Origin of the sequence: Clostridium lacusfryxellense (assembly GCF_018861735.1) — a bacterium.
Taxonomy (GTDB): domain Bacteria; phylum Bacillota; class Clostridia; order Clostridiales; family Clostridiaceae; genus Clostridium_AD; species Clostridium_AD lacusfryxellense.
Genome location: NZ_JAHLEB010000032.1, coordinates 1 through 56,597, shown reverse-complemented (window position 1 = coordinate 56,597; position 56,597 = coordinate 1). Strand labels below are relative to the sequence as shown.

The window sequence follows — 56,597 nt, the reverse complement described above, 5'->3', positions numbered from 1 at the left end:
TATGGCATGAAGGTAACACCCGTTCCCATACCGAACACGAAGGTTAAGCTTCAATGCGCCGATGGTACTGCAGGGGTGACCTTGTGGAAGAGTAGGTTGTCGCCAGGTAATGTGGCTGGATAGCTCAGTCGGTAGAGCAGAGGACTGAAAATCCTCGTGTCCCTGGTTCGATTCCTGGTCTAGCCACCATGGTATGGCGCTATAGCCAAGCGGTAAGGTCAAGGTCTGCAAAACCTTTATTCCCCGGTTCAAATCCGGGTGGCGCCTCCAAAGCAAGAAAAAGTAGTCTAAGTGCTGATATTTCAGTAGATGGGCTGCTTTTTTATTTTATATACTTTTCTTAACAGATATAAACCTTGGTGTTAAGTTTTGCGTGTAAACCTATGTGTAGTTCTTTATAATGATTGCGGTTAAATTAGGAGGGTTACAATGGGTTGCACGCAAGATAAACAGAGGGTTGCACAGAAGTCAAGGAAACGTATTACAATGGATGGCGTAGGGGCAGTAATAGAACCTATACATCAAGAAAAGGAACAGGAATGTAGTTTTAATATGGGTGAGTTCTTGGGATTACACGAGCAGTTTATGACTGTTAAAAGACTGGAAGGACTTGCAACTAAAACACTTTCAGACCATACAACTTTTATGAGGTATTTAAAAAACTGGTTACAAACTGAGGTAGAGGACTACGAGAACCATGCCGTTGAGAAGGGTGTATTTCTACAGTATATTGCTTATTTATTTCAGAAAGAATATAAACCGTGTACAATAAATTTGAGGTTAAGAACGGTTAAATGTTATTTGCGTTGGTTATTTACTGAAAAGATTATTCCTGAGGATATTTCCAGTAAGATAAAGTTGGTTAAGGTGCCAAAGGATACTAAAGAGCCATTAACGGTTGCAGAAGTTAAGAAGATTTTTAAAGTATTAGACTTAACAGAGTATTCACAGTTTAGGGACTTTGTAATTATGTTAGTTATATTGGACTGTGGGGTAAGAATAAATGAGTTATTGAACGTTTCAATAGAAGATTATAACAGTAAGGATAAAATTATTAAGATAGGTGGGGAAACTGCTAAAACAAGAGAATCAAGAATACTACCTATAAGCAGTAAGACAGCTAAGTATATGCAAAAGCTAATAAATATTGCTGAGATGAATAAAGAAGAATATATTTTTAATTCTACTTATGGAAATAGGATAAATTCTGTTAATATTATAAAAAACTTTGCTCATTACGGTAAGAAGGCAGGAATTATAAATAAGCAGACCACACCTCACCAATATAGAAGGTCATTTGCTCTGGAATGTGTCAAAGCTGGTATGGATATATTCACTCTTCAGAAGATGTTAGGTCATGCGAACATTACAACTACGAGGATATATGTCAATTTAGATAATAGTCATTTAATAAACGTACATGAGAGGTTAAATATTATAAATAGATTTCTATAGGGGGCGTAACTGCCCTCTTTTTTTATGCTTAGATTAGGTGAAAGTAAAATTCAATTCTTACTTATTCAATAGGACGGATAGGAGAAATGCCCAATGCCTTCCACCGTTGGTCGGGTTTAATGTAATCAATTTACATTAATGGTATTCTACTTTATGTATATAATCTTTTATGAATAACAGGAGAAACTAGAAATAAAGTAAATGATTCAATAGAATATATATTAGTGAACTTAAGTGGATTTTTATTATACTTTCTTTACCATCTTTTATAGTTGACTTGGAAATCTAATACCAACTCCTAAAGTAATTTAAAATTATTTCTTAATCCATGCCCCGAATGACCCTTTAATGTCGTATAGTAACTGTTAAGGTAAGAGTTACCCCTTCTATTAAAGTTATCCGCCAACCTTATACAGTTAATATAGTAAGTAGTAGTAATAAACTGTATCTTAAATTGTGGTAATGATATCAGCTAACAGAATTTTTGTAGTTTGCATATACCTACTTAATTTCTTTCTATCATTCTTAGCCCAGTTAAATTGCAGAGGAATCTCTGACTTTTCGATTACATCAGTGGCAAGTCCTATGATAATCTTTCTATCAATATCTGTGGATTCCGTCCAGTTTAATTCCTGCAAGTCCATTAACAACTCACTATTTGCGTACAAATCTGTTTTGTCAGGAATTTGTTCATACATATCTGTTGGAATACTGTTCCAATCGTATTTTCGTTTAGCTCTGTTAAGATATTTGCGTTTGTCTTTTGTAAGGCACTCTAACTGCTTGTACAGGTTATTCATAAAGCTTATATCTCTGTTATATACTTTATCTGCTATCCCATCTAGCATGTTATATAGATGTAGCTGAAAGTCAGAAAATAAATCACACCAATCAATATTATATTTTTCTTCCCACTTTTTAGACCATTTCTCAACTGAACCCTTTTCCTGTAATAACAGTTCGTATATAGGGTCATAAACTCCATCTCTAAATAATTGTTCAACTTTAATTTCTATTTCTGTATCCCACATACTGTGATATTGCCTACTCCTAACCTGTTCCTCAAAGCACTCAAAGGAATTAGCTGACGTTTCTGCTAAGTGCCTATTTACTATTCCATTACTTCTATTATTTCCTTTTATACATAGTCCCATATTTTATCACCATAACCGCTCTATTTAGCAGTTTTATCCTTTCTTATCGCTGTATATTCTTGTATAGTATTATTATTGAATTTGTATAAAAAAGGGACTACTGATAATAACATCAGCAATCCAGTAATTCTATATAATAAACTTGTACGTTGTTGCTCAAGTAACTCGTCCTTTTTGCTGTTTAATTTCACTTTATACATTATATTTTCCTCCTACGTTTGCTCGCCAGCTTTATTTTGTCATCAATATTTATGTTGGTAAAGAGGACGTTTCGTGACTGATTATTTAAAATATATCTGTAAAGTAAAAAAAGGCTACCAGCTATTACGCCAGTAACCATATACTGTATACTTGTATAGTGCTAATTATTGTCATGCAACATAGGGAACTATAATGACCCAGTGCTTATGTTGTCAAACTACTGGGGTTACTGGGATACAAGCAGTTTTAACGAGCCGTAGAAACTTAATTACGTTACATAATGTTGACTGCTAGGCACATCTATAGGCTGTTTTCATGTGAATGAGTGGTTAGTCATTTGTTGATTTTGACCTAATTGCTTTCATACTGTTTTACTAATTTGTAGAATGTATTCTTCTTTAATCCTAGTTGCTCCATTGTCTTTACAGCGGTTAGTTCTTTAGCTTTCCATTTTGCATACACTTCTTGCCATTCCTTCGGGTAGTCTGCTTTGGGTCTGCCAATTCCATTACCATTATTCTTTGCTTTTAAAACTGCAATTCCTTCTGCTTGCCGTGTTCTTATATTGGTTCTTTCCTGTTGTGCCATTGTGCTTAATACTTCTAGCAATAGATTGTTTATCATTTCTATTAGCCACTCTTGACCTTCTGCTATCTCCATCATTGTTGTCGGTATGTCTAGTATTTTTACTCTTACACCTTCAGACCTGTAGTATTCTAATTCATCTTTTATTTGTTGTTTGTTTCTGCCTAACCTATCCAATGATTTTATGTAAATTGTGTCACCCTTCTGTACAAACTTCTTTAACAGTTGATATTGTGGTCTTTCCATATCTTTTCCGCTTAACTTATCAGTAAATATATATTTTTCATCATCAACATACTTTTTCAATTCAACCATCTGCCTGTCTAAATTCTGCTCTTTGGTGCTTACTCTTGCATATGCGTATATTCTCATTTGTCCAACCTCCAACATATATTTATCCTATATAAAGATTATAACATAAGCGTTTGTAAAGGTCAATGTAAAAACACAAACGTTTATAAATTAATTATGCACCTTATAAAACGTTATGGATGGCTTAGAATGGTTAATTTAATTCTGTCCTTATAGGTATACCTTTATAAACACATATTATTCAGAATTTACTATGAGCAAAGATTTTAAGGAATGTTAAATCTGTGTTCTCGTCAGTGCGTTAAGCAAATTAATTGCCAGTATGCTAATAGGAGTATTTTCCCTTTATGTAGAAAAAAATTAAAACTTATGGAGGATATAGAATATTTCGTTCACTAGTATAAATTAATGTGGGATTAATATTTGAACTTTGATATAATTGATTATTGGTGAATACGCAATCGTAAAATAAAATATCCCCGATACAATTGTCATTAATATTATAGTTAACCAAAGTATTAAGTTTTGAGAGTTTAGTTAACATTTATGGATTTTTAACATATATATCATCAGAATTATTAATATTTGGAGAGTTAGTGATGTCAATTTTAAAATAATTCAGTTGATCTCAACAAATTGGTTAGAAAAAGAAAAGGTAGTAATTATTCTTGATGAGACTAACTAAAAAATCTAATTAGATACGATATATGAAAGGAGTAATAGACATTGAAAACAGAATTAGAAAACTTAAAAGATAAGTTATTTGCTACTGAAGACGGAAGTATATTTTGGAAGCTGACAGTAAAATTAATTAAGAAAAAGAAGAAGGATAGGAAAGATATTATAGAGATTTTGGGCGAGTATGTAAAGTCAGGAAATATATTTCATATGAGGTCATTTATTCTACCGGATTTAATTGAACTAGTTAACGAAGGAGAAGGGAATTATTCATGGGTATTTGATTATTGCCTCACAGATAAAGATTTAGCATATTGGGGTATTGAGGGATTATTAAAAACCGAAGGTTTAAAAGCTTATGGTACAATCCTTAGTTTGGTTGATAATATTAATTTCAAAGTAGAAGTTAGAGCAAAAGCAATTAAGCAACTAGCAATTTATAGTGGTCAAAAGTTTGATAGAAATCTTTCATCAGACCCCGGACATTGGAAACTGACGGATCTAAGGGTTGCAGAGGTAATTGAATGGGCTAACCAGGGATTTCCACAAGGTGAAGGGTATAAGGAACCTCAAAGACATCCCTCATTGGACAATCCTTCAGATGAACTTGAGATAATTGTGAGCGCTTTGGATAAAAAGTTAGCTAAACAACGGAAAGATAATCAAGATTTAGCTAGCCCAACAAATTGGCTTACAGAATGTAATACAGAAGAACTAAATATTATACTGGATAGATGGGTCTTACCTTCGCTTTATTCAAGGTTCCTAAGATATTATTCCCCACTAAATGTTTTTATAGAGGGCAGAAAGTTTTTGGATGGTTTAGAATTGTTCGGTGTATCTGAGCTTATACATGGTCAAATAGGATACTCATACGATGAAAAGGAGGAGGCGATACCAGGATGGCCTACGAATTTTTTGGTCTTAGGAAACGATAATGCAGATCCATTTTGTTTAGACTTATCTAAATCTAATGGGGAAGATGCTCCAATCGTAAAAGCAATTCATGGTGAGGGAGAATGGAAATTTAAAAAATATGCCCCTGGATTAAAGGAGTTTTTGCAAAAGATAATATAAAAAGGTCAACATCATCTAACAAAATGTTTTCTTCCGCCTTGGTTGGTAGGCTATTTTTATAATATAATGTGTGAAATTATGATTTATAGCTTATATATAGGAACGGTTGATCAATGCTAAGGCACATTCTCCAGCACAAGTGCAGTTGCTATAGGTCAGGTGCAGACCTTATTGAGGAAGGTTAAAAATGTACAAAGGAGAGAAATTAATATGTCAAAATCGATATCTGAATTACAACAGGTTCTTATACAAGGTCAAAAGTTATCAATGCAAGGTTCGTTGGATAGAAGAATGCCTGATAAAAAATCAATACCATATCTAATAGACGCTAGAAAAGGGCTAAAAGAATATCTAAACGAGAACTCTAAAGACGCTTTGGCATTGAGACTATTATCACAGGCCGAAGCATGTCTCTTAAACTACAATTTTGCGCTAAGTTATCTAGAAAAGGCAATAGAAATATCGGGGAAAAATAAAAGTGATTTAAAAAGATTAGCCGCTTTGAAGGAATGTCAATCTCAATGGGAAGAGTTGGAGTTAACACCTGACCATTTAGATTCGCTAGGAAATTTTCTTGATAAAAAGCTTAGAGTATGTGCATGTAATTATACTTTAGACCTCACTAAGGAATGGCTAGATAGTAATGTTGCTAAAAGTAAAAAGCCGAGGATAGTAAGGGCTATTCAAAATCAAGGTGGTTTTTGTGATTGTGAAGTTCTTGCAAATGTAATAGATTAGTAAAAACGCTAAGATTATGTTGGTTTACCGTGTAGCTCGTCTATGTTATACTTAGGATATAAACCTATACATTAATAAAGACTACAAGCGGTTAAATACGCATAGATACAGGGGTTGCCAGTTTAGTAACTGAGAAAGGTCTGCAAAACCTTTATTCCCCGGTTCAAATCCGGGTGGCGCCTCCAAAACAGTAAGAAGTAGTCTAGATGCTGATATTTAAGCATCTAGACTACTTTTTTATTTTTATTGTATAATATGGTAAGTTATAGAAGTTAATATATAACATGTATTTTCATATATTGTATTTGATATATATAAACAAATAAATTATTCATTACACTTGTCGAAAGTTAGTAATATAGAGATAAACGTAGAAATACATATATTGATGCAGATATACTAAATTAAATGGAGTAGAAGGCTATATATTGAGGTATGTAAACTATAGTGAACTTAGTACAAGTAGATTTATATATCAAATGCTAGTATAATCACTTATGTTGGGTACAAAACTATTTATGCCTAACGTTTTACGGTAATTTAGGGGGTCTGGATTTTATGTATAAAGAAATGGTTCAAAGAAAAAAGTTTCCAGCTATAGTATTATTGTTTATTATATTAATTATGTTTATATGCCTATCAGACTTATTACCTAGATCAAGTATGGGTAGCATAAATATTAAAACTTTTGTAACTATGTTCTTTAATACACTAATGATAGCTCTATGTTATATGGAATTTTCAAAATGTAAGGTTAAGTATAAGTACCTAATTGTAGCAGATCAATTCATCATTCATAAAATAAAAGGTGAAGAGGTTACAATATTAGAAGATATTAAGCTAAAGAATATAGAATTTATTGGTAAAAATAGTAATTTTACTTCAAAGAAACATATTTGTAGTTCAAAGAACTATATCTGTTCTACATTTAATGGAAGCAAATTTTGTTGTGTATATAGTGTAGGAGATAAATTAAAAAAGTTTTATTTTCAACCTAGTGATAGTCTTATGAACAAGATTGCGGTGATAAAAGGGAAATCGTTATTAACACTATAAATGAAAAAGAAGTATAATTTTATTAAAATTATACTTCTTTTTTTATGTTTAAATATATAATTTAAGTTATTTATGTTCAATGATAATTTCTTTTAATAAATCTTGTTTTTCTATAACGTCAAGACCTGTTATAGCGAGGGCTTCTGCAGCTTTAATTATATTTTCTTTGCAGAAGTCTGTTTGAGTTTGTAGAGCAAATAGAGGGGATGGGCAACTAATTAAGGGATTTGTTGTAATACATATAGATGGATATATACATGGTGTAGTGTGACTTACAGCACCTATTCCGAGTCCGTATAATGAATCCTTACAACATGTAATGTCTATAATACCGCATTCTTTCAAGTTGTGAGTAAATATTCTTGATAAAGATTTATTGCTCAAAAGTTCTTGCGAAGGTAATTCAAATAAACTTATCTCTTGTGATAGGGGTACTACTTGGGACATTGAATGGATAAGGTCTACGATAGTTTTCTCTATTACTCTAGCATATGTTAGGGTAGAAGCCCTTAAATAGAATTTAACCTCTGATTCAGAAAATATATTAGTATGTGTAGAAGCATTTGTTATACAAATGTTATCAATAGAACAATCATTATTTAATCCCTTTAACAATTGGCTTATTGAACTAAGTATCAACAGGTAGGAATCTAAAGATGAAAAATTATTTGAGCTACCAGTACCAGATTGTTTACATCTAATCTTAATTGGTATTGTTGCCATAGATGTGCCACTTTCTGCATTATTTATATCGCAATGAGGTGCAATTATAACGTCCATATCCTCAAAACACATATCTTTTGTTAAAGTTAATTCGGATCCATTAGTATACTCTCCTGGGCATCCTACTACAATTACACTTCCACCACTTTTAGATATTACCTTTGATAACCCTAATGCTGCACCAATAGACATACTAGCATTCACATTATTACCAAATATATGACCTCCGTTTTCAGTAGATGTGTATTTACATAGATAACATATTTTTGGATGGCCAGTTCCGTATTGAGCATAAAAAGATGTTGGAATGTCACAATAGTTTTCCTCAATTTTGAAATCATTAGCTTTTAACATATTTAGTATGTAAGAACATGCTTTGTATTCTTTATAATTTATTTCGGGATTAGTATAAAGAAAAGTCGATAAATTATATATATCCTCTTTTATGCTGTTTATATAACTTATAATCTCTTGTTTCATAGACTATTCTCCTCTCAAAATGCAAATGATTATTAATATATTTAGTATACCCAAAGTTACAAAAATATAATGATAATATCAAATAAAATTTAATAAGGTCATATAATAATCTTTAATAGCTAGTTATGGAATAATATGTATATAAATAAAATGAAAATTATTATGTGGACAAAATAAGAAAGCGTACCTAGTTGAATATTATATATTATAAGAGGCGATACTTTAGTTAGTTTATGGCACCAGAGAATGTTTAAGTTATGAAATTTAAGGGGGGAAATATGAAAAAAGAAAATTGTATTATATGTAGAAAGCCTCTAAATGATGGTATAATAATAAATGGTAGAGGAATTTGCAATAATTGTGAAGGAAGAATCATAGATTCAAAGGCTAATACTGATTTCTATGAATATTACAAAAACTGTATAAGAAAAACTTTGGTACAGTTTATGCCAAGAGGAGTGACTAAGGATTGTCAAGATTACCACTTGTAGATGGAGTGTTAACATATATAAAAGAAAAGAATTTATCCTTTTGTATGCCAGGACATAAAGGTGGACTTGGTTTTTTGAAAACAACAAAGGGCAGGCAGTTTTATGAAAATTGTATAAAAGGAGATATAACTGAGGTTGACGGTCTAGATAATCTCCATCATGCGGAGGGGATTATACAAGAATCTCAAAAGCTTTTGAGTGAATATTACGGAAGTGTTAAATCTTATTTTCTAGTGAATGGTAGCACTAGTGGAAATTTAACAATGATTTTTTCATCATTTAATGAGGGCGATAAAATTATTGTAGAGAGAAATTGTCATCGTTCTATATTTAATGCCATTATTATGAGAAAACTAAGGCCAGTCTATATTAAAAATAAAATTCATTCAAAATATGATGCTCCTTTACCTTTTGATAAGGAGCATTTTCTTACTTTATTGAGTCAAAATAAAGATGCTAAAGGTATTGTTGTTACGTACCCTAATTATTATGGGATATGTTTCGATTTATCCTATGTTATAGAAGTGGCTAAAAAGTATAATATAAAGGTATTAGTAGATGCTGCACATGGAGCTCATTTTGGCGCTAATAAGTTATTACCCAAAAATCCTTTAAAAATGGGAGCTAACATGGTAGTTATGAGTGCTCATAAAACATTACCTAGCTTAACACAAACAGCATTTTTGCATGTTGGTGAAGATGTGGACATTAGTAAGGTAGACTTCTATGTTAGTGCATTTCTAAGTACGAGTCCATCGTACATGCTTTTATGTTCTATGGATTATGCAAGAGCTTATATTGAGGAATATGGTGAAGAGGATTATGGTAGATTAATTGAAATGTGTCAGATTAGTAGGGACAAAATTAATAGATTAGACAAGTTCTATATTTTAGGGCAAGGAGATTTATTAAACGGATTTGGAAATAACAACATTATTTCGAATAATAATTATACTATTGATTTAACCAGGTACATATTAAATGTCCCTAAAGGTTATAGTGGACATAAGTTATTAGAATATCTAAGATCAAAAAAAATTCAAGCTGAGATGAGCGATAATAGAAATGTAGTCTTAATATTTTCCACATTTAATAAGTCAGCGGATTTTGAAACATTATATATAGCACTTAAAAACTGCGATATGGACACTTTAAAGGCTCCTTATGTAGACTTAATTGATTATGATATGCCTTTGACCGTAATGCTCCCATATGAAGTGATGGATAGGCAGAAAATAATAGTAGATTTAAAAAACTCAGAGAATAAAATAAGTGCAGTGTCGATAGTTCCATATCCACCAGGGATACCAATTGTAATGCCTGGTGAGATAATATCTAAGCAAACTATAGATGTTATAGAATATTACCTGTTATGCAACGTCACGGTACTTGGAATTGATGATGGTAAAGTAGCAACAGTGGAAAAATAGGTATTATTAATGTTATATGTTAATATACACATATATTTGAGGAGGGGATTCCATGGAGAGAGGACGATTAATAGCACTAGAGGGACCAGATGGTTCGGGAAAAACTACTCAAATACAATTATTAGAAGAATATCTAAAAGAATTGGGATATGAAGTGGTAAGAACTAGAGAACCTGGAGGCACAGAAATAAGTGAGAAAATTAGAGAAATAATACTAGACAATGACAATAGTAATATGAGTTATATGTGTGAGGCGTTACTTTACGCTGCGTCTAGGGCTCAACTAGTTAGTGAGGTTATAAAACCAGCGCTAAGTCAGGGAAAGATAGTCATTTGTGATCGTTTTGTTTATTCATCTATGGTATATCAAGGTGCAGGGCGTGGTCTTGGGATGGATAGAATAAAAAGCATTAATGAAGCAGCACTTGATGGACTTGAAGCAGATTTAGTATTTATGATTACAATTCCATATGAAGAAGGATTAAAAAGAAAGAAAATGCAAAAGACTTTGGACCGCCTAGAAAACAGTGGGAATGAGTTTCATAAAAAAGTTTTTCAAGGTTACTTAGATATTTGTAGAAAATATGATAAAATAGAAGTAGTAGATGGGAATAGAACTGTAGACGAAATCCATAAAGATATAATAAACATAATTAAAAAAATAAAATTATAAAGGATGGGATAAAATGAAACTAGTTATTGCAATAGTTCAAGACGATGATGCAAATGATTTAATTGAAGTTATTACAGACAAGGGTTTTAGGGTTACAAAGCTTGCCACTACAGGTGGATTCTTGAAATCAGGTAATACAACATTACTAATTGGAGTAGATAAAGAAAAAGTAGATGATGTTTTAGCTATTATTGAAGAGGTTTGCAAAGAAAGAAAACAGATAATATCATCACCATCACCTGTAGCTGGTTCTACTGGAGTCTACATGCCATTCCCTATTGAAGTTGATGTAGGTGGAGCAAACGTATTTGTAGTTGATGTAGACAAGTATATAAAGGTATAACTAATTAAAGGCAAGTATATATAAATTTATACTTGCTTTTATTCATGGAGGATTAAAATGAGTTTTGAGAGCATAATAGGACATGATAGTATAAAAAATCAAATAAGTAATTCAATAAAGTTAGATAAACTATCTCATGCTCACCTTTTAGTTGGCGAGGATGGAATAGGTAAAAGTATACTTGCTAAGAATATAGGGCTTATGATACTTGGAAAAGATCTAGATAAGCAATATGTTGATTTAATTGAATGGAAAGTAGAGAAGAATAAAAGCACGATAGGTGTTAATTCTATAAGAAGTCTAGTTGAAGAAATTAATAAAAAACCCTTTGAAGGAGATAAAAAAGTTATAATTGTATACAATGCTGATAAAATGACAGTTCAGGCTCAAAATGCTTTTTTAAAAACAATTGAGGAACCACCTAAAAATGTGACTATATTTTTATTGTGTGAAAATCTAGAAGTTATATTGGATACAATCAAATCAAGATGTCAAATACACAAATTGAAATCCTTAAATCTTAATGAGATGGAACAATTTTTAAAAGTAAGATATCCTGATCTACATTTAGACCAAATAAAAGTTAGTATTGCTTTCAGTGATGGAATACCAGGAAAAGCTGAAAAATATATTGAAGATAATAATTTTAAGGAAATTAGAGATATTACCTTGGAAATATTACTTAAGCTTAATAGCGCTAGAACTGAAGAATTAATTAAATACGAAAAAAAATTATCTAATCAAAAGGAATGTTTTGAAGAAATATTAACTGCATTTCTTTCGTATATTAGGGATACCATAATATATAAAGAAATTGAAGAAGAAAATTTAATTATTAACATTGATAAGATATTAAATATAAAAGAATTAGCTAGTATATTTTCATTTAACAAATTAAATGGTATTATAAATATAATAAATGAAACTAGGGATAATTTAGTTAGGAACGTTAACCCAGGGTTAGCGTTTGAAGTAATGTTACTTAAAATGCAGGAGGTTTAAGATGGTTACAGTAATAGGCGTAAGATTTAAGAAAGCTGGAAAAATATATTATTTTAGTCCTAACGATATAGATATTCAAAAGGGAAATAAGGTTATTGTTGAAACAGTCAGAGGAATAGAATTTGGGGAATGTGTTATTGGTAAAAAGGAAATAAACGAAGATGATATAGTATCTCAGCTTAAATCTGTTATTAGAAAAGCTACAGATTCAGATGCGGAAAAAGATTTCGAAAACAAAAACAAAGAAAAAGAAGCATATGAAGTATGCTTGGATAAAATACATAAACATGAACTTGATATGAAGTTAATTGATGTAGAGTATACCTTCGATAATAATAAAGTTATATTTTACTTCACAGCAGATGGAAGAGTAGATTTTAGGGAACTCGTAAAGGATTTAGCAGCAGTATTTAGAACCAGAATAGAACTTAGGCAAATAGGAGTTAGAGATGAAGCTAAAATGATAGGTGGGCTTGGACCATGCGGCAGACCTATGTGTTGTTCAACATTCCTCGGAGAATTTGCACCAGTTTCTATAAAGATGGCAAAAGAGCAAAATCTATCATTAAATCCTACAAAAATTTCAGGAATATGCGGTAGACTTATGTGTTGTTTAAATTATGAACAGGATACTTATGAAAAAATAAGAAAAACTTTACCTATTGTAGGGTCTGTAGTAGATACACCTTATGGAAGGGCAGAAGTTATTGGGAACAGTGTTGTAAAAGAAGTTGTAAAAATCAAAATGAAAATTAACGGTACCGATGAAGAAATAGTAGAAGTTAAAATTGAAGACTTAACATTAGTGTCTGGAAGATATGAAGATGCTGTAAATGAGGAAGATATTAAAGCAGAATTAGCTAAGAGTGGTGAAGATGCATATATTATAAAAGAATTATTTAAGGATAACTAGGGGGTAGAGATGAAGTCAGTTATAAAAGTGCTTAATATGAATAATTCAGATGATATTAGTAACATTAATTTAGCTATATCAAATAATCAAGGCGTAATTGCTTGCCAAATAAATGGTGACACTAAAGAAATAGAAATAATATATGATGATTATTTCATTACAGTAGATAATCTGATTGAGTCAATTGAAGAAGCCGGTTATGCAGTTATATAAAAAAACAGAGAAAATTTTCTCTGTTTTTTTTGCATAGTTTTTCTATACCACCAAAATATATATGAGTAGATTAGAATACACTTTTTAAAATTGGAGATAATAATTTTAAAAGGGAGGCCAAAAGTATGAAAAAAATAGCAGTTCAAATAGGATTGAGTCCTATTAAAGATTATTTAAGTGAAGAAGGATATACAGTTAAAGAATTTGATAATAGTAAAAAGAATGCAGGGCATTTTTTAGATAGGTATGATGCCATAATTGTTACAGGTGAAAATCAAAATATTATGGGTACAACTCAAACGATAACAAATACTCCAATAATTGATGTTACTGGAATGACTGGTGAGGAAGTTAAGAATCAGATAGAAAAAAAACGTTAGGTTATAAATTATTATTTTATATAAAGGCTAGTAACTTATATTTTTAGTTACTGGCCTTCTTTGTGCGTACTAATATTTGATGGAAATGGTAATTTCGAAAACGTATAACAAAATTATTTAAAAATCATAAATATTTATATTATATGTATGAGATCCTCAAATTAAGTCAATAATTTAAATGTAAATCATTGTATATTAAATATGAAAGGGGTTTTAAATATGAGTCTAAAAAAGGGAATAATTAGTATATCTACTATTGCTGTAGTGATTTTAGGAGTGTTCTTTGCAGTAAGGTTTGTTGGAGGGCGGGAAGATGCTTCAAATGTAAAAATACCAAATGATAGTGTAGTGGAAAACAACACATCGACATCAACATCAAAGGAAAATAATGCAGTTGTTACAAGCACAGATACTAAAGAGAAAAGTACTAATGAAATGGATGCTACTTATATAAATGATAAAACAAATGTTGGTATATATACTGTTAAAGAGAATGATACGGTCTTTAGTATAGTAAAAGCACACATGCCTAGTTTTGATAAAAACGAAATAGTTGAATTCATTAAAAATAGAAATAATATGAATGAGACATATAAAATCTCGTTGGGTGAGAAGATAGTAATTCCATATGAGAAAGCTGTTAAAACTTCAGCTGAAAATGCAGATAAAACATCTTCAGAAGTATCAGCGAATATAGATACTCAAAATGATATTAGTAAATATACTGTAAAAAAACAAGATACATTAACATCAATTGCCAAAGACAATATGCCTTCATATAATGTAAAAGAAGCTATAACAATGTTAAAAGAAGCAAATAAAATTACAGATGAGGATGCTATCAAAGATGGTATGGTCATTACTATTCCTAAAAAGTAGAGATAAAAGAAAAGTGTAATTTTGAGACATTCAAAATTACACTTTTTTTATATTAATTAATAACAGGTATATTAGGTAATTAAAATTATAAAGGATTATTATATTTTAAGTATTTTTATTTCACTACTCTCAGCAAAAACAAAGTCACCATCTAAAGTAAGAAGAAAATCTATATTATTATGCTGGGCAGTAGCTATGTGGAAAGCATCATTAACAGATAATAAATTTTCGCACATAAAGCTTTTAACTAATGAGATACATTCCTCAGAAATGTTGAGGTATTTAATATTAATAATTTTTTCTAGTTCTGATATTATCTCAACAGATTTACTGTAATAGATATTGAGTAAATTTCTTTTCATAGAATTCTTAGAAATATTATCGAAATACCTTTTGTATGGAATATGAATAAGTCTGTCTTTTCTCTTTTCTCTTAATATTTTTGTATCATGGCGACTAAAACTATTAGTTATTGATCTAATGTTGTCATTTGAGTTATAGGGACTATTGTTGGTTATCTTGCATTGGATGTCACTAATAAATAATTTATAAAGTATTTTATTTAAAACCTCTGCAGATATGATACTAGTAGTGTAAAAAACACAACTTCCTTCAGAAAGTTGTTTTAAACATGATAGACAATCACTGTGCTTAATATCATCATCATATATTAAGCTAAGTAGGAAAGATGCATCTAATAATACTGAATTTTTATTAAAAGCTATATTTTTAAAAGGATATAATATTAACTGCATTTTTAACCTCATTAAAATCGATTATTATATAATATAATATATATTCAACATTGGTTACTAATAGTAGCTTTATAATAATTTATATATCAAAGTTATGATTTTATCGAAAATTGAGGTATACTTCTTTTATTGTATCTATATAGCAAGCATAATTTTCAAAGAAAGGAGATACGAAATGAAGTGTTTAAGAGATGATGAAACTTTAGATGATCTTAACTTAAAAGGGATTCATGTTATCCAGAAAAAGAATGCTTTTAGGTTTGGTGTGGATGCGGTACTTCTTGCTAATTTCATAAAGGTAAAAAAAGATGCTAGGATTGTTGATTTATGCACTGGAACAGGAATAATCCCATTTATATTGGCAGGTAAAACACATGCAAGCAGTATAATCGGTGTTGAAATTCAAGAGGAATTTGTTGATATGGCCAATCGCTCAGCAGAATATAATGATTTACAAGATAGATTAAAATTTATAAATGGAGACTTAAAGGATTTAGGCCTTATTAAAGGGATTCCAAAAGTAGATATTGTTACAGTTAATCCACCATACAAACTTCAAAATTCAGGATTAGTTAGTTCAAACGATAAAGATGCAATAGCAAGGCACGAGATATGTTGCACATTAGAAGATGTTATTATTGCATGCAGAATTCTACTTGGCAATAATGGACGGGTGTATATGGTACATAGACCTGATAGATTAGCTGATATTTTATGTACTATGAGAAAGCATAGAATAGAACCAAAACGCATAAGGATGGTACACCCTAGTGTAAATAAGGCACCTAATATAGTACTCATTGAGGGACAAAGAGATGGGGGAAGCTTTTTAAAATGGGATCCACCTCTTTATGTTCATGCAGAGGATGGTAGTTATACACAAGAAATTAATGATATGTATAATTCAGATACACTTGGATAGTAAGTAAATAAGACAAAAAACAAATGTAAATATTAAGGCAAAGGGTGATAAAAATGGCAGGCATATTATATTTAGTTCCAACACCAATAGGCAATTTAAAGGATATTACGCTTAGAGCTCTAGAGGTGCTCGAAAGTGTTGACCTTATAGCGGCAGAAGATACAAGACAAAGTTTAAAACTTTTAAGTCATTTTAATATTAGGAAAACGCTTATAAGTTATCATCAACATAATGAGCAAGGAAGAAGTCAAAATATAATTGATCAAATAAAAGAAGGTAAAAATATAGCTATTATAAGCGATGCAGGCTCTCCGGGAATATCTGATCCTGGAAGTGTCATAGTTGCAAAGTGTATACAGCAGGGTGTAGAGTTCGTTGTGCTGCCGGGGGCCACTGCAATTACAACTGCTCTAGTGTATTCAGGCATGGATACAACAAAATTTATATTCAGAGGATTTCTGCCTAGGGAAAATAAGGATAGAAAGCCCATAATTGATGACTTAATAGATAGGAGTGAGACTTTAATTTTCTACGAGGCGCCTCATAGGCTTTTAAACACTTTAGAATTTTTAAAAGAAAATCTTGGTAATAGAAAAATATCCATGTGTAGAGAACTTACAAAATTGTACGAAGAAATAATTAGGCTGACATTAGAAGAGGCTGTAGAATATTATAAACAAAACTCTCCAAGAGGAGAATATGTATTAGTAATTGAAGGTAAAAGTAAGGAAGATATAGATAAAGATGAAAGAGCAAAATGGGATTCGCTGACTATAGAAGAACATATAATAAGATATATGGATGACGGAATAAGTAAAAAGGATGCAATGAAAAAGGTCGCAAAGGATAGAGATTTGCCTAAATCGGAAATATATAAGCACTCATTGGATATATAACGACATACTATAAGTAAAGGTCCTATAATGATGTAAAAATATACCATTTATCGTATAAAAAATAATAAATTGAATATTTCAACGTTATCATTGGGTTTTCTTATAAAACAGTGGTATAATAAAAATGTTGATTTTAATGAAGAATATATAAATACATATAAATACATAGAAATACACATAAATATTTTAATATAGGGGGAATTGGGTTGCGTAAAAGAATAATATCATTAATAGTAACAATAGGATTAGTTGCTACGGTAAGTATGCAAGTAATGGCAGATCCGTTATCGGACAAGCTTAGTAATCAAAAAAATCAGCTTGAACAACAAAAGGGTGAATATAAGAAATCACAAAGCACTGTTGAGAGCATAGAAAGTTCAATTGAGAAATTTGATAATGACATAGAGAATATGAATACACAGGTTGATAAAACAAAAGTTAAAATAGGTCAAACAGGTAAACAAATAGAAAAAACAACAAAAGATATAGAAGTTGCACAAGATAACATTAAAGAAGAAGAAGACTTATATAATAAGAGAATGAGACTTATGTATATGAATGGTGTGGATAGTTACTTAGAAGTTATATTGGAAGCTGAGGGAGTATCAGATCTTCTATCAAGAGTTGAGAACATTAAAAAAATTGTAGATTATGATAACAAAATTATAGCTGAATTAACAGGTAAAAAAGCTAAAATTGAAAAGCAGAAAGTTGTACTTGAGACTGAAAAAGCTAAATTAGTAACATTAAAAACTGAGAATGAAAGTAAATTAGCTAAACTTAAAGTGAAAAAACAAGAACAAAACGTGTTAATAGCGGAAGCTAAAAAACTAGAACAATCATATTCTAGTAAGATAAGTAATGGACAAGCTACTATAGACGCAACTATGAAGCAAATACAAGCAATAAGAGATGCTGCACCTAAGTATACTCCGTCTAGAGGTTCATCATCATTAAGCTCTAACGCGATAGTAGCTTATGCAAGTAATTTTTTAGGCACACCATATGTTTGGGGTGCAGCGGGTCCTACAAATTTTGATTGTTCTGGGTTTATGCAATATGTATATAGACATTTCGGAGTTTCACTTTCTAGAACAACATTTACACAAATTAATGAAGGATCATATGTTCCTAGAGAAAACTTGCAAGCAGGAGATTTAATTTTCTTTGGTTCATCATCAAATCCTCACCATGTTGGAATGTATGTAGGTAATAATTCATATATTCATGCACCACGTACAGGAGATGTAATTAAGGTTTCAGCATTAACAAGAGGTGACTACCTTACTGCAAGAAGAATTAAGTAATTTTAATATGGACAGGCTATTTTATATAGCCTGTTATTTTTTAATAATATGAAATTATAGGAGAAATCAATAAATATTTTTTAATTATAGTGTTTTCAATCAAAGAACATGTTATAGTTAAGAAAGAATATTTTTATAAGAAATGTAAACGAAAACATAATGTGTTATTTAATTAAAATATTGAATGAATTATATTAACTAATTCAAATATTGCAAAAACAAATGGCAGAAATAAATGAAAATTGAATGTGAAAAAGTAATTTGATTTTGATTATTTCACACAAGGATTTATAAATTATAGAGTGAAGTGTGGATAAAAAACTTGTCAAAATTACTTTTAATATGTAAAAGCCTTATTTAAAGCCTTCTACATATTAATTAAGTTGTCCACAGCTTCTGTTGATTAAATGTTAAAAACTGTGGATAACTTAATTATAATGTTTGAAATTTTGACATTTGCAATATCATCTGTTAATTAAATCAAATTTAATATAAAAAAATTGTAAAAGAATAAGATAAATTGTTTTCTGTACTAATATTGTAAGAAGATATTTTCATTTTGATATATTATAATTTAAACAAACATTTTTATATATAATTATAAAAGTGTTTGTTTTTTTATTTCAAAAATAAACAAAATCAAAAAAATGCTTGTAATAGGGCATATATACATTATAATATAAATATATATACTTGATTATAGATGGATAATAACAGTTAATTTAAGATATTAATATTTGGAAGGTGATAAATGTTGGATAACTCAAAATTTAATTTACAAGATATAAATTTATTATCAAAAGAAATTTCAGAAAATAGTATAATTCCTTATGAGGAATTACCTCAGTATGACTTGTTTTTATCGCAAGTTATTGATTACTTAAATGATAAATTCGATGCCGATAATTATACTAATAATATAATACAAAATTATATAAAAAGTGAAGTAATATCAAAACCGGAAGATAGTAAAAAAAGAGGGTATACAAAATTACATCTTGCACAACTGGTTCTAATAAGTTATATGAGACCTATACTTACTTCTGAGGAAATAAAAAAGGTGTTTAGGCTTGCTTTTAATGAGATAAATGACAGGAATGATGATATTATCTCTTGGGAAAGCGCATATAAAATTTTTGCTGATATGCAAAAGGATAGCTTAAATAATTTCGGGGATAAAAGATTTTGCGATAAAGAGCAATTACAAAAAATAATTGATAGCTTAGATTTAAAACAAAGTGACGAAAAAAGGATATCAGTATTTTTAGTAGTAATGACTTTGGTCTCACAAGCTAGTGCTATAAAAAAGTTAGTCCAAAAAATCGTGGATGATTATCAAGATTATGAAGGATATAAGGATTAGAAACTAATAAAGATTATAATGAACTAAAAGATCCTTTAAATAAGGTCTTTTATTTTTTTTTTTCAAAAGAAATTTTAATAAATTAGTGGTATATGGGAAGAGTAATTATGCAAATAATATAGTGGAGGGTTTATTGATGAAAATAGTATTAGCATTAGGCGGAAATGCACTCCAATTGGATCCTAAAGACAAAACTTGCAAGGCTCAACTAGATACTTGCAAGTTAACAGCTAAATCTATAGTTGATCTAATAGAGGAAGGACATATAATATCTGTAGTTCATGGGAATGGACCGCAGGTAGGCCAAATTATTGCGGCAGTAGAAGCTGCTCAAAAACTTGATGATGGAAATGTATTGTTCCCTCTCGATGTATGCGGTGCATTTTCACAAGGTTACATAGGATATCATCTTCAAAATGCAATAGGGGAAGAATTAAGCAAAAGAGGAATAGACAAGGTGGTAGCGACTATAGTTACACAAGTAGTGGTTGATAAAAATGATGAAGGTTTTTTAAATCCAACAAAACCTATTGGATCCTTTTATACTAGAGAGGAAGCAGAAAAATTAGAGGAAGAACATGGGTATATAATGAAGGAAGATGCTGGGCGTGGATATAGGAGAGTAGTTGCATCACCAAAACCAATTGATATTATTGAAAAAGATATTATAAAACAACTAGTTGATAATGGAAATATAATTATATCATGTGGCGGAGGAGGTATACCTGTTATTAGAGAAGGAACTATGGTTAAAGGCGTTGCGGCGGTTATAGATAAAGATTTCGCTGCTGAAAAACTTGCTGAGTTATTAGATGCTGATCTTCTTTTAATATTAACAGGAGTAGATAGAGTTTGTGTTAATTATAATAAGCCAGATCAAAAGGAACTAAAGCAAATTACCCTTGTGCAGCTTGATAGATACATTGCTGAAGGTCAATTTGCGCCAGGAAGTATGTTGCCCAAGGTTGAAGCTTGTAAAATGTTTATAAAAAGTAAAAAAGATAAAGCTGCAATTATAGTATCATTGTCCAAAGCTAAAGAAGCATTAGAAGGTTTATCTGGCACAAAGATTGTATATTAATTACATTGAATGGAGGAAAATAGAGTATGTACGAGAGAAAGATTAATGTTTATTCAGAAATTGGAGATTTAAAAACCGTGCTTATACATAGACCCGGGGAAGAAATTGAAAATCTTATACCAGAATATTTAGAGAGATTTTTATTTGACGATATCCCGTTCCTTAAGGTAGCTAGGATTGAGCATGATAATTTTGCTAAAATATTAAAAGAAAACGGTGTGGAAACTTTGTATCTTGAAAATCTAGCTGCAGAGGCTGTAAAAGATGCACAAATTAAAGAGCTGTTTTTGGATGAAGTTATTGAAGAGTGTGGTATAAACAAAACCCAAATAATAAAATCCTTAAAAGATTATTTATGCTCTATGCCTGAAAAAGAAATGATAGACAAGGTGATGGCAGGCATAAGAAAAAAAGAAATAAAGATTAAGGAACATTATGATGAATATCCATTTATAATGGATCCTATGCCTAATTTATATTTTACACGTGATCCTTTTGCATGTATTGGTAATGGTATAAGTTTAAATTCTATGAAAACTAAAACTAGAAGAAGAGAAACGATATTTGGGAAATACATTTTTAAATATCACCCGGAATTTAAAAACTCAAATATTAAGTTATGGTACAACAGAGATGATGTATATAATATTGAGGGTGGAGATGAATTAATTTTGTCCAAAGAAGTCATTGCAATTGGAAACAGTGAGAGAACTGATAAAGAGGCAATTATAAACATGGCCAAAAATATATTTGAAAACGAAAAGAATTTTAAGACAATTTTAATATTTAATATCCCTAAAACTAGAGCATTTATGCATTTAGATACAGTCTTTACTATGATTGACTATGATAAATTTACTGTTCATCCAGGAATAGAAGGAACACTTAAGGTTACCGCAATAACTTATGACTATAAAAATAAAGAATTAATAATTATAGAAGAGGAAGGAAGTTTAGAAAAAATACTTTCTAAACATCTAAATAAAGATATTACTTTAATCCGTTGTGGTGGTGGAGATAAAGTTATATCAGGAAGAGAACAATGGAATGATGGATCAAATACATTGGCTATATCCCCAGGCACAGTAATAACGTACGAGAGAAACTATGTTACTAATGAAATATTAGATAAAAACAATATAAAGGTTATTGAAATGACTTCAGGGGAATTATCAAGAGGTAGAGGTGGCCCAAGATGTATGTCTATGCCATTTTATAGGGAAGATTTGGAATAATGATAAAAAAATATTGAAATTTAGTCAATAATGGTACATTATTATAAGTAAAAGATGAGAGAGGGGAATTTATTATGTTTAACTTAAGGAACAGAAATTTTTTGACGCTTATGGATTTTTCACCAAAAGAGATTAATTATTTTCTTGATCTAGCTAGGGATTTAAAAAGAGCTAAATATGCAGGAACAGAAAGGCAGTCATTAAAAGGTAAAAATATAGTATTATTATTTGAAAAAGATTCGACTAGAACAAGGTGTGCATTTGAAGTTGGAGCGCTTGACCAAGGTGCACATGTTACATATCTTGGACCAACAGGAAGCCAAATGGGCAAAAAAGAATCCATTGCAGATACCGCGAGAGTTCTTGGAAGAATGTATGATGGTATTGAATATAGGGGATATGGTCAAGAAGTTGTTGAAGAATTAGCAGAGTTTGCGGGAGTACCAGTATGGAACGGGTTAACAACAGAAGATCATCCTACTCAGATTCTTGCTGATTTCTTAACAATTAAAGAACATTTTTCAAAACCTCTAAGCGAAATTAAATTTGTTTATGCAGGAGATGGAAGAAATAATATGGCAAATGCTCTTATGATAGGAGCTGCGAAGATGGGAATGGACTTTAGAATAGTTGCACCAAGTTCATTATTTCCAGAAGACGGTTTAGTTAATAAATGCAGAGAGGTAGCTAAAGAGACTGGAGCAAGCATTACTATTACAGATGACGTAGCAAAAGGAGTAAGTGGTGCAGACATTATATATACTGATGTGTGGGTGTCTATGGGAGAAGCAGACGAAGTTTGGGATCAAAGAATTAATTTGCTAAAACCATACCAAGTTAATAAGGAAATGATGAATTTAACGGGTAATGCTGATACTAAATTTATGCATTGCTTGCCAGCCTTCCATAACTTAAAAACCAAAGTAGGCAGAGATGTTTATGAAAAATTTGGAATGAATGGTGTTGAAGTTACAGATGAAGTATTTGAAAGTTCTGCATCTATAGTGTTTGATGAAGCTGAAAATAGGATGCATACAATAAAAGCGGTTATGGTGGCAACGCTAGGGAATTAGTGTAGAGAAAAATATTAAATGTTAAAGAATAATTTAAATATTAATTATATTTAAGCATAAATATAAAGGCTTCATAATATCTATTAATTTATAGTTAATAAATATTAAAGGGGTAGATGTATATGCTAAACAATATACCAAAATTAATCTATGATCTCTGCGGGGATAAAGTAGAAGTTATGAATTATTCAAAGGTTTTTTTTGAAAATAAGAAGGTCGAGGGTTATGTACTTCACGTAGAACAACACGATAAAATTACATCTATAAGTGAGTTTGATTTAGAATTAAAAGATGATAAGTATTATTGTACTAGGAAGCTATTTAGTTAATCTTGATTTAAAGTAATAAGAATATCTAATCACACAAACTTTATAGCTAATAAAGTTTGTGTGATTTTTTATGTTCATAGTAAAATAACAAATTTGTAGTATAATCAATTAATGATAACTATATTATAAGTTATAAGTTATAAAATATTCTCTATATATAAAGAGGTATTAAAATCATAATAATTGCTACAGGAGGTAAAATATGCTAAGCCAGCAAGAGAAAACAATGGTTTTAGAAAATTTTGCAAAAGAGAATCAACCTATAGAAATAATAAATGAATTAAATGATGGAGAATCTGGCGCAGCAGTATATACTGTAGAATTTGGCGAATCACGTAAATTAGGAGTTTTAAAAATACAAGAAATGAATGAAAGTGGATTACATAATAAAGCGTTTTTACAATCAAGAGAAAATTCTATTGAAGGGTATATTCCAAAAATTATTGATGAGGTAGAAATACAATGCGAGAATAATTTAAGGAGATTTGGAGTGCTATATGAATTAGGCGGAGATAATGTAATGGGAATTAAAACATTAAAATATTCTCTGGAAAATGAATTAGCATTAGTTAAGCAAACTTCTGAGCAAGTAGCTAAATTTTTATATACTTGGAATAAACCACATACTTCTAAAATCAAATCGCCTATTGATATAATGAAAAGTTCTTTAGGTTATAGATTTATGGATAAAAAACTTTTAAAGGCTTTTGAGGTTCTTATGATTGATGAAGATAAAAAATGGCTAGTTATCGATGGGGTAGATAAGTTTTTTCCGAATCCTTATAATTTTTTTACGGATGAAGAGGTTTGGCATGGTAGTGAAATAAAATATTTAGATTCATGTATACATGGTGACTTTCATGGTGGCAATATAATTGTTTCAGTTAAGAAACCATCTATTATTGATTTTGGAAGTTATCAAGTGCATAGTAATATCTTTTATGATACAAGGTATCTAGAATTACATTCTTTAATGGATTATTTAAAATTCGATAATAATAAGCAAAGGAAGTTTTGGGTTAGCTTATGTGATGAGCTAACAAAAAATGTTAAGTATGTTGATATACCAGATGGAGATGGGGCAAGCATACTTAGAGATATAATCCCAGAGTTAAGGCATGGCATAGATTATTTGTTATCAGATGCTAGGAATAAACTGTATGAGCCATCCTTTTATTTAGCTGGAGTTTCTGCAGGCCTAAATTTTATTCGTAAAACTAAGGATGAAAATAAAAGAATGGCAGCTATGATATATGCAATGTATAATTTAAGAGCTGTATTAAAGCATGAACTTATAGGGTTATATAACCCAAGCCTATCCTCGAGCACTAGTGTTCAATGGTTCTTGGATGAAACTTCAGTAAATGAATATTTAGATAATGATTCAATATATAAGATTGATGAAAAGGCTCACCATATCTCGGGTATAATAAAAAATAAATCTATTGAACTTACAGTAGAGCCTATTATAAACTTGAGTAGCGGCATAGTTAAATCATTAGAGATACTAGTTCGCGATTCAAGATTAGAATTTTTCCCTTATGAAATGTTTGAGAAGGCCAGACTTACGGGAGACTTAGAGGACCTTACTATGCTCGCTTGTGATAAATTAAGCAATTATTTAAATATACTCGGACCATTTATTGAAGAAGGATTATTTTTTAAACTTCAATCAGATACAACAAGACATACTATTAAAAAAGTTATAAATAAATTACAGGGTACGAACTTAGTTTTAGAGATTACTCAACGTATTCCGAGGAGTGCATTCTGGAGAAATTTCGCTGATGAATTAAAATTCAAATTAGCTATGGATAACTTTGGAGAAGGTAACTCTAATATGGTTGAATTAATAAAGATGAAACCTCATTATATAAAAATTTCTCAGGAAATAGTAAGAGATGTTAATAAAGATGAGATAAAAGCGTTAATGATAGAGAATATGGTAAAGATGGCCATAAAAACTAATATGAAAATAATAGCTGAAGGAATACGGACTTTGGAAGAGAAGGAAAAGCTAATAGAGCTTGGAATTGTGTATGGGCAAGGCTCATATTTTTCATCAGCTATGCTTATCGATCATGCTGATTTTAAAATTTGGAAGCAAGGATTTTAGTAAGCAGAAATTAATATTGTAAGCGAGTAATGTTAAAGCCACTTCTTTAATTAGAAGTGGCTTTAGTTTATATAAGATAAGAAGTCTATTTTAAAAGGCATATTGCATTAGAAGAAATTCCTTCTTCTTGGCCAGTAAAACCAAGGCCTTCTTCAGTAGTAGCTTTAACATTAACTTTATCTATAGTCAATTGTAGTGCGCGTGCAATGTTTTCTATCATATAGGGTATATGCGGTGACATTTTGGGCCTTTGCGCAATTATTGTTGCATCAATATTTTCTATTATATAATTCTTATCTTTTAATAACCTGCCGACATACTCAAGTAAGACTATACTTGAGATACCTTTATATTTAGCATCGGTATCAGGAAAGTGTTTACCAATGTCTCCTAGAGCCGAAGCACCTAGAAGAGCATCCATAATAGCGTGAACTAGAACATCAGCGTCCGAATGACCTAGTAGACCTAGCTCGTGAGGTATATTTACACCACCTAGTATTAAATTTCTATCAGTAACTAATCTATGAACGTCGTATCCCATTCCAATTCTCAAGTCAATAACCTCTTTTCAATTTAATTTATAACAAATTCGAATATGTGGAGATAAACTTATAGGGTAATCTATTTGCTTTTTTTAAATATAGCATTTCCTATGAAAGTAATCAAGAAATTTATATATAGTAGAATACATGGTAGATAATTTTCAGGCAAAATATATGAATAGAAAAATGGCAACGTGTGTTCCGATAGAAATAGATTCGCGTTAACTTATACTAAAAAGTAGAATGCTGGGAAAACAAACAACAAAAGTTATTAACATGTTATCAACAAAACTGTGGATAATGTGCATAACTTAATAATATTATTTTGAAATATTTAACCTTAAATACAAGTATTTACAATTAAATACCATGAATTAGATATAGATGTATCTAGTGGCTGATCAGCAACATCGACTCCACAAGTTATGCACAGAAAGTCTGTGGATTGTGTGCATAAGTTTAGAATGACACAAAATATTTTACATTATAATACATTAATTATAGGTTGTTGTGGATTAGTCAATTTTAATGTGTACAATCTGTGATTCAAATAAGATTATCTAGACAATTAAAACAATTTAATTATATAGAAATAATAAAAACCTGAAGACCATGATATATCAACGTATTAGAAGATTTTAATTTTATGAAAAATAAAATATATAAATTTTTAAAATTGAAAATATGTGGTGCAAAAGAATAAATAATCCTTATAATTAAAAACAAATGTAGATTATATAATAAATAGTAGGTATGATAGTTATTATTAACTAAGAATAACAAATTATCCACAAAAACTGTGTGAATAATGTTGATAACTTTAAAATAAAGCAAAAAGCACACAAAAATGTGTGCTTTATTAACTAATTTTTAGTTTGCAAGTGAGAATTAGTGTTTATATAATATATTAAGTTTTTATTTTGAAGCAATTTCGGTTTTAATAGAATCAGAGATTAGATTATTTATACCTAACAATTCATTTTGAGATAGGTATCTCCATTTTCCTATATGTAAATTATCCATAGAAACATTCATAATTCTAAGTCTTTCTAGCTTGATAACCGAATAACCTAAATACTCACACATTCTTCGTATTTGACGATTAAGCCCCTGTGTTAAAATTATTCTAAAAACACACTTCCCTTCTTTTTTTACAAAACACGTTTTTGTTATGGTTTTAAGTACAGGAATGCCATTTGACATATTTTTTATAAAATCAGGAGATATAGGTTTATTTACAGTTACAAGATATTCTTTTTCGTGGTTATTCCCTGAACGTAAAATTTTATTTACAATATCCCCATCATTTGTTAAGAATATAAGGCCTTGAGAGGCTTTATCAAGGCGTCCAATTGGGAATATCCGTTTAGGGTAGTTTATAAAATCTATAATATTACCATTAACTTTATGCTCAGTGGTACATGTTATTCCAATTGGTTTATTAAATACTAAATAAACTAAGTCTTCTTTTATTTTTAATGCTTTGCCTCTTATTTCTATGTAGTCTGTTTCGGATACTTGGGTGCCCATTTCGGGGATTTTTCCATTTACGGTGACAAGTCCTCCATCAATCATTTTATCTGCTTCACGCCTAGAACAAAAACCAGTTTCGCTTATAAATTTGTTTAATCTGGTTTTGGATGACTCAGTTTCAGAATGCTTAATAATGTTTCCACCTTTTTTATCATATATGTGTTTCATTTTACACCGTCCTTTGGGATTATAGTGCAGGGGGCATTAGTTGAGTGCTGCTTGTCCGTCATTATTTAGTATTACCTTAAAATCATGTGTACCAGCATATCTATTAAATTCTGTTAAATTAATCGGAATTTTATTTTTATTATCAGTAACGAATACATAAATTATAAAACCGTCATCTGCATGTGCTTTCGTCAAGTAATTTTGGTTAATTGCTTCATCTAAAATTAATTTTAAGGCAACTTCTAAAGATTTATGTTCTAGTGATACTAGTTTAATTATTTTATTACCGCCTTCTGTTAGACCCTTAACACTTTGAATCTTATTTGAACCATTTACCTCCATCTTTATAGAGCAATTCATTTTTACTATTACTGAATAATTATATTTATTATCTAAATACAGTTTTCTTAATGAAAATGTAAGTAGAATTATGCAAGCGATTATAAGAATATATTTCCAAATAGCAACACTTTGAAATACATCACCTTCATATGTTTGTCCGATTATAGGTTCCTCTGCATGTTTTTCAAGAGTTACAAATTCTTTGCTTTCGGTTATAATATATACTTTGTCCTTTTCAATATTAATTATTTTGCCAGACTTTCGCATAAGAGCCCCCTTTATATAAGAATAAGTGGATATAGTAAATGTTCGATAATGCTTGACATAAGATGAATTAATTGGTACTTTCATTGGAGTGAGGTATATTATGATGGAAATATTTTTCAACAAATTTTACATATACATAGGGATATTAATTATAGTAAATATTATAGTTATATTTGTACTAATAAAACTATTAATGAATAAAAAATCCAAAGAATTTAATAATAGAATAAATGATACTAATGATATATTTAAATCTACAATGGATATTAATGATACCTTTAATAAGGTGCTTGAAAATATACATAAAACTATAGCATATGATACTGCTATAAGTGTATCTAGAGATAATAATGATTTTAAACTTATACAGTGCAGGGGAGAGGCAGAGGGGCTAGACTTAAGTAATTACTTTAAAGAAATCAAATGTTCTGAAATAATTAAAAGAGTTATAGATTCTGCCACGCCTTATTATATTAAAGATTTAAGGAAAGCGGAGTATACAAAATATAATACGCAGTTTCATTTGTTATTATATCATATGAGAAGTCTACTTATAATCCCAATAATACATAAAGAAAATATATATGGAGTAGTGATAATACTAGGTCATAAAAAGTCAGCATATAATCAAGCAATGAGAGCTAATGCCATATCGTTTGTTAGTGGAGTTGCCGTAGCTATTGAGAATGCAATGCTTTTTCAAAAGTTGCGAGATGCAGATAAGATGAAAACAGATTTTTTGTCAACAGTTTCTCATGAACTTCGAACGCCACTGACATCAATTATTGGTTTTGCTGAAATGGTAAAGCGAAAATTCGAAAAATCTATAGTAAATATGTTAGATGTTGAAGGTGAAAAAAATAAAAATAACGTAGATAAAATAAGAAGGAACCTGGACATAATTTTATCAGAAGGGGAAAGGTTATCGAGCCTTATAAACGATTTATTAGATATATCTAGATTGGAAGAAGGAAAAAACAGATTAAATATGGGAGTTATCGATATTGGAGAAATTATAAATAATGTAATAACGTTAACCAACCCTATTATAAGAGATAAATTGATTCAGGTGGTGCTTAGCATAACAGAATCACTTCCAAATATAATGGCAGATGGGGATAAAATAATGCAGGTCATAATTAACCTTATTTCCAATGCTATAAAATTCACGCATGAAGGATGTATAGTATGTAGTGCCAGGGTTTCTGGGGAGAATATAATAGTGAGCATTAGTGACACAGGGGTAGGTATTAGAGAAGAGGACAAAAAATATATATTTAAGAAATTTAGCCAAGTTGGTGATAATCTTACCAATAAACCTAAAGGTACAGGACTAGGATTAGCTATATGTAAACATATTATCGAGGTGCATGGTGGACAGATATGGGTTGAGAGTGAGATAGGAAAAGGAAGCGATTTTTCATTTAGTATACCTATTTTGAGACCCGAAATATAAAAAAGTATTTTAAAACCGATTTTATAAATCGAGTTCAAAATACTTTTTAATTTAAAGTATAGGAGATAGTAATCGTGAAATAGATTCCTTGAATTTAACAATAATACTTCTACTAGTATAATTTTCAACAGTTAGTTCATCGCAATACTTTAAATCGTCCATAAAGGAATAATCTAAGTCTGAAGTTAAGTCTTTATCATATATAAAAGCATTGATTTCAAAGTTTAAAGTGAAACTTCTAATGTCTAGATTGGCTGTTCCTACAGAGCTTATAGATCCATCAATAGAAAGAAATTTACTATGAAGAAAGCCCTTATTGTAGGTATAACATTTGACACCAGATTCAAGAAGCTCTCCCATATAAGAAGTAGAAGCCCAATATACAAAGGGATGGTCTGGTTTACTTGGTATAATTATACGGACATCTACGCCGGATAAGGATGCTATTTTTAATGCCTCCAGGATGCTGTCATCTGGAATAAAGTAAGGCGTTTCTATATAGATGTTCTTTTCAGCTTTGCCAATCATTTTTAAATACCCATTTTTAATAGAATTAAAAGTAGAATCAGGCCCGCTTGAAACTATTTGAAGACCTGTTTTTCCTAGGTGAGGTCTGTGAGGGAAATACTTGTCATCAAAAGTTGAATCTTCCTTAGCTGCATATCTCCAATCCATTAGGAAATGAAGTTCCATTGCATCAATCGCATCACCTTGTATAAATAGATGGGTGTCTCTCCAAAAACCAAATTTTTTAGAAAGTCCTAAATACTCATCCCCAATGTTAAAGCCGCCTATAAAGGCATACTTACCATCAATAGTGCATATTTTACGATGATTTCTAAAATTTAATCTAAGATTTATATAAGGGAGAAAAGGAGGAAAAAAACAAGAAGATTTACCTCCGGCCTTAATTAAAGGCGCGAAAAAAGATTTAGGTACTTTAAGGCATCCCATACCATCAAAAAGTAGTTTAACTTCTACTCCTTCTTTAGCTTTCTTACATAAAATATCAAGTATACTTTTTCCCAAATTGTCATTTTGAAATATATAATACTCCATATGAATATATGACTCCGCGTTGTTAAGATTTTCTTTAAGTTGATCAAATTTTGCTTTTCCATCAACAAATATAGTCACCTTATTATTATTTGTGTAAAAGGAATTATCACTACAAAGATTGAGTTTCATTATATCTGAATATTTACTTAAGTAAGGATTTGTTTTAGTTAGATTTTCATTATTTAAAAATTCCTTCTGTTTACTAATAATCGAGGTAAGATTTTCTTTTTCTTCCTTTTTTAATTTAAACATCCTAGTTCTTTTTAAATTCTGGCCAAGAAATAAATAAAATATAAAACCTATGCTTGGTAAAAATAACAATACCATAAGCCATGTCCAAGTACTTGCTGGGTTTTTTCGTTCAATAAACACAACTGCAAAGGCAAAAAGAATATTAATAAAAAATAGTAAATTAAAAAAACGTAAAAATAGTTCGCTAGCAAACATAGAAGCCTCCAAAAAATTCGTTTTATCTTATAATGATAGTATACATATAAATCAACATAAAAAAACATTGAAAGTATCTAAAAAATAAATTATTTTATTTTTTATGAGCATTATATAAGTAAAATTGAAATATTTTAATTATATAATTTATATTATTAAAGGAATAGTGAGTTCTATGGTATAATAATAGTGAATCGCTGACTACAATTTAGGGAGAGCAGAAGTTTAAAAATGAAAATAGAATCGGGGATAAGGATATGGGTTTAGTTCATAGAATAGTTAATGAGGAAATAGACAAATCCTTGGAGCTTATAAAAGAATTAGAACATGTGATGAATGAGATCCAAACAAACGAAAACTTATTTAGTTCTAATATTCAAAATAAGTCATTGATTGACAAGCAGAGTATATTAGGTAAATGGGTTAGTTATGTGGGATGTTATAATGAATTAAATCAAATTAGAGAAAAATATAAAAGTAAACTTATATTGAGACATACGGGAGATACACATACTAGATATAGAAACGCATTATTAATTTATGCTTCAACTATAGCGATACGTAAAAATACTGTATTGCTAGCTAACATTATAGATAAAAACAGGTATTTGGAGTCGATGTTAAACGAACCAAGGCCTGAATTTAATATCAATAAAAAACAATATTATTATATCTCACAAGAAATTACAGAAATTTCTTATATGATATCATTATTTAGGAATAAACACTACTTTAATTCTATGGTACATTATTTTGAAGTTTATGGTGACCAAAGAGATGAAGGAGAAAAAGAATTACTAAATTATGCAAGTTTTAACTATTTAAATGTTATTAAACTTGTTAAAAACCATAGAAATATTGTTAAAAAAAATATGATCGATTTTTTGGGTAAAAATGCTTTTAATTTATGGTTTCCATTTCAAAAATGGATCGCTATAAGTATTACAGGAGTTGATTATTCAAGTAGAAAAGAAAAATATGTTAGCAATGAAGATATAGATATTATCAAGGAAGAATTACTACCAGGTGATATACTCTTAAAAAGAAATAATTATCAGTTAACTAATATTGGATTGCCGGGGTTTTGGACTCACACTGGGATTTATATAGGAAGTTTAGAAAAGCTGGACAAGTATTTTATTGATATTCCATTGGGTGAGTGCTTGACTGTATCAGAGTATGTAAAAGTAAACTATCCTAAAGTATATAAAAGTTTATTTGTATGCGGTAATGGAAGTAATGAGTATATTATTGAAGTTATTGCCCCAGGTGTGGTAATAAACTCATTAGATGCTATTGCAAAGGTTGATTATTTTTCTGCATTACGACCTAAACTTTCTAAAGAAGATAAATTCAAGGCCTTGTTTACAGCGTTTGAATTCTTGGGAAAGGCATATGATTATAATTTCGATATTATGACAGACAATTCTTTGTTTTGTAGCGAATTAATTTATAAATCATATTTGTATTCAAACAATAAGAAAGGAATTACATTTGATTTAGAGCCAAAGGCAGGAAGGTTATTACTCTCACCTAATAGCATAATTAAAAAATTTGATTCAGAATTCGAAAGTGAAAATGCAGAATTTGATTTTGTAGTTTTTTATGATGGTAGCGTGTCAGATAGAAAAGCTATAAGGAAAACTGCAAATGATTTAAAAGCAACTTGGAAAGTATCTAAATGGACAACTGTAAAACATAGGATTATATTAAAATCGCCAGTAAGGCATCCTATAGTAAAATTAAATTCGGTATTAACAAAACTAAAAATTATTTTATATGGTATGTTTTAATAATTGTGATATATGTATATAATATAATATAAAGGTTAAAAGTATAAAAAAATAAAAATAAACTATAGATAAGAAAGTAGGATAAATAATATATGAGAAATATTAAAATTGTAATAGAATATGATGGTACAAGGTATAAAGGATGGCAAAGACTTGGGGATAGTGACAATACAATTCAGCATAAAGTAGAAGTTGTTTTAAGTAAGATGGCTGGAGAAAATATTGAGATTACTGCTTCAGGAAGAACGGATGCAGGAGTACATGCTTCTAATCAAGTGGCAAATTTCAGAACAGATTCTTCAATGCCTACACATAAAATGCGTAGTTATTGTTATGAATATTTACCAGAAGACATTGTAATTAAATCAGTAGAAGAAGTAGATCTTAATTTCCATGCAAGATATAATGCTAAGGTTAAAAAATATATATATAATATATGCAATAACAAAGTACATGATGTGTTTACTAGAAAATATGATTATCATGTAGCTTTACCATTAAATTTAGACAAAATGAGAAAAGCATCAGAATTCTTAATAGGTGAACATGATTTTCAAAGTTTTACAACACTTAAAACTAAAAAGAAATCTACTATAAGAACAATTTATACAATAAACATCGAAGAAAGTGATGGAAACATAGAAATTAGTATTCAAGGAAATGGATTTATGAAAAACATGGTAAGATTACTAGTTGGAACACTTGTTGAAGTGGGACTTAGCGAAAGAGATCCGAATGAAATGAGCGATATTCTAGATAGAAAAGAAAGAAAATATTCCGGACATATTGCACCAGCTAAAGGTTTATTTTTGGAAGAAGTTAGTTACTAAAACTATTTAAATGTTTAATTGAAAGAGGTACATGAGTTTATAATACTCATGTACCTCTTTTAATTATTTTTATCTAAAACTATTTATAATCTTCCTATAGATTATAATATACCTTCGGTTTTTAATATATCTTCAATCTCTTCAACTTTCTTAGAAAGGATATCAAAATTTTCTTTTAATGTTTCTTTTGAAAGAGGGTTTTGTTTCATCGTTTTCTCTAAGGCATCTACAGTGTTTAGCGCATCATCAATACCCTTTTGTGCTAGTTTTAGATTATCTTCTTTCATTATTTAATCTCCTTTAACTTTTGTTTTTTAGAAATATATTTAAGGTTCTTAAAAAAACAATATGTTAAAATGCTATTTTTTTAAGATATATAAATCCTAACATTAGTAATTGCAAGTTACAAGTAAAAAATTAATTCATATTTTAGAACATATAATTAATTTTTCTTATTGATGTGAATTCTATTCCTAACGTCTTTTAATATAATATCCAAACCCTTAAATTTTAAATCAGGAAAAGCCTTTATAATCCTTGAATAATCTGGATGTTTTTTAGTGAATAAATATTCATATCTTGTTTTAAGTTCTTTTATTATATTTTCAATGTCAACTTTTTTCTTACTCATTTTAATTTCAGCGCTTTCAATCAACTGATCTAATTTAATTTTTAGTTCGGGTATATTTCTAGTATTTTCTAGATTTAATTTTAGACCTGAAACCTTATCTGTTAATTCTAAATAGACTTTATTTAATTGATGTAAAAGGGATTTTAATTTTAATATGGTAAGTACAGTAATTATAAAATCGATTAAAATACATAAAAGCATAACATAAAACAATATTAAACCTGGGTTAGAAGGTATTAAACTAACTAAATGGATAATATAGGGGTGAATTACCTTTAAAATAAATAATGATACAAATCCCCATATTATAGAGAAGGATAAGCATATTCTCCCATGAAGATTGTAGGGCTCATCACTATAATCCCACCAAGTGCTGTTAAATGCGGTTTCTAAAACATATCCAGTTAAATACTCGATAATAGATGTTAAAAAGATTGAACCTAAAAAAAGAAAAATATAATTATACTCAATTGGTTTGAGTAAAATAATTATTGATAAAATACCAGCGCCATAAATAGGGCAAAAGGGACCATTTAGGAATCCTCGATTAACGAATTCTCTTTTTTTTATTGTAGCGTAAACAGTTTCAAGGCACCATCCCATAAATGAATAGATAATAAAATAATAAGAAAATGTGTAAACGCTTGAATTTAGTAAAGTAATATTAAACATATAATAACTCCCTTTTTTATGCCTATAGTATATTGAACAAGAAAATAATACCACATAAAGAGTTTAGTTTATAGTGGATATAATTAACTAAAACATTAATATATGCAAGTTTATAGAAATTGATACATATATATTAGAGAAAGAATGATAAATTAGCTTAATGGCTAGGGGGATATGTATGATAAATATCATTTGGTTTTTAATTTTATTGATAGGAATAGTTGTTGGAATTGTTACAGGAAAAGGAGAAATTGTGTCAAAGGCAGTTGTTTCATCAACAACTGGATCTGTGGAATTGATTATAGGGCTTCTTGGAATGATGTGTCTGTGGTGTGGGATCATGAAGATTGCTGAAAAAAGTGGATTAACTGATAAATTAGCAAATTTACTCCGTCCATTTTTGAAAATAGTATTTAAAGAAGCTGCGGACAGCCCCAAAGCAATGTCTAGTATTACTATGAATATAACAGCTAATATGGTGGGATTGTCAAATGCCGCCACCCCGTTTGGGATAAAGGCTATGGAAGAAATGCATAAAATTAGCAAAAATAAGGATACAGCTAGTAATGATATGGCTTTGTTTTTGGTTTTAAATGCTGCATGTATTCAGTTTTTACCTACAACAGTAATATCTATAAGAGCTGCTTATAATTCTCAAAATCCAGCGATTATTATATTGCCAGCAATAATTGCAACGGGTACAGCGGCAGTATTAGGCGTGTTTTATTGCAAAATCCTACAAAGATTTTTTTAGAATTGAACAGCGGTGATATACTCGAATTAAGGTGAGCGGAGGTGTAATAGTGTGATTGTAGGTAATTTGATATCGTATCTTTTAAAGGGAGTAATTCCGATTATTATTGCCCTTGTGGTGACGTATGGAGTTATAAAAAAAGTAAAGGTATATGAGTGTTTTGTCGAAGGAGCAAAGGATGGAATAAATATTTGTCTAAAGATTTTTCCATATCTTTTGGCTATGATTGTAGCTGTTAATGTGTTTAGAGCTTCAGGAGCATTAGATTTTTTTATCTATCTAGTTAGACCTGTTGTTAAGCTAATTGGTTTACCGCCTGAGGTTGTTCCACTAGTTTTAATAAAACCTCTTTCAGGAAGTGGAGCTTTAGGCGTATTTACTGACATAATAAAACAGTATGGAGCAGATAGCTACATAGGGCGAGTGGCATCTATAATAATGGGCTCAACAGAAACAATTTTTTATACATTGACGGTATACTTTGGGGCTGTAGGTATAAAGAATATTAGGCATACATTAATAGCGGCAATACTTGCAGACATTACTGCAGTTATAATGGCTGTAAATTTGGCTAAATTTTTCTTTTAATAAGAGGAAAACTAAAGAAAATATAAATATAATATTACCATAACAAATATTGTAAAAAGAAGATCCTTATGTTAATATAATTCATAAGGTGGGGATAAAATATGATTGAAATTACTTCTGTAAATAAGAGCTACAATAGCAAAAATAAGGCGGTAGACAATATAAGTTTAACTGTACGAGATGGAGAAATTTTCGGCTTTTTAGGACCAAATGGAGCTGGAAAAACTACTACTATTAAAATGATAACTGGAATATTAAGTCCTGATAGCGGTAAAATTACTATCAATGGAATAGACATAGAAAGGAACGATTTGGATGCTAAAAAGCAATTTGGTTTTGTACCTGATAACCCTGATATGTTTTTAAGGCTTAAGGGAATTGAGTATCTAAACTTTATGGCAGATATTTATGATGTTTCTAGTGAACTTAGAAAAGAAAGGATAAAAACACTATCAAATAGATTTGAGATGAGTAACGCATTAACGGATCAGATTCAAAGTTATTCACATGGTATGAGGCAAAAGATTATTATTATGGGCGCACTTATCCATGAGCCAGAGGTTTGGATTTTAGACGAACCAATGACTGGTCTTGATCCAAAATCCTCATATGTACTGAAAGAAATGATGAGAGAACATGCAAATAACGGTAAAAGTGTATTTTTCTCAACTCATGTTCTAGAAGTTGCAGAAAAAATATGCGACAGGGTAGCTGTAATAAATAAGGGGAAAATGTTGTTTTGTGGAACACTTGAAGAATTAAGAAATCATTTTAAGGACAGTGGTTCTTTAGAAAAGATCTTCTTGGAGATGACTGAAAATGAGTAATTTTATAGCTTTGACTAGGGTATTATTAAAAACAGGATCGCAGTCTTCAAGTAATAAAAAAAACAAAAAGAAAATAAAGGGATTTTTTCTTGCACTGGTTTTAATTTTAGCGTTTACACCAATGGCAGTAGGGTTTGGAAAGTTTTTATCAGCGGCTTATGATGGATTACATTCAGTGGGGCAAGAAGCAGCTATATTGGGATTTGGGTTATCTGTTGTTAGTATTGTAATTTTCTTTTTTGGAATCTTTTATGCAATGAGTATTTTTTACTTTTCTATGGATGTGGAAAATTTACTACCATTACCTTTGAAACCGTGGCATATTATGGGTGCTAAATTTACTGTAGTATTAATTTATGAATACTTTACTGAAATTATATTTTTTGTGCCTACACTCATCGCGTTTGGTGTAAAGAGTGGTGGGGGAATTGTGTATTATATTTATGGAGTTGTTATATTTCTATTACTGCCTATAATACCATTAGTAATGGCATCTATAATTAACATGATTATAATGAGGTTCACTAATATTGCTAAAAATAAGGATAGGTTTAGATTGTTTGGTGGAATTCTAGCTATGGGTTTCGGTGTAGGGATAAATTTATATATTCAGAAATTCACTCAAAATTTAACTCAATCAGCAATTACTGAAATGTTTGCAAGAGGAAATAATTCGTTACTGTCTTTAGCTAGTAGTATATTTCCAAGCACCAAGGTTGCTGTAAATAGTCTAATTAATACAGATAGTATTCAAGGTTTTATTAATTTAACTATATTCATTTTAATAACAATAGCCTCATTAATAATATTTATAATATTAGGTCAGTCATTGTATTTTAAAGGTGTCATGGGAGTGTCTGAAACGACATCAAAGAGAAAAACTCTTAGTAACATCGAGCTTATAAAAAATACGTCACAAAGTTCTTCTCTAAGGATATACTTATTTAAAGAACTAAAGCTTCTATTTAGGACACCTATTTATTTTATGAATTGTGTACTTATGAATTTTTTATTTCCCATATTTTTACTAATACCGTTTTTTTCCAAAGATGGAGGCGGGTCACAACTTAAGACTATAACTACTTTTTTACAAGGTGATAAAGGAGTAGGCATTGTGTTAGCTGTTTTCTTTGCATTTATAGTTTTTGCATCCTGTAGTAATGCTATTTCCACTACAGCAATATCTAGAGAAGGGAAAAATCTATATATATTAAAATATATACCTATGAAATATAAAGACCAGCTTATAGCAAAGGTATTATCAGCGGTAGTTTTAGGTGCGGTGGCTATGATCATGATAATAGTGCTTGGTATAGTATTACTTAAAATTACATTAGAGGTTGTATTATTAATGATAATAGTTGGAAGTGTTGGCATATTATTTACATCACTTATAGGCATTTTTATTGATTTGAATTTCCCGAAACTTCAATGGGATACTGAACAAGAGGCAGTAAAGCGAAACTTTAATGTAATGATTAGTATGATTATTTGTGGAGCATTAGGTGGGCTTACAGTATTCGTGATTATAAAATATGTTATAACTAAATGGATAGCATTTGCTTTAATATTAGGGTTATTTGGGATATTAGATATAGTGTTATATTTCATGCTAGGGACAAAAGGAGTAGAATTATTAAGAAAGATTGAGTCTTAGAATATTTAAAATACTAATATAAGTATAATTTTAGTGTTTTTGGCTAAAAATATTGACATAGTGATTTATTTGCAATACAATTATTATGAAATAAATGTATTGATAAGATAAATGCAATGATGAGAAGAGTAATAAGCCTAAATGTTAAAAGAGAGCTGAGAGCGGTGAAAATCAGTAGCAGGTTGACTTATGAACATGGTCTTTAAGCAGATTATCCAAGTTATAAATTTAAAAGATTATTATCTAAATAGACTTTTGGATTTGATTAGTAGGATAATACGGGAGCAACCGTTATATTGACAGGTGATAATGGTCACCCATTGAGGTCTTTATAGTGATGTAAGGATAAATTAGAGTGGTAAAACGTTAAATACGTCTCTAAACAGGATATTTTTTCTGTTTAGAGATTTTTTTTATTTCCCGGGAAATAAAATCTTAGATTATTATAATTAAGATAAGATGTCTAAAAAGTACATTAAATTAAAATACGAGAGGCAGGAAAAAAACTATGAATAAAAAAACTTTTTACATTACTACACCAATATATTATCCATCAGCAAGTTTGCACATTGGTAATACATATACAACTGTATCAGCGGATGCAATTGCTAGATTTAAGAGACTTACAGGTTATGATGTAATGTTCTTAGCAGGAACAGATGAGCATGGTCAAAAGATTCAAAGAATAGCAGAAGAAAAAGGCGTTACTCCAAAAGAGTATGTAGATAAAATAGTGGCAGGTATACAAGAATTGTGGAAAATAATGGACATAAGTTATGATAAGTTTATAAGAACAACTGATGATTATCATAAGAAGGCAGTTCAAAAACTATTTAAACAGCTGTATGATCAAGGAGATATATATAAAAGTGCATATGAAGGTTGGTATTGTACTCCATGTGAATCTTTCTGGACAGAAACTCAGGCAGTAGACGGGAAATGCCCTGATTGTGGAAGACCAGTAGAGAAAGCAAAGGAAGAGGCATATTTCTTCAAAATGTCTAAATATGCAGATAGGCTTATAGAATATATAGAAACACACCCAGAGTTCATTCAACCAGAATCAAGAAAAAATGAAATGTTAAATAATTTCTTAAGACCTGGTCTTCAAGATTTATGCGTTTCAAGAACAACATTTAACTGGGGAATACCAGTAGAATTTGATCCGGGCCACGTTATATATGTATGGGTAGATGCTTTGTCTAACTATATAACAGCTCTTGGCTATAATGGTGAAGATACTACGCTTTATGATAAATATTGGCCAGCAGATGTACACTTAATAGGTAAAGATATCTTAAGATTTCATACGATTTATTGGCCAATAATGCTTATGGCATTAGAACTTCCTCTTCCAAAACAGGTATTCGGTCATGGATGGCTTCTTTTTGATGGTGGAGTAAAAATGTCAAAATCTAAAGGAAATGTAGTAGATCCAGTGATATTAGTTAATCATTTTGGAGTGGATGCAGTAAGATATTATTTGCTTCATGAAATACCATTCGGAAATGATGGAATATTTACTAATGAAATATTCATAAAGAAAACAAATTCAGACTTAGCTAATGATTTAGGAAACCTATTATCAAGAACCGTATCAATGGTAGAAAAATACTTTGATGGAGTTATTCCAGCTCCAGCAGAAAAATTTGATGTTGATAATGAACTTATAGAACTTGCACTTGCAGTTCCTGGCAAAGTAGAAAAAGCTATAGATGATTTAAAAATCCCTGAGGCACTAGATCATGTTTGGACACTTATTAGAAGAACTAACAAGTATATTGATGAAACATCTCCATGGGTACTTGGAAAAGATGAATCTCAAAAGGAAAGATTGGGCACAGTAATGTACAATTTAGTAGAATCTTTAAGAATGACATCTGTATTAATATCAGCATTTTTGCCAACTACAAGCAGTAAAATAAATGCTCAAATAAATACGCAGCTAGTTACATGGGATAGCTTAGCATCATTTGATGGTACAATTGCTGGAACAAAAGTTAATAAAGGTGATGTAATGTTCCCAAGAATAGACGTAGAAGCTAAAATAGAAGAGCTTGATGCGCTTGTGGAGGAGCAAAGAAAATTAACTCGAAAACCTACTATAGAGCCAATTAAAGCAGAGATTTCTATAGAGGATTTTGATAAGATAGATATGAGAGTGGTTAAAGTATTAGAATGCGTAGCGATGAAAAAATCTAAGAAACTACTTAAATTAAAAGTGGATTTAGGTGGAGAAATAAGACAAGTAATTTCAGGAATCGCTCTAAATTATAAACCAGAAGACTTGATAGGGAAGTATGTAGTGTTAGTAGCTAATCTAAAGGCAGTTACTTTAAGAGGCGAATTATCACAGGGAATGATAATTGCAGCAGCTAATGAAGACGATAGTAAGCTATTTGCCATATCTATCGACGGTGATCTCCCTACAGGAAGTACAGTAAGATAAAACTATATTAAAGAGGATAATAAATTGCTTGTATAGGTATATTGTTCTTATGCAAGCATCAATTATTTTTACAAGGAGGAAACCACATGAAGTTTATCATAGGTTCTTTAATTGGGGCTGTAATTGGATATATAACAAATTGGTTAGCTATAAAAATGTTATTTAGGCCTCATAATGAGGTTAGAATATTTAATGTTAAAGTGCCGTTCACCCCAGGGCTTATTCCAAAAGAGAAATCTAGGATAGCTAAAAGCGTAGGTGAGTCAATAGGTCAACATCTTTTGACAAAGGAGACAATTCTGAGGTCTTTATGTAGTGAAAATATGAACCAGAAATTAGATGCTTGGGTACAAAGTAAAGTAGCTACAATAAAAGATAATGATTTTACATTAGAGCATGAGATAAAAGCTTTGCTTGGAAATGAATATTCAAGTTTCACTAAAAATGTAAGCGATAATGGTTCTAAATTACTTGTGGAATATATAAATGAAAAAGAGATAATTCATAATATTGCTAAGTATATTAGCTCTCAATTAATGTTAGAACTAAAAGTAAAACCAGCATCCATTTGTGAAAGTGAATTATATAATACAATAAAAGATAAAGTACTAAATATGGCTATTGAGTATAAGGATTCGGATGAGCTTTATAGAGGAATTCAAAAAATGTTAAAAGAGAAATTAGCTGAATTGGTAGTTTTAGATAAGAAATTTGACGAAGTTATACCAAATGGGTTAGTTAGTGGCTTAAAAGTATATGTTTTCGGCAAAAAATATGAAATTTCTATGGCAATAAAAAAAATGTTGAAAGAAGAAAAAAACAGTAAAAAATTAAAAGAAATTGTTGGGGAAACAATAAGTACTAAATTAAGTCCTATGATAGCTATGTTTATGAATACAGATACTATTTATGAAAAAGTTGTAATTGGATTAGATGAATTTCTAGATGAACCAAAAAATCATGATGATATTGCATTAATAGTTAACGATATAATAGACAAATTGCTAAGTAATTCTATAGCAAGTGTGCTTTCTGAGTTGCCTAAAGAGGGACTTGATAATGGGATAGAACCTTTAATAAATGTATTCACAACAAACGTTTTAGATGAAAAATTTATTAGAAGTGTAATAGCGGTTATTGAGGGTAAGTTTAATAATTACTCATCTGTTGAAGAAATATTAGATAAGACAGGATTAGATTATAAGAAGGTAATAGAAGAGATAATAAATAACCGGATCCAGGTTATGGTGAAAAGTGAATCTACGCTCATAAAAGTTACAGAAATAGTACATTTAATCATTAATAGAGTATTACAAATAGAGATGAGATCAATATTTAGCGGAGAGAAAAACAAAGTAGCTCAATCTATCTCAACTATAGCTCGCGATTTGTACAATAAATTTATAGAAAATAAGGCATCAGATGTAATTGAAGTACTAGATATACCAAAAATAGTTGAAGAAAAGATCAATGAATTTGATGTAGAATTTTCTGAGAAACTAATTTTAGAGATTGCAAGTAAAGAACTTAAAGCTATAACGTGGCTGGGCGCTCTGCTTGGTGCAATTATGGGGTTATTATCTCCAATATTAGGGTCGCTTTAGACTGTAATAATTAATAAGTAAAAGTCACTTTCGATTAGAGAGCGACTTTTACTTATTTAATTATTAAAAATAGAAAGGACGGTGTATTTATTATGATATTTGATTCACATGCACATTATGATGATGAAGCTTTTAATGTAGATAGAGATGATGTACTTTTAGGGTTAAAGGATAAAGGTGTAATAGGTGTTTTAAACTGTGGTGCATCAATTGAAGGTGCAAGAATGTCGGTTGAGTTATCAAAAAAATATGACTTTATATATTCAGCAGTGGGTGTGCACCCAGAATACGCGGATATTGTCAATGATGATCTTATTTGTGAACTAAGGGACTTAACACGGTTTCATAAAGTTCGTGCTATTGGGGAGATAGGACTTGATTACTTCTATGATGAAAATCCAGATAGAGAAATTCAAAAGAGAGCATTTAGACTTCAAATGGAGTTAGCGCGTCAGCTTAAATTACCAGTGGTTATCCATGATAGGGACGCTCACATGGATACTTTGGAAATATTAAAGGAATTTCCACAGGTAATAGGAACTATTCACTGCTTTTCGGGAAGTGTTGAATTTGCACGTGAATGTTTAAAACTCGGTTATTATATAGGGTTTACCGGAGTTATAACCTTTAAAAATGCAAAAAAAATAGTAGAGGTCGCAAAAGAAGTGCCAATGGATAGGATACTTGTAGAAACCGATTGTCCATACATGGCACCTGTACCTAACAGAGGGAAAAGGAATGAGTCTGATTATATTAAGTATATAATTGAGAAAATATCAGAAATTAAGGGTAAATCCATAGAAGAAATCGAATGTGCTACGATTTTTAATATAAAACAATTGCTAAAAATTCCCAAATAGTGTATAGTGGTTATTATTCCAATATATGAAACTATTTTACATGCCATTATTAGTAATTAAAATTAGTTGGCCAACATATAATTTTAATGGTAATTGTTATTTTTACCAGTTTACCCTCAAGACTGGGTTAGTTTCATCTATGCATAATGATGCATTATCAGTCAAATTTAAGAGAGAAAGGCTTAGAATTTGACATATTAATTGCTTCAAGGTATAATACCCAAGTATTCTTGACTAAGGGAGGGAATCTTTATGATGAAAAACGCTAGAGATAATTTTAAAAATTATTTTTCAAACGGACCCAAGACGATTTTTGTAGTAATGCTAATATTAACATGCATTACAATGACTGTATTTAATATGAAAAAAGCTATATCTGTTATTGTTGATGGTAAATCTATAGAAGTTACAACTTTAAAAAGTAATGTTACTCAAATACTAGAAACAAACAATATAGCATTGGGGTCAAAAGATCAAATAACGGTGAGTCTAGACAGTAAAGTAAAAGACGGAGATAAAATATATATAAAAAAGGCTGTAAATGTTAAAGTAAATGTTGATGGGAAAGAACTTAATATTCAAACTGCCGAGGGCACAGTTGATGCTATGCTAAAAGCAGAGAAAATTATATTAAGTGATAAAGACAAGATTACACCATTAAAAAGTGATTCACTAAAATCAGGTCTCACGGTAAATATAACAAGGGTGAAAACTGAGAATGTGAAGGAAACTAAAGCTATAAACTTTGCAACTGAAATTAAAAAAAGCGATGAACTAAAAAAAGGTGTTAAAAAAGTCATTCAAAAGGGTAAAGCAGGACAGAAGGTTATAACTTCAGCTGTTGTCTATGAAAATGGCAAAGAGGTATCTAGAAATTTAGTTAGTGAACAATTTAAATCGCAACCTGTTAAAGAGATAATTGCATTAGGGACTACTAGTGTATATTCACCGTCACGTGGAGGTGATATTAGTTATTCTAAGAAACTTAAGGTTAGGGCAACAGCATATACTGCTGATTATAATTGCACTGGGAAAGGCCCAGATGACCCTGCCTTTGGAATAACGTCCACTGGTAAAACCGCAAAAAGAAACCCTAATGGCTATAGTACTGTAGCTGTTGATCCTAGAGTAATTCCACTTGGAACTAAGCTTTATATAGAGGGATATGGATATGGCATTGCAGAAGATGTAGGTGGGGCTATTAAGGGTAATAAGATAGATTTATACTATAATTCTAGTGGTGAAAGCTGGAATTGGGGAGCTCGAAATGTAAATATCTACGTTTTAAAATAGGAGCATAAGCTCCTTTTTTTTGTTTTGTGGTTCACTATTAATAAGTAAAATGGTATTATAGATACGATGATAAAAAAAATACTAAGGCATGTCCTTATTTTTTTGCAATTATATAATAATGGGAATACTTTAGTTTAGTATAGTATGGCTGTTGACATTTGGTAGTTGGTATTTGATTAAGCTTGCAATTAGGAGGAGAACATATGATTAAAGAAGTGATAGTTGTTGAAGGAAGAGATGATATTACAGCAGTTAAAAGGGCAGTAGAAGCTGAACTGATTTCTGTAAGTGGGTTTGGAATTAATGAGAAGGTAATTAATAAAATAAGAGAAGCACAAAAGCGAAGAGGTGTAATAATATTTACCGATCCGGACTTTGCTGGGGAAAAGATAAGAAAGATAATTACTAAAAGAGTACCTAATTGCAAGCATGCTTACATATCGCAAAAAGAAGGAAATAAGAATGGAAACATAGGTGTTGAAAACGCATCACCTGAAACTATAATAAAAGCTCTTGAAGCAGCAAAATTTGAGGTTCAAGAGAAAAGAAAAGTATTTGACGTCAAAGATATGATATTTTTTAAATTGACGGCAAATATTAGAGCAAAGGAAAGGCGAGATGCGTTAGGCAATGAATTAGGTATAGGATACGGTAATTCTGCGCAATTTATAACAAGACTTAACAATTACGGAATTGTAAAAGAAGAATTTATAGAGGCTTTGGAAAAAATAAACAAGGAGATGAATTATGGCGGATTTGACGATTAGTGAAGTTAGTAAAAAATATGAATTTAGGTTTAAAAAAGGTTTAGGCCAAAATTTTTTAATAGATGACTCTGTGCTGGATGATGTTGTAGATGGAGCGGATGTTAATGAAGAAGATTTTATTATAGAGATAGGACCGGGATTTGGAACATTAACTAGAGCTCTATTAAGAAGGGCTAAAAGAGTTTGTGCTATAGAGCTCGATGATAAACTTTTGCCGATTCTGGAAGACGAGCTAAAAGAGTTTGATAATTTTGAACTTATACATAATGATGCTTTAAAAGTAGATTTTAATGAATTAATTGGGGATGAAAAGTCAGTAAAATTAGTAGCTAATTTACCATATTATTTAACTACTCCAATAATTGTTAACTTGCTTACTGGTGGTTATAATTTCAAATCTTTAACTATAATGATACAAAAGGAAGTTGCGCAAAGGATAGATTCAGAGCCGAATTGTAAGGCTTATGGAGCTTTCTCAATATTAGTACAGTACTATTGTGACACGAAAATACTTCGACTTGTGCCACCGACAGCATTTTTACCACAGCCAAAGGTAGAATCTATGGTTATAAGATTAGATAGATTAAAAGAGCCTAAAGTTAAGGTTAAAGATGAGGCCTTATTCTTTTCTTTAGTAAGAAAATCTTTTAATATGAGAAGAAAAATCTTATGGAATTCTGTTAAAGATATAGGAATTCCTAAAGAAGAACTCTTAAAATGTTTTGAGAGAGCAAATATAGATCCTAAAAGAAGAGGCGAAACTTTATCATTAGAGGAGTTTGCTTTGCTTTCGGATGAAATAGGACTTGCAAAATAAATTTTCAGATGTTGTTCATATTCTGTAACATCCTTCATATATTATAATGAATAAGTTTTATATGGAGGTAAAAGAGCGTGACACCTAAAAAAAATTATAGTAGGTATTTTATTATATTGCAGGAAGACGAAAAAGGGTATTCATTAGACTCTGGCAAAATTCCCTCGGGCTATGCAAAACTCGAAATGAAAAACAGTAAATGTAAGATTTCTTATTACGTACAAAATCTAAAAAAGGATAAACAACCTTATTACATGATTTTAATATGTGGTAAAAAAGATGTAAACAAGATTATAAAAGTCGGTAAATTGAACATAGACGATCACGGTAGGGTAGATATTTTCCATGAATATGATATGGACAATATAGCAGATACTGGAATTGCTGCTGAAAAAATTATTGGAGCTGCAATTGTAAAATTTCTAGATGTTAATGTAATTTCGATAATGAGTGGGTTTTCAACAACAGACAAACCGATTGATTGGAAAAGTTACAAAGTAGCAGATGGAAATAAGGAAAAGAAAGAAACAAGGTCTGAGGATTTAGTTAATGAATTTGATGAATACGAGCAAAGTATTGAGTTAATTAAAGTCAAAAGTGATCAAGAAAACTCAAAAATAGTAGATAAGAAGGAAAGAGTTAAGGTTGAACCTATGGAAGCCAAAGAGAATGTTGATGAAGAAAACAATGCTATTAAGCTAGAATTAGAAGATCAAAGACATACTAATGAAAGCGTTAAAGTAACAGGTGAACCAGAAGAAGAGATAGAAATTAATAATACAGAAGATATTTTTGAAGTTGATATAGATAGACATAAAAAACATAAAGAATGTAAAGAAGACAAAAAAGATAATGAATGTAAAGAAAATAAAAAAGAAAAATGTGATAATAAGGAAAATAATTATAACAAAGATGGATATGCTAAGGGGAATATGGGAACTTTCTTTAAATCGGTAGTGGAAGATTTAGAAGAAGTACAAGATTTTTCAAAGGAAATTAAGTGGTGTACATGGTTTAAGGTGCCGGTGCATAACTTAGAGAATATGTATGACCTAAGCGACTATAACAAATATACTATAGCCTATTATCCTATGATTTGTTACTTCCCATACATTAGAAATCATAAATCCTTTATGTTAGGATATAAATGTGATTCAAGTGGTAAAATGAAATATATTGTTTATGGAATCCCAGGAAGCCGCTCCAAAAATCATCAGCCTTATGGTGGTAAAACTGGTTTTGTAACTTGGATTGAGGGAAAAGATAATGATGGAATGGGACATTGGTTGATGTTTTACGATTTCAAAAATTCTACTATTGTTGTACCTGTAAAAAAATAATGCAGATAAAATTAATGTGTGGCTAAATAATTTAGCCACACATTAATTTTTTTAATATTTTAATATTATGTATCATATAGTATATTAATATTAATTTGTGGAGGGGTACATTGAAAGTTATATTTATAAACAGAAAAAAAGTTGGAATTATCGTAGTAATCATTGGACTTATGATTTCATTGATGGGGATATCAAAGCAATTTGATAATAAGTTAAAAACTACTATTCTTGTTGAGAATAATATTAAACTACTTAACGATTATAGGACCTCAGATGGAAAAATAAGTTATAGATTACCAATGGGGTGGACAACATCAGAAAAAAATTTTCCTGGCGATGAAATTAAATATCACAATGATTTTCAATCATCAGATGCTGTAATTCATGGATTTGTAGAGGTCTGGAAAGGTAAAGAAGACCTAAAACTATTTTTTGATAAGAGCAAAGACATATCACAAGAGCAAAATCAGATCAAAAATTACAAAATTGAGAATTTAATTATAAATGGTAAAAAAACATATTTAGTGAAGTATTTAATTAATACAACAGGGAATAATTGGTACAAGTCATATGAATATTTCGTTGATGGTGGTCAAGAATTTTACAGATTTTCATTTTTCGTAAGAGATGTTAATTTTAAAGATACCTATGCAGCTATTTTTCAAAGTATAGTTGAAACTTTAAAAATTCAATAAATTAGGTTTAATTGGGTTTGCTTAAAACTTTTTAAAGTATTATAATTACGTAATGGTATTTTAAAATAAGAGTTTAATGTTATTATGTAAATATATAGCTATGGTACATATATGTATCGTTTTTAGAGAGTTGTGAGCTAGGAGGAGCAAATTATGCTTCTCTTAGTATTTTGTGCTAAAAAGCCTAAGCAAAGGGCGTAAAACAGCGCACGATATTAATAAGGAGGGTGAAAATGAAACCAGTATTATTTGAGTTTTCTTTTATAAAGATTTATGGGTATGGATTAATGATAGCAATAGGGATTATTGCAGCGCTTTTACTATTATCATATAGGGGCAAGAAAAAAAAATATAATGAGGAAAATATTTGGGATATGGCTATATTAGTAATCATTTGTGGTATTGTAGGCGGAAAAGTGATGTACATAATAACTGATATTAAGTTCATATTAAAACAACCTTCAATATTAAAAAATGTTGGGAATGGATTTGTTATTTATGGAGCCATTCTGGGAGGTGTATTAGCGGTATACTGGTATAGTAGGAAAAAAGGTTGGGATACACTTAGTGCATTTGATTTGATAATTCCAAGTCTACCTTTGGCCCAAGGATTTGGACGGATAGGTTGTTTTCTAGCTGGATGTTGTTATGGTAGTGTAACAACGTTACCAATAGGAGTAGAGTTTAAAAATTCACCATTTGCGCCTGCAAATCTGCATTTACATCCAACGCAGTTATATTCTAGCATATTTGATTTTATGTTAGCGATTTTTTTACTTTGGTATGATAGACGCGAAAGAAAGAAAGGAAGATTATTTTCCCTTTACCTTATTATATATAGTATTGGCAGATTTTTAATAGAGTTCCTAAGAGATGACCCTAGAGGTAGCATTTCTATATTTTCTACATCACAATTTATTAGTATATTTGTTGTTCTTATTGGAGTACTATTATTTAATGCACAAAGAATAAAATCAATAACGCGTAAATAAGATATGATAGCGAGGAGGATAACAAATGATAAAAAATAAAAACAAGTTCATTTTATTTTCTTTTATCGTTATGGCTACATTTATGTTTACAGGATGTAAAAATTTTGATCAAATTAAAGTAAAGATCGGAATTAAAAACCAGGATTTCGAATATATTAAGCAAGGCAGAATTAAGAAGATAACTATACAAAGTACTAGAGATAAAAGTTTTAGATTTGTTGTTACAGATGAAGTAGCTATAAAAGATTTGTATGAGATTTTGTCATCAGCTAAGGAAGTTGATGAAAAATCAACACTAGAACCAGATTATATATTTGAAATGTATGAAGGTGTAAATAAAATACATAAATTTAGTTATATTGCTGGACTTGATGAAAAAAATGGTGCTAACTTGTACAGTGATGATAAAAGCTATATCGTATCTAAGAGAATTGATAATGATATTATTAAAAACTTTTGGAATATCAGAAAACCAATTAATTTTGAGGCTGTATATTATGACTCAATTATAGAGGTATTAGATAAGCATATAAAGGATGAGGGCAAAGGTGAAAAAATAATTCTTGATATAAGTGAGGATAATGAAGCAACTAAATTTATGTTGTCAACGGATTTAGAATCGTTTAAAGAAAAATTGCTTAAGGATTTTAATACAGTGTTACTAAAAGATAAGGAAACACCTTATGATAAGCTAATAACCGTTAAAACGGAAGGATATAAATCAACTATATATAAATCCTCTGTGACTATTAAAACTAACTTAGATGAGAAAGAAAAGAAATATTATGTAATAGCTAAGTATGATAAAGGAACATGGAAAATAGAGACTTTCGAAGATGAAAAACCTAGCGGGTTTTAAATAATATTAATAATGAGGGGCCGTTTTTGTTTAACAAAAATGGCCTCTTATTATTTTAAATACATTAGAGGAAATTTATCATTGAATCTTTAAGCATGCAAGATGGTGCTTCATTATTTAGATCAACAGTGTCTCCTAATTTTGAATGTTTAGGTAAACGAATAACGCTTACATTTACAGTAGTTCCATTTGAAAAATTTACAAAAGCATCAGTATTGTTTAGATCAATTATTTTTCCAAACATTATAAAAACATCCTTTCATAATTATATATATACTCTATTGTAGTTTTAACAATGAGAGCTATTATATACACAAAAATGATAATGTTATTATAAATTACATAAACTAAAAAACACCTACCACAAAGTGATAGGTGTTTTATCTATAATTAATTTGTATATTATAGATGAGTTAGAATTTGAATTATACTCTAGTAACGTTTGAAGCTTGAGGGCCTCTAGCACCAGTAGTTATTTCAAATTGAACTTGTTGTCCTTCTTCAAGTGATTTGTATCCGTCTCCTTGAATAGCTGAGAAATGTACGAATACGTCCTCTTCTCCTTCTACTGATAAGAATCCGAACCCTTTTTCTGAATTAAACCATTTAACTGTACCTGTTTTCATATAACTTTCCTCCTGAATAAAAAAATTTGCAACATTTGTAACATAACTATTATAATACTACACTTTAGTAACTTTTTAAATAGTTTTTTTAAAATAAATAACATTTTTAATATAATTACACCATTTGTTTAGTAAAAATACCATAAATTCATTTTATTTCATTATATTACAGTTTGATATACAATATTAATAGTTTGGCTTTTAATGTTTTTTTTATACTGTTTTATTAAATATAATTTAATATTTTAACAGACAGAGTTTCGTTTAGTTCATCATTAATAGTAAATGTATTGCCATCTATTTTTAAAGCATTTTTCATATTCATAACAAAGGTCTCTACACCATCTAAAGGAAGCGAAACGTTGGAGGTTTTATAGTGCATGGGAAAGACTATTTTTGGATTTATTTTTTTAGTGATTTCGGAGGCTTCTTTACCATCGATTGTATAGTTACCACCTACTGGAATAAACAATATATCTACGTCTCCAATTGCCTCAATATCATTATTAGAAAGTGAGTGACCTAAATCTCCTAGGTGACAAAAGGAATACTTATCCATTCTAAAAGTAAATATTATATTATCACCACGTTTTAAACCTTTATCCTTGTCATGATAAGAAGGCGTGCCTTTTATGTATATATTATTTATGTTATATATGCCAAGCTTATTTATTATTTCACAATTGCAATTTAATTCTTTAGTATAATTGTGATCAAAATGATTATGGCTTATAGTAACAATATTAGGACTTCCATTATAAACATCATATCCTAGGGTTGAATCAAAAGGATCTGTTAAAAGCTTTATGCCTTTAGAATCTTCCAAAAGAAAACATGAATGTCCAAGCCAAGTTATTTTCATATAAAGTCTCCTTCTTGCTAAATAATATTTTGAAGCTTTTCATGACAATAAAACAATACTTATTATGCCGCATTTAGTGTGATAATAAACATCTTAGAAAGTAAAATATTAAGTTTTAATTATTATTTTAAAAATATTAAAGTTTATTAAAAAAATATAGAGATAAGAAAAAAAGTATAGTATAATTAACTCATTATTAATACCATAATTTACTTTTATAATTAATAAAATCTATAAAAAGATATTATTAATTAAATACATTAAATATGGTAAATTAGGAGGAATTATATGAAAAATATTTTTAAAGGAATTTTATTTATGATTTTAATTTTTACATTTTGTATTCCTATGCAAAAGACAGTAAAGGCAATTGACTATACAAGCATAGGATCTAAAAAAGATGTTATAGTTAATAAAATCTGGACGCTTAGTTTTAATAATTCTTTAAGTTTAGCTACGATAAACACAAAGAACATAAAGGTTATTGATGAGAATAATAAATACATAGATATTAAAGTTAGTTTAGGCAGTAATAATAAAAACATAATAGTCCAACCACAAAAAAACTATGGATATAATAAGAAATATACCTTAATAGTTACTAAAAGCGTTAAGTATTTAACTGGGAAAAATCTCTCAAAAGAAGTTAGAATGAGTTTTAATACTATAATTTCACCTCCCAAACCAAGTAAGTTCATTGTGTGCATAAATGCAGCAAGGGGTGGAAGTGACAATGGTGGTATCGGACCTACTGGATTAAAAGAAAAAGATGTTAATTTAGATGTAGCCTTAAGGCTTGGTAAACTTCTAGAAAAACAAAATGTACAAGTTGTTTACACTAGGAAGAGTAATAGTGTAAATTGGAATAGTGTTAATGAAATAAAACAAAGACTTAACGTATCAAACAATGCCAAGGCCGATTTACTTATAACTATTAGCTGCAATGGAGATAAATCTAAAACTGCTAATGGTATAGAGACATACTATTTAAATGGCAGCACTAAAGGCAAGCAACTAGCGCAGTATATTCAGCTACAATTAGTAGGTAAAACTAAAGCAATAGATAGAGGAACTAAAGCAAGTAGTTTTAATAGCTTAAAACTGTCTAATTCACCAGGAGTTATGGCAACATTAGGATTTATAACTAATAAAAGTGAGGAAGGTAAACTAAAAACTAGTGTATATAAAGATAAGTTGGCTTTGGCTTTTAAAGATGGAATTGTAAAGTATATAAGTGTAAATCCCAAATTTGCTAGTGCCCCAAAAGATACAAATCAAGGGGTGATTTATGTTAATGATATTACAACAAAATATAAAGTAGTTTTAGACGCAGGTCATGGAGGATATGATCCAGGAGCTATAGGACCAAGCGGTCTTAAGGAAAAGGTTGTAGCTCTAGCTGTTACTTTAAAAGTAGGGAAAATATTATCTAAAAATGGTGTTGAAATTGTATACACAAGAACAAGTGACAATATATCATGGTCAACTAATCAAACTCAAAATCTTAAGGCAAGAACTGATATTTCAAATATTGCGAAACCAAATTATTTTGTAAGTATTCATGCAAATAGTTATTCAAATACGGTAGCTAAGGGCGTTGAGACTTTTTACTATAGTGGAGGTGCAGCTGGAGAGAAATTGGCTCAGGCTGTTCAATCTGAGTTAGTTAAAGAAACTGGTAGATTAAATAGGAAGATTAAAACAGCAGGATTTTATGTATTAAAAAATGTAGATGCAACGGCTATATTGGTAGAAACATCATTTATATCTAATCCAGAAGAGGAAAAGTTATTAGCTACAGATGTTTATCAAAATAAATTAGCTAAGGCTATTTCAGTAGGAATTCTTAAAAATTTAGGAATAAGTAATATATTATATTAATATAAAAAAATCACAACAATAGTATGTTTACTATTGTTGTGATTTTTTTATGAATTTAAATATATAATTGTTTTTTTATTAGATCTATATTAGATATCTAATAAATTCTTAGTATAGTTAGAATAACAAAATCTAAGCTCTTCAACCTTCATATCTAATTCTATTTGTAATGCGGAAAGTTCTTCATAGTTTTCTGCATTAGTAGCTTCATTTATTTTAGTAAAGAGGCTAGTTTTTGAATATGTGTCTTTCATAAGCAGATGCCTTAAATCACTAACTTTTTCCCAATTAGCCAAATCTAAATCCAAAGCCTTTTCAGCGACATGAATCATTTTACATTTTCTAATTTCATCTGCATAATTGTGTAATAATCTATTATTTATTTCAGTAACCCATCTAGATGTTATTGCCATTCTAAAACTATTTATTACACTATCAGTAAATACACCATGAGATTTTAGAACTTCAAGTTTATCTGGATACTTATCTAATGCAGTAACATTCTCAAAAACTGTTTTAGGAGCTTTTCCAAAATACTCTGCTCTTTGATCTTCTGTATAGTATTCAAATACATCTTCTTCACTTCTGTAAGCTCTATCTTTCTCTAAATAAGAACTGTCGTCTCCTGGTGCTTTAGATAATTCTTTTAGAAGATCATCTTCAGATTTATTGTTTTCTATTGCATATGATATTCCGTCAAGCATACCCATAAATAAAGTAGATAAAGCTAAATATGTGTTAGTATGTGGACATGGAGCTCTAAGTTCAAATCTTGTTGCAAGAGGATTATCAAGGTCTCTTATTAATGCAAGTAATATAGATCTGTTTCTCGAAGGAACATCTACACTGTGACCAAGTGAAGTTACTATACATATAGGAGCTTCAAAACCAACTTTTAATCTTCTTAAAGAATCATTTGTTGAAGAAACAAATGGATTTATTACTTCATAATTTTTAAGAATACCCATTACAGATGCATATCCTAAAGTACTCATGAAATGTTCTTTATTTGAATTAAATAAATTAACCCTTTTACCATTTTTAAGTTTTACAGCAATTCCGATATGAGTATGTTCACCACTTCCAGCAACATCATGAACTGGTTTTGCTAAAAAGTTAACATCCAAACCGTTAAGTCTAAAAGTTTCTTTAACTAAATTTCTAATAAATAATTCATTGTCTGCACATTGAAGAGCGTCTGAAAACTTCCAATCTATTTCAAGTTGTTCCATGATGTGGGTTAAAGAGCCAGCTTCACCAATTTGGGCTTTTACGCCACCAACTTCTTTATGTCCCATTTCAGGTTCAAAACCATACTTCTCCATTAATAGAAGAGTTTGTTCTAGGGCTGTTCTAACGCTTCCCTTAGTTTTGCTCCAATATTGTTCTTTTAATACTTGAGAAGTAGATAATTCTTCAATATCAGCTTGATCATCAGGTGTTTTTACCCAAAATTCTAATTCAGTAGCTGAAGTGAGTGTTAATTTATCAATATCTTCATATTTAAAGTCAAAAGAATTTAAAGCAGATGGATTTTCTTTGAATAAATCAAGGACAGTAGATTTAAAGCTTTCAACTGATCTTTTCAATATTGATCTTGAATCTACTGCAATTTTATCATGTAACAATACACATGGAATTTTGAGTGTTCCTATAGGTAATTCTGTCTCAGGGTCAATGTTTTCAAGATTGTAGTCTACGTACCAATTACAATCGAGATCTGCAAGCATATCTAATTTAGCGTTGTTTAAAGTTGCAATTCCGGGCAATACTACAGATGAACCATCAGTTTGAATAGCTCCTTTAGAGAAACCATCAATATCATCTAAGAATATTTGCATTGGAATTCTCTCGTCAGTATCATTACCGGATAAATCAATACCAACTAAGGAAACAAATTTCACCTCAGAGTGGGCAAGTAAAAGTTCTTTAATCTCTTTTTCGGAATGGTTTTCTTTAGGAATTACATAAATTAATTTTTTCAAAATAATATTCCTCCTTTTAAGATATATATTTATAGCCGATTGCACAATTCTGCAATCATTGAATTGCCTAACTTTTAAGCCGTTAGGCTTTTATATTTTCCTCCACTGTGAGAGAATAAATGTAACGACACAAAATATTAT

At 30.0% G+C, this 56,597-nt stretch carries 55 protein-coding genes, 2 tRNA genes and 1 rRNA gene; 43 read left to right on the top strand and 15 right to left on the bottom strand.

Annotation, left to right across the window (positions count from 1 at the left end; genetic code table 11):
* The 4 genes from rrf to KPL55_RS16680 form a co-directional block, all read left to right on the top strand.
* Positions 1–108, top strand: a 5S ribosomal RNA gene (gene rrf, locus KPL55_RS16695); the annotation flags it as partial.
* Between the two features lie 5 nt (positions 109–113).
* A tRNA-Phe gene (locus KPL55_RS16690) sits at positions 114–189 on the top strand.
* Positions 190–195: 6 nt separating this feature from the next.
* Positions 196–270 (top strand) — tRNA-Cys (locus tag KPL55_RS16685).
* A gap of 159 nt (positions 271–429) precedes the next feature.
* Positions 430–1,455 carry a tyrosine-type recombinase/integrase gene (locus KPL55_RS16680; RefSeq protein WP_216307876.1) on the top strand — a complete coding sequence of 342 codons (1,026 nt, stop codon included), beginning with the start codon at positions 430–432 and terminating at the stop codon, positions 1,453–1,455.
* A 449-nt stretch (positions 1,456–1,904) separates the two neighbouring features.
* Here KPL55_RS16680 and KPL55_RS16675 read toward each other — a convergent pair whose 3' ends face one another.
* From KPL55_RS16675 to KPL55_RS16665, 3 genes are all read right to left on the bottom strand, one after another.
* Positions 1,905–2,609 carry a hypothetical protein gene (locus KPL55_RS16675; protein WP_216307875.1) on the bottom strand — a complete coding sequence of 235 codons (705 nt, stop codon included), beginning with the start codon at positions 2,607–2,609 and terminating at the stop codon, positions 1,905–1,907.
* A 20-nt stretch (positions 2,610–2,629) separates the two neighbouring features.
* Positions 2,630–2,809, bottom strand: a complete 180-nt coding sequence (locus KPL55_RS16670; RefSeq protein ID WP_216307874.1) for a hypothetical protein — start codon at positions 2,807–2,809, stop codon at positions 2,630–2,632.
* Between the two features lie 352 nt (positions 2,810–3,161).
* Positions 3,162–3,767 carry a recombinase family protein gene (locus KPL55_RS16665; RefSeq protein WP_216307873.1) on the bottom strand — a complete coding sequence of 202 codons (606 nt, stop codon included), beginning with the start codon at positions 3,765–3,767 and terminating at the stop codon, positions 3,162–3,164.
* Positions 3,768–4,433: 666 nt separating this feature from the next.
* Here KPL55_RS16665 and KPL55_RS16660 point away from each other — a divergent pair.
* The 3 genes from KPL55_RS16660 (at position 4,434) to KPL55_RS16650 (ending at position 7,256) form a co-directional block, all read left to right on the top strand.
* Entirely contained in the window at positions 4,434–5,462 is a 1,029-nt protein-coding gene (locus tag KPL55_RS16660) for an SMI1/KNR4 family protein (protein WP_216307872.1), read from the top strand.
* 210 nt (positions 5,463–5,672) lie between these two features.
* Positions 5,673–6,200 carry a DUF2695 domain-containing protein gene (locus KPL55_RS16655; protein ID WP_216307871.1) on the top strand — a complete coding sequence of 176 codons (528 nt, stop codon included), beginning with the start codon at positions 5,673–5,675 and terminating at the stop codon, positions 6,198–6,200.
* Positions 6,201–6,758: 558 nt separating this feature from the next.
* On the top strand, positions 6,759–7,256 hold the full coding sequence (locus KPL55_RS16650; RefSeq protein ID WP_216307870.1) for a DUF6106 family protein: 498 nt from the start codon (positions 6,759–6,761) through the stop codon (positions 7,254–7,256).
* A gap of 66 nt (positions 7,257–7,322) precedes the next feature.
* Here KPL55_RS16650 and KPL55_RS16645 read toward each other — a convergent pair whose 3' ends face one another.
* Positions 7,323–8,459, bottom strand: a complete 1,137-nt coding sequence (locus KPL55_RS16645; protein ID WP_216307869.1) for a zinc-binding metallopeptidase family protein — start codon at positions 8,457–8,459, stop codon at positions 7,323–7,325.
* A gap of 278 nt (positions 8,460–8,737) precedes the next feature.
* Between KPL55_RS16645 and KPL55_RS16640 the strand changes: the two genes are divergently transcribed.
* From KPL55_RS16640 to KPL55_RS16600, 9 genes are all read left to right on the top strand, one after another.
* Complete coding sequence (locus KPL55_RS16640; RefSeq protein WP_216307868.1) at positions 8,738–8,950, top strand: sigma factor G inhibitor Gin; 213 nt, start codon at positions 8,738–8,740, stop codon at positions 8,948–8,950.
* Complete coding sequence (locus KPL55_RS16635; protein ID WP_216307867.1) at positions 8,929–10,380, top strand: aminotransferase class I/II-fold pyridoxal phosphate-dependent enzyme; 1,452 nt, start codon at positions 8,929–8,931, stop codon at positions 10,378–10,380. The genes KPL55_RS16640 and KPL55_RS16635 overlap by 22 nt, the downstream gene beginning before the upstream one ends.
* A 52-nt stretch (positions 10,381–10,432) precedes the next feature.
* The gene (gene tmk / locus KPL55_RS16630) at positions 10,433–11,053 is read left to right on the top strand and encodes a dTMP kinase (RefSeq protein WP_216307866.1); all 621 of its coding nucleotides are present in this window, start codon (positions 10,433–10,435) and stop codon (positions 11,051–11,053) included.
* A gap of 13 nt (positions 11,054–11,066) precedes the next feature.
* On the top strand, positions 11,067–11,396 hold the full coding sequence (darA, locus tag KPL55_RS16625; protein ID WP_216307865.1) for a cyclic di-AMP receptor DarA: 330 nt from the start codon (positions 11,067–11,069) through the stop codon (positions 11,394–11,396).
* Positions 11,397–11,453: 57 nt separating this feature from the next.
* Complete coding sequence (locus KPL55_RS16620) at positions 11,454–12,398, top strand: DNA polymerase III subunit delta' (RefSeq protein ID WP_216307864.1); 945 nt, start codon at positions 11,454–11,456, stop codon at positions 12,396–12,398.
* 1 nt (position 12,399) lies between these two features.
* The gene (locus tag KPL55_RS16615; RefSeq protein WP_216307863.1) at positions 12,400–13,311 is read left to right on the top strand and encodes a PSP1 domain-containing protein; all 912 of its coding nucleotides are present in this window, start codon (positions 12,400–12,402) and stop codon (positions 13,309–13,311) included.
* A 9-nt stretch (positions 13,312–13,320) separates the two neighbouring features.
* Complete coding sequence (locus tag KPL55_RS16610) at positions 13,321–13,524, top strand: heavy-metal-associated domain-containing protein (protein WP_216307862.1); 204 nt, start codon at positions 13,321–13,323, stop codon at positions 13,522–13,524.
* Between the two features lie 125 nt (positions 13,525–13,649).
* On the top strand, positions 13,650–13,904 hold the full coding sequence (locus KPL55_RS16605) for a YkuS family protein (protein ID WP_216307861.1): 255 nt from the start codon (positions 13,650–13,652) through the stop codon (positions 13,902–13,904).
* Between the two features lie 219 nt (positions 13,905–14,123).
* Positions 14,124–14,783: a LysM peptidoglycan-binding domain-containing protein gene (locus KPL55_RS16600; protein ID WP_216307860.1), complete on the top strand. Its 660-nt coding sequence runs from the start codon at positions 14,124–14,126 to the stop codon at positions 14,781–14,783.
* 98 nt (positions 14,784–14,881) lie between these two features.
* Here KPL55_RS16600 and KPL55_RS16595 read toward each other — a convergent pair whose 3' ends face one another.
* Positions 14,882–15,538, bottom strand: coding sequence for a PIN domain-containing protein (locus KPL55_RS16595; RefSeq protein ID WP_216307859.1), 657 nt, complete (start codon positions 15,536–15,538; stop codon positions 14,882–14,884).
* Positions 15,539–15,713: 175 nt separating this feature from the next.
* On the opposite strand from KPL55_RS16595, the gene KPL55_RS16590 reads away from it, so the two are divergent.
* The 9 genes from KPL55_RS16590 (at position 15,714) to KPL55_RS16550 (ending at position 25,860) form a co-directional block, all read left to right on the top strand.
* Positions 15,714–16,460 (top strand): tRNA1(Val) (adenine(37)-N6)-methyltransferase, encoded by a 747-nt coding sequence (locus KPL55_RS16590; protein WP_216307858.1) that lies wholly within the window; start codon positions 15,714–15,716, stop codon positions 16,458–16,460.
* Positions 16,461–16,513: 53 nt separating this feature from the next.
* Complete coding sequence (gene rsmI, locus KPL55_RS16585) at positions 16,514–17,356, top strand: 16S rRNA (cytidine(1402)-2'-O)-methyltransferase (RefSeq protein WP_216307857.1); 843 nt, start codon at positions 16,514–16,516, stop codon at positions 17,354–17,356.
* 206 nt (positions 17,357–17,562) lie between these two features.
* On the top strand, positions 17,563–18,663 hold the full coding sequence (locus KPL55_RS16580) for a C40 family peptidase (RefSeq protein WP_216307856.1): 1,101 nt from the start codon (positions 17,563–17,565) through the stop codon (positions 18,661–18,663).
* Positions 18,664–19,414: 751 nt separating this feature from the next.
* On the top strand, positions 19,415–20,026 hold the full coding sequence (locus tag KPL55_RS16575; RefSeq protein ID WP_216307855.1) for a DUF1836 domain-containing protein: 612 nt from the start codon (positions 19,415–19,417) through the stop codon (positions 20,024–20,026).
* Positions 20,027–20,162: 136 nt separating this feature from the next.
* Positions 20,163–21,107 (top strand): carbamate kinase, encoded by a 945-nt coding sequence (gene arcC, locus KPL55_RS16570; protein WP_216307854.1) that lies wholly within the window; start codon positions 20,163–20,165, stop codon positions 21,105–21,107.
* 26 nt (positions 21,108–21,133) lie between these two features.
* Positions 21,134–22,342, top strand: a complete 1,209-nt coding sequence (gene arcA / locus KPL55_RS16565; RefSeq protein ID WP_216307853.1) for an arginine deiminase — start codon at positions 21,134–21,136, stop codon at positions 22,340–22,342.
* A 74-nt stretch (positions 22,343–22,416) separates the two neighbouring features.
* Positions 22,417–23,415 carry an ornithine carbamoyltransferase gene (argF, locus tag KPL55_RS16560; RefSeq protein ID WP_246599570.1) on the top strand — a complete coding sequence of 333 codons (999 nt, stop codon included), beginning with the start codon at positions 22,417–22,419 and terminating at the stop codon, positions 23,413–23,415.
* A 122-nt stretch (positions 23,416–23,537) separates the two neighbouring features.
* Complete coding sequence (locus tag KPL55_RS16555; protein WP_216307852.1) at positions 23,538–23,744, top strand: hypothetical protein; 207 nt, start codon at positions 23,538–23,540, stop codon at positions 23,742–23,744.
* A 202-nt stretch (positions 23,745–23,946) separates the two neighbouring features.
* Positions 23,947–25,860 (top strand): EAL domain-containing protein, encoded by a 1,914-nt coding sequence (locus tag KPL55_RS16550; RefSeq protein ID WP_216307851.1) that lies wholly within the window; start codon positions 23,947–23,949, stop codon positions 25,858–25,860.
* 85 nt (positions 25,861–25,945) lie between these two features.
* On the opposite strand, the gene ispF is transcribed toward KPL55_RS16550, so the two are convergent.
* The 3 genes from ispF to KPL55_RS16535 form a co-directional block, all read right to left on the bottom strand.
* Complete coding sequence (gene ispF, locus KPL55_RS16545; protein WP_216307850.1) at positions 25,946–26,413, bottom strand: 2-C-methyl-D-erythritol 2,4-cyclodiphosphate synthase; 468 nt, start codon at positions 26,411–26,413, stop codon at positions 25,946–25,948.
* Positions 26,414–27,317: 904 nt separating this feature from the next.
* Positions 27,318–28,103 (bottom strand): 23S rRNA pseudouridine(2604) synthase RluF, encoded by a 786-nt coding sequence (rluF, locus tag KPL55_RS16540; RefSeq protein WP_216307849.1) that lies wholly within the window; start codon positions 28,101–28,103, stop codon positions 27,318–27,320.
* Positions 28,104–28,139: 36 nt separating this feature from the next.
* The gene (locus KPL55_RS16535) at positions 28,140–28,712 is read right to left on the bottom strand and encodes an anti-sigma-I factor RsgI family protein (RefSeq protein ID WP_216307848.1); all 573 of its coding nucleotides are present in this window, start codon (positions 28,710–28,712) and stop codon (positions 28,140–28,142) included.
* 100 nt (positions 28,713–28,812) lie between these two features.
* Here KPL55_RS16535 and KPL55_RS16530 point away from each other — a divergent pair, with 100 nt between their 5' ends.
* The gene (locus tag KPL55_RS16530; RefSeq protein ID WP_216307847.1) at positions 28,813–30,168 is read left to right on the top strand and encodes a GAF domain-containing sensor histidine kinase; all 1,356 of its coding nucleotides are present in this window, start codon (positions 28,813–28,815) and stop codon (positions 30,166–30,168) included.
* Between the two features lie 51 nt (positions 30,169–30,219).
* Here KPL55_RS16530 and cls read toward each other — a convergent pair whose 3' ends face one another.
* Positions 30,220–31,674 (bottom strand): cardiolipin synthase, encoded by a 1,455-nt coding sequence (gene cls, locus KPL55_RS16525; protein ID WP_216307846.1) that lies wholly within the window; start codon positions 31,672–31,674, stop codon positions 30,220–30,222.
* Positions 31,675–31,931: 257 nt separating this feature from the next.
* On the opposite strand from cls, the gene KPL55_RS16520 reads away from it, so the two are divergent.
* Together KPL55_RS16520 and truA are read left to right on the top strand one after the other, a co-directional pair.
* Entirely contained in the window at positions 31,932–33,467 is a 1,536-nt protein-coding gene (locus KPL55_RS16520) for a YiiX/YebB-like N1pC/P60 family cysteine hydrolase (RefSeq protein ID WP_216307845.1), read from the top strand.
* Between the two features lie 92 nt (positions 33,468–33,559).
* Positions 33,560–34,297, top strand: coding sequence for a tRNA pseudouridine(38-40) synthase TruA (truA, locus tag KPL55_RS16515; protein ID WP_216307844.1), 738 nt, complete (start codon positions 33,560–33,562; stop codon positions 34,295–34,297).
* Between the two features lie 101 nt (positions 34,298–34,398).
* Here truA and KPL55_RS16510 read toward each other — a convergent pair whose 3' ends face one another.
* Together KPL55_RS16510 and KPL55_RS16505 are read right to left on the bottom strand one after the other, a co-directional pair.
* Complete coding sequence (locus KPL55_RS16510) at positions 34,399–34,584, bottom strand: hypothetical protein (RefSeq protein ID WP_216307843.1); 186 nt, start codon at positions 34,582–34,584, stop codon at positions 34,399–34,401.
* Between the two features lie 155 nt (positions 34,585–34,739).
* Entirely contained in the window at positions 34,740–35,600 is an 861-nt protein-coding gene (locus KPL55_RS16505) for a putative ABC transporter permease (protein ID WP_216307842.1), read from the bottom strand.
* A 178-nt stretch (positions 35,601–35,778) separates the two neighbouring features.
* Here KPL55_RS16505 and KPL55_RS16500 point away from each other — a divergent pair, with 178 nt between their 5' ends.
* From KPL55_RS16500 to KPL55_RS16435, 14 genes are all read left to right on the top strand, one after another.
* On the top strand, positions 35,779–36,354 hold the full coding sequence (locus tag KPL55_RS16500) for a nucleoside recognition domain-containing protein (protein WP_216307841.1): 576 nt from the start codon (positions 35,779–35,781) through the stop codon (positions 36,352–36,354).
* A 51-nt stretch (positions 36,355–36,405) separates the two neighbouring features.
* Positions 36,406–36,942: a spore maturation protein gene (locus KPL55_RS16495; protein WP_376770460.1), complete on the top strand. Its 537-nt coding sequence runs from the start codon at positions 36,406–36,408 to the stop codon at positions 36,940–36,942.
* 101 nt (positions 36,943–37,043) lie between these two features.
* Positions 37,044–37,769, top strand: coding sequence for an ABC transporter ATP-binding protein (locus KPL55_RS16490; protein WP_216307840.1), 726 nt, complete (start codon positions 37,044–37,046; stop codon positions 37,767–37,769).
* Positions 37,762–39,426, top strand: a complete 1,665-nt coding sequence (locus KPL55_RS16485) for a putative ABC transporter permease subunit (protein ID WP_216307839.1) — start codon at positions 37,762–37,764, stop codon at positions 39,424–39,426. Before KPL55_RS16490 ends, KPL55_RS16485 begins: the two co-directional genes overlap by 8 nt.
* Before the next feature lie 508 nt (positions 39,427–39,934).
* Positions 39,935–41,875, top strand: coding sequence for a methionine--tRNA ligase (gene metG, locus KPL55_RS16480; protein WP_216307838.1), 1,941 nt, complete (start codon positions 39,935–39,937; stop codon positions 41,873–41,875).
* 86 nt (positions 41,876–41,961) lie between these two features.
* The gene (locus KPL55_RS16475; RefSeq protein ID WP_216307837.1) at positions 41,962–43,479 is read left to right on the top strand and encodes a DUF445 family protein; all 1,518 of its coding nucleotides are present in this window, start codon (positions 41,962–41,964) and stop codon (positions 43,477–43,479) included.
* A 92-nt stretch (positions 43,480–43,571) separates the two neighbouring features.
* Positions 43,572–44,339: a TatD family hydrolase gene (locus KPL55_RS16470; protein ID WP_216307836.1), complete on the top strand. Its 768-nt coding sequence runs from the start codon at positions 43,572–43,574 to the stop codon at positions 44,337–44,339.
* A gap of 252 nt (positions 44,340–44,591) precedes the next feature.
* Entirely contained in the window at positions 44,592–45,632 is a 1,041-nt protein-coding gene (locus KPL55_RS16465; RefSeq protein WP_216307835.1) for a resuscitation-promoting factor, read from the top strand.
* A gap of 203 nt (positions 45,633–45,835) precedes the next feature.
* The gene (gene rnmV, locus KPL55_RS16460; protein ID WP_216307834.1) at positions 45,836–46,399 is read left to right on the top strand and encodes a ribonuclease M5; all 564 of its coding nucleotides are present in this window, start codon (positions 45,836–45,838) and stop codon (positions 46,397–46,399) included.
* Positions 46,380–47,216 carry a 16S rRNA (adenine(1518)-N(6)/adenine(1519)-N(6))-dimethyltransferase RsmA gene (gene rsmA / locus KPL55_RS16455; protein WP_216307833.1) on the top strand — a complete coding sequence of 279 codons (837 nt, stop codon included), beginning with the start codon at positions 46,380–46,382 and terminating at the stop codon, positions 47,214–47,216. The genes rnmV and rsmA overlap by 20 nt, the downstream gene beginning before the upstream one ends.
* 77 nt (positions 47,217–47,293) lie before the next feature.
* Positions 47,294–48,556, top strand: a complete 1,263-nt coding sequence (locus KPL55_RS16450; RefSeq protein WP_216307832.1) for a DUF7922 domain-containing protein — start codon at positions 47,294–47,296, stop codon at positions 48,554–48,556.
* Positions 48,557–48,666: 110 nt separating this feature from the next.
* Positions 48,667–49,251, top strand: coding sequence for a hypothetical protein (locus KPL55_RS16445; protein WP_216307831.1), 585 nt, complete (start codon positions 48,667–48,669; stop codon positions 49,249–49,251).
* Between the two features lie 233 nt (positions 49,252–49,484).
* Positions 49,485–50,243, top strand: a complete 759-nt coding sequence (locus KPL55_RS16440) for a prolipoprotein diacylglyceryl transferase (RefSeq protein ID WP_216307830.1) — start codon at positions 49,485–49,487, stop codon at positions 50,241–50,243.
* Between the two features lie 25 nt (positions 50,244–50,268).
* Positions 50,269–51,102: a YhfM domain-containing protein gene (locus KPL55_RS16435; RefSeq protein WP_216307829.1), complete on the top strand. Its 834-nt coding sequence runs from the start codon at positions 50,269–50,271 to the stop codon at positions 51,100–51,102.
* A 64-nt stretch (positions 51,103–51,166) separates the two neighbouring features.
* Here KPL55_RS16435 and KPL55_RS16430 read toward each other — a convergent pair whose 3' ends face one another.
* The 3 genes from KPL55_RS16430 to KPL55_RS16420 form a co-directional block, all read right to left on the bottom strand.
* The gene (locus KPL55_RS16430; protein WP_216307828.1) at positions 51,167–51,346 is read right to left on the bottom strand and encodes a hypothetical protein; all 180 of its coding nucleotides are present in this window, start codon (positions 51,344–51,346) and stop codon (positions 51,167–51,169) included.
* Between the two features lie 181 nt (positions 51,347–51,527).
* A complete protein-coding gene (locus KPL55_RS16425) occupies positions 51,528–51,728 on the bottom strand; it encodes a cold-shock protein (protein ID WP_216307827.1) in 201 nt (66 codons plus the stop codon).
* Positions 51,729–51,954: 226 nt separating this feature from the next.
* Complete coding sequence (locus tag KPL55_RS16420) at positions 51,955–52,590, bottom strand: MBL fold metallo-hydrolase (protein ID WP_216307826.1); 636 nt, start codon at positions 52,588–52,590, stop codon at positions 51,955–51,957.
* 288 nt (positions 52,591–52,878) lie between these two features.
* On the opposite strand from KPL55_RS16420, the gene KPL55_RS16415 reads away from it, so the two are divergent.
* Positions 52,879–54,471, top strand: coding sequence for an N-acetylmuramoyl-L-alanine amidase (locus KPL55_RS16415; protein WP_216307825.1), 1,593 nt, complete (start codon positions 52,879–52,881; stop codon positions 54,469–54,471).
* 89 nt (positions 54,472–54,560) lie between these two features.
* Here KPL55_RS16415 and KPL55_RS16410 read toward each other — a convergent pair whose 3' ends face one another.
* A complete protein-coding gene (locus tag KPL55_RS16410) occupies positions 54,561–56,459 on the bottom strand; it encodes a type I glutamate--ammonia ligase (protein ID WP_216307877.1) in 1,899 nt (632 codons plus the stop codon).
* Positions 56,460–56,597: the final 138 nt, after the last annotated feature.

Bases quoted from the DNA above. Each gene is read 5' to 3' on its own strand.
- KPL55_RS16600 (WP_216307860.1), top strand. From the start codon at position 14,124: ATGAGTCTAAAAAAGGGAATAATTAGTATATCTACTATTGCTGTAGTG.
- KPL55_RS16430 (WP_216307828.1), bottom strand. From the start codon at position 51,346: ATGTTTGGAAAAATAATTGATCTAAACAATACTGATGCTTTTGTAAAT.
- KPL55_RS16680 (WP_216307876.1), top strand. From the start codon at position 430: ATGGGTTGCACGCAAGATAAACAGAGGGTTGCACAGAAGTCAAGGAAA.
- KPL55_RS16575 (WP_216307855.1), top strand. From the start codon at position 19,415: ATGTTGGATAACTCAAAATTTAATTTACAAGATATAAATTTATTATCA.
- truA (WP_216307844.1), top strand. From the start codon at position 33,560: ATGAGAAATATTAAAATTGTAATAGAATATGATGGTACAAGGTATAAA.
- rsmI (WP_216307857.1), top strand. From the start codon at position 16,514: ATGGCAGGCATATTATATTTAGTTCCAACACCAATAGGCAATTTAAAG.
- KPL55_RS16475 (WP_216307837.1), top strand. From the start codon at position 41,962: ATGAAGTTTATCATAGGTTCTTTAATTGGGGCTGTAATTGGATATATA.
- KPL55_RS16555 (WP_216307852.1), top strand. From the start codon at position 23,538: ATGCTAAACAATATACCAAAATTAATCTATGATCTCTGCGGGGATAAA.
- argF (WP_246599570.1), top strand. From the start codon at position 22,417: ATGTTTAACTTAAGGAACAGAAATTTTTTGACGCTTATGGATTTTTCA.
- darA (WP_216307865.1), top strand. From the start codon at position 11,067: ATGAAACTAGTTATTGCAATAGTTCAAGACGATGATGCAAATGATTTA.
- KPL55_RS16550 (WP_216307851.1), top strand. From the start codon at position 23,947: ATGCTAAGCCAGCAAGAGAAAACAATGGTTTTAGAAAATTTTGCAAAA.
- rsmA (WP_216307833.1), top strand. From the start codon at position 46,380: ATGGCGGATTTGACGATTAGTGAAGTTAGTAAAAAATATGAATTTAGG.
- arcC (WP_216307854.1), top strand. From the start codon at position 20,163: ATGAAAATAGTATTAGCATTAGGCGGAAATGCACTCCAATTGGATCCT.
- KPL55_RS16440 (WP_216307830.1), top strand. From the start codon at position 49,485: ATGAAACCAGTATTATTTGAGTTTTCTTTTATAAAGATTTATGGGTAT.
- KPL55_RS16590 (WP_216307858.1), top strand. From the start codon at position 15,714: ATGAAGTGTTTAAGAGATGATGAAACTTTAGATGATCTTAACTTAAAA.
- KPL55_RS16415 (WP_216307825.1), top strand. From the start codon at position 52,879: ATGAAAAATATTTTTAAAGGAATTTTATTTATGATTTTAATTTTTACA.
- KPL55_RS16490 (WP_216307840.1), top strand. From the start codon at position 37,044: ATGATTGAAATTACTTCTGTAAATAAGAGCTACAATAGCAAAAATAAG.
- KPL55_RS16640 (WP_216307868.1), top strand. From the start codon at position 8,738: ATGAAAAAAGAAAATTGTATTATATGTAGAAAGCCTCTAAATGATGGT.
- KPL55_RS16655 (WP_216307871.1), top strand. From the start codon at position 5,673: ATGTCAAAATCGATATCTGAATTACAACAGGTTCTTATACAAGGTCAA.
- KPL55_RS16470 (WP_216307836.1), top strand. From the start codon at position 43,572: ATGATATTTGATTCACATGCACATTATGATGATGAAGCTTTTAATGTA.
- KPL55_RS16485 (WP_216307839.1), top strand. From the start codon at position 37,762: ATGAGTAATTTTATAGCTTTGACTAGGGTATTATTAAAAACAGGATCG.
- rluF (WP_216307849.1), bottom strand. From the start codon at position 28,103: ATGAAACACATATATGATAAAAAAGGTGGAAACATTATTAAGCATTCT.
- tmk (WP_216307866.1), top strand. From the start codon at position 10,433: ATGGAGAGAGGACGATTAATAGCACTAGAGGGACCAGATGGTTCGGGA.
- KPL55_RS16610 (WP_216307862.1), top strand. From the start codon at position 13,321: ATGAAGTCAGTTATAAAAGTGCTTAATATGAATAATTCAGATGATATT.
- KPL55_RS16535 (WP_216307848.1), bottom strand. From the start codon at position 28,712: ATGCGAAAGTCTGGCAAAATAATTAATATTGAAAAGGACAAAGTATAT.
- KPL55_RS16670 (WP_216307874.1), bottom strand. From the start codon at position 2,809: ATGTATAAAGTGAAATTAAACAGCAAAAAGGACGAGTTACTTGAGCAA.
- KPL55_RS16615 (WP_216307863.1), top strand. From the start codon at position 12,400: ATGGTTACAGTAATAGGCGTAAGATTTAAGAAAGCTGGAAAAATATAT.
- arcA (WP_216307853.1), top strand. From the start codon at position 21,134: ATGTACGAGAGAAAGATTAATGTTTATTCAGAAATTGGAGATTTAAAA.
- metG (WP_216307838.1), top strand. From the start codon at position 39,935: ATGAATAAAAAAACTTTTTACATTACTACACCAATATATTATCCATCA.
- KPL55_RS16605 (WP_216307861.1), top strand. From the start codon at position 13,650: ATGAAAAAAATAGCAGTTCAAATAGGATTGAGTCCTATTAAAGATTAT.
- rnmV (WP_216307834.1), top strand. From the start codon at position 45,836: ATGATTAAAGAAGTGATAGTTGTTGAAGGAAGAGATGATATTACAGCA.
- KPL55_RS16420 (WP_216307826.1), bottom strand. From the start codon at position 52,590: ATGAAAATAACTTGGCTTGGACATTCATGTTTTCTTTTGGAAGATTCT.
- KPL55_RS16510 (WP_216307843.1), bottom strand. From the start codon at position 34,584: ATGAAAGAAGATAATCTAAAACTAGCACAAAAGGGTATTGATGATGCG.
- KPL55_RS16675 (WP_216307875.1), bottom strand. From the start codon at position 2,609: ATGGGACTATGTATAAAAGGAAATAATAGAAGTAATGGAATAGTAAAT.
- KPL55_RS16425 (WP_216307827.1), bottom strand. From the start codon at position 51,728: ATGAAAACAGGTACAGTTAAATGGTTTAATTCAGAAAAAGGGTTCGGA.
- KPL55_RS16520 (WP_216307845.1), top strand. From the start codon at position 31,932: ATGGGTTTAGTTCATAGAATAGTTAATGAGGAAATAGACAAATCCTTG.
- KPL55_RS16435 (WP_216307829.1), top strand. From the start codon at position 50,269: ATGATAAAAAATAAAAACAAGTTCATTTTATTTTCTTTTATCGTTATG.
- KPL55_RS16595 (WP_216307859.1), bottom strand. From the start codon at position 15,538: ATGCAGTTAATATTATATCCTTTTAAAAATATAGCTTTTAATAAAAAT.
- KPL55_RS16665 (WP_216307873.1), bottom strand. From the start codon at position 3,767: ATGAGAATATACGCATATGCAAGAGTAAGCACCAAAGAGCAGAATTTA.
- KPL55_RS16650 (WP_216307870.1), top strand. From the start codon at position 6,759: ATGTATAAAGAAATGGTTCAAAGAAAAAAGTTTCCAGCTATAGTATTA.
- KPL55_RS16645 (WP_216307869.1), bottom strand. From the start codon at position 8,459: ATGAAACAAGAGATTATAAGTTATATAAACAGCATAAAAGAGGATATA.
- KPL55_RS16620 (WP_216307864.1), top strand. From the start codon at position 11,454: ATGAGTTTTGAGAGCATAATAGGACATGATAGTATAAAAAATCAAATA.
- KPL55_RS16465 (WP_216307835.1), top strand. From the start codon at position 44,592: ATGATGAAAAACGCTAGAGATAATTTTAAAAATTATTTTTCAAACGGA.
- cls (WP_216307846.1), bottom strand. From the start codon at position 31,674: ATGTTTGCTAGCGAACTATTTTTACGTTTTTTTAATTTACTATTTTTT.
- KPL55_RS16530 (WP_216307847.1), top strand. From the start codon at position 28,813: ATGATGGAAATATTTTTCAACAAATTTTACATATACATAGGGATATTA.
- KPL55_RS16505 (WP_216307842.1), bottom strand. From the start codon at position 35,600: ATGTTTAATATTACTTTACTAAATTCAAGCGTTTACACATTTTCTTAT.
- KPL55_RS16500 (WP_216307841.1), top strand. From the start codon at position 35,779: ATGATAAATATCATTTGGTTTTTAATTTTATTGATAGGAATAGTTGTT.